Annotated in this window: 53 protein-coding genes and 2 pseudogenes (2 of these 55 running past the window's edge); 16 read left to right on the top strand and 39 right to left on the bottom strand. The window is 70.7% G+C overall.

The genetic code is table 11. The features are described 5' to 3' along the window. From ACQPXB_RS20680 to ACQPXB_RS20665, 4 genes are all read right to left on the bottom strand, one after another. Window positions 1-15 carry the start of a Rieske 2Fe-2S domain-containing protein gene (locus ACQPXB_RS20680; RefSeq protein ID WP_366581854.1) on the bottom strand. Its footprint begins 348 nt before the window's first position, so only the first 15 of its 363 coding nucleotides appear in the window; it begins with the start codon at window positions 13-15; its stop codon lies beyond the left edge, outside the window. Window positions 16-19: 4 nt separating this feature from the next. Further along, window positions 20-274 (bottom strand): toluene-4-monooxygenase system B family protein, encoded by a 255-nt coding sequence (locus tag ACQPXB_RS20675; protein ID WP_366581853.1) that lies wholly within the window; start codon window positions 272-274, stop codon window positions 20-22. Between the two features lie 19 nt (window positions 275-293). Continuing rightward, on the bottom strand, window positions 294-1,760 hold the full coding sequence (locus ACQPXB_RS20670) for a YHS domain-containing protein (RefSeq protein WP_366581852.1): 1,467 nt from the start codon (window positions 1,758-1,760) through the stop codon (window positions 294-296). 136 nt (window positions 1,761-1,896) lie between these two features. Then, on the bottom strand, window positions 1,897-2,829 hold the full coding sequence (locus ACQPXB_RS20665) for a LysR family transcriptional regulator (RefSeq protein ID WP_432854649.1): 933 nt from the start codon (window positions 2,827-2,829) through the stop codon (window positions 1,897-1,899). A gap of 56 nt (window positions 2,830-2,885) precedes the next feature. Between ACQPXB_RS20665 and ACQPXB_RS20660 the strand changes: the two genes are divergently transcribed. Next, complete coding sequence (locus tag ACQPXB_RS20660) at window positions 2,886-3,893, top strand: AraC family transcriptional regulator (RefSeq protein ID WP_432854646.1); 1,008 nt, start codon at window positions 2,886-2,888, stop codon at window positions 3,891-3,893. A 147-nt stretch (window positions 3,894-4,040) separates the two neighbouring features. Here ACQPXB_RS20660 and ACQPXB_RS20655 read toward each other — a convergent pair whose 3' ends face one another. The 16 genes and pseudogenes from ACQPXB_RS20655 to ACQPXB_RS20580 form a co-directional block, all read right to left on the bottom strand. Beyond that, on the bottom strand, window positions 4,041-4,646 hold the full coding sequence (locus tag ACQPXB_RS20655; RefSeq protein WP_432854643.1) for a hypothetical protein: 606 nt from the start codon (window positions 4,644-4,646) through the stop codon (window positions 4,041-4,043). Window positions 4,647-4,841: 195 nt separating this feature from the next. After that, window positions 4,842-6,017 (bottom strand): alpha-hydroxy acid oxidase, encoded by a 1,176-nt coding sequence (locus ACQPXB_RS20650; protein WP_432854640.1) that lies wholly within the window; start codon window positions 6,015-6,017, stop codon window positions 4,842-4,844. Further along, window positions 6,014-6,907, bottom strand: a complete 894-nt coding sequence (locus ACQPXB_RS20645; protein WP_432854637.1) for an NAD(P)-dependent oxidoreductase — start codon at window positions 6,905-6,907, stop codon at window positions 6,014-6,016. The genes ACQPXB_RS20650 and ACQPXB_RS20645 overlap by 4 nt, the downstream gene beginning before the upstream one ends. Next, on the bottom strand, window positions 6,907-8,109 hold the full coding sequence (locus tag ACQPXB_RS20640; RefSeq protein ID WP_432854634.1) for a M24 family metallopeptidase: 1,203 nt from the start codon (window positions 8,107-8,109) through the stop codon (window positions 6,907-6,909). The genes ACQPXB_RS20645 and ACQPXB_RS20640 overlap by 1 nt, the downstream gene beginning before the upstream one ends. After that, complete coding sequence (locus ACQPXB_RS20635; RefSeq protein ID WP_432854631.1) at window positions 8,106-8,888, bottom strand: ABC transporter ATP-binding protein; 783 nt, start codon at window positions 8,886-8,888, stop codon at window positions 8,106-8,108. Before ACQPXB_RS20635 ends, ACQPXB_RS20640 begins: the two co-directional genes overlap by 4 nt. A gap of 1 nt (window position 8,889) precedes the next feature. Beyond that, window positions 8,890-9,681, bottom strand: a complete 792-nt coding sequence (locus ACQPXB_RS20630; protein ID WP_432854628.1) for an ABC transporter permease — start codon at window positions 9,679-9,681, stop codon at window positions 8,890-8,892. Continuing rightward, complete coding sequence (locus ACQPXB_RS20625; protein WP_432854625.1) at window positions 9,678-10,538, bottom strand: ABC transporter permease; 861 nt, start codon at window positions 10,536-10,538, stop codon at window positions 9,678-9,680. The genes ACQPXB_RS20630 and ACQPXB_RS20625 overlap by 4 nt, the downstream gene beginning before the upstream one ends. Next, window positions 10,535-11,518, bottom strand: coding sequence for an ABC transporter substrate-binding protein (locus ACQPXB_RS20620; protein ID WP_386955638.1), 984 nt, complete (start codon window positions 11,516-11,518; stop codon window positions 10,535-10,537). Before ACQPXB_RS20620 ends, ACQPXB_RS20625 begins: the two co-directional genes overlap by 4 nt. A 130-nt stretch (window positions 11,519-11,648) precedes the next feature. After that, entirely contained in the window at window positions 11,649-12,611 is a 963-nt protein-coding gene (locus tag ACQPXB_RS20615; protein ID WP_366581841.1) for an amidohydrolase family protein, read from the bottom strand. Next, window positions 12,608-12,922 carry an oxidoreductase C-terminal domain-containing protein gene (locus tag ACQPXB_RS20610; protein WP_432856716.1) on the bottom strand — a complete coding sequence of 105 codons (315 nt, stop codon included), beginning with the start codon at window positions 12,920-12,922 and terminating at the stop codon, window positions 12,608-12,610. The genes ACQPXB_RS20615 and ACQPXB_RS20610 overlap by 4 nt, the downstream gene beginning before the upstream one ends. A gap of 39 nt (window positions 12,923-12,961) precedes the next feature. After that, window positions 12,962-13,773, bottom strand: a pseudogene (locus tag ACQPXB_RS20605) (NAD(P)/FAD-dependent oxidoreductase); the annotation flags it as partial. Window positions 13,774-13,781: 8 nt separating this feature from the next. Then, window positions 13,782-13,985, bottom strand: coding sequence for a ferredoxin (locus tag ACQPXB_RS20600; RefSeq protein WP_366581839.1), 204 nt, complete (start codon window positions 13,983-13,985; stop codon window positions 13,782-13,784). Between the two features lie 12 nt (window positions 13,986-13,997). Continuing rightward, on the bottom strand, window positions 13,998-15,179 hold the full coding sequence (locus ACQPXB_RS20595) for a cytochrome P450 (protein ID WP_366581838.1): 1,182 nt from the start codon (window positions 15,177-15,179) through the stop codon (window positions 13,998-14,000). Between the two features lie 85 nt (window positions 15,180-15,264). Next, complete coding sequence (locus ACQPXB_RS20590) at window positions 15,265-16,179, bottom strand: fumarylacetoacetate hydrolase family protein (RefSeq protein WP_432854619.1); 915 nt, start codon at window positions 16,177-16,179, stop codon at window positions 15,265-15,267. A 24-nt stretch (window positions 16,180-16,203) separates the two neighbouring features. Then, the gene (locus ACQPXB_RS20585; RefSeq protein ID WP_432854616.1) at window positions 16,204-17,394 is read right to left on the bottom strand and encodes an FAD-dependent monooxygenase; all 1,191 of its coding nucleotides are present in this window, start codon (window positions 17,392-17,394) and stop codon (window positions 16,204-16,206) included. A gap of 4 nt (window positions 17,395-17,398) precedes the next feature. Beyond that, on the bottom strand, window positions 17,399-18,451 hold the full coding sequence (locus ACQPXB_RS20580; RefSeq protein ID WP_432854613.1) for a cupin domain-containing protein: 1,053 nt from the start codon (window positions 18,449-18,451) through the stop codon (window positions 17,399-17,401). Between the two features lie 187 nt (window positions 18,452-18,638). Here ACQPXB_RS20580 and ACQPXB_RS20575 point away from each other — a divergent pair, with 187 nt between their 5' ends. After that, a complete protein-coding gene (locus tag ACQPXB_RS20575; protein WP_432854610.1) occupies window positions 18,639-19,568 on the top strand; it encodes a MarR family winged helix-turn-helix transcriptional regulator in 930 nt (309 codons plus the stop codon). Window positions 19,569-19,668: 100 nt separating this feature from the next. Here ACQPXB_RS20575 and ACQPXB_RS20570 read toward each other — a convergent pair whose 3' ends face one another. From ACQPXB_RS20570 to ACQPXB_RS20540, 7 genes are all read right to left on the bottom strand, one after another. Continuing rightward, a complete protein-coding gene (locus ACQPXB_RS20570) occupies window positions 19,669-20,850 on the bottom strand; it encodes a DUF6616 family protein (protein ID WP_432854607.1) in 1,182 nt (393 codons plus the stop codon). 72 nt (window positions 20,851-20,922) lie between these two features. Beyond that, a complete protein-coding gene (locus tag ACQPXB_RS20565) occupies window positions 20,923-21,912 on the bottom strand; it encodes a GlxA family transcriptional regulator (RefSeq protein ID WP_432854604.1) in 990 nt (329 codons plus the stop codon). Between the two features lie 561 nt (window positions 21,913-22,473). Beyond that, window positions 22,474-22,707 carry a hypothetical protein gene (locus tag ACQPXB_RS20560; protein ID WP_432854601.1) on the bottom strand — a complete coding sequence of 78 codons (234 nt, stop codon included), beginning with the start codon at window positions 22,705-22,707 and terminating at the stop codon, window positions 22,474-22,476. Window positions 22,708-22,719: 12 nt separating this feature from the next. Then, on the bottom strand, window positions 22,720-23,844 hold the full coding sequence (locus ACQPXB_RS20555) for an anion permease (protein WP_432854598.1): 1,125 nt from the start codon (window positions 23,842-23,844) through the stop codon (window positions 22,720-22,722). Window positions 23,845-24,073: 229 nt separating this feature from the next. Then, entirely contained in the window at window positions 24,074-25,198 is a 1,125-nt protein-coding gene (locus ACQPXB_RS20550) for an IS701 family transposase (protein ID WP_432856633.1), read from the bottom strand. 99 nt (window positions 25,199-25,297) lie between these two features. After that, window positions 25,298-26,114 (bottom strand): IS5 family transposase gene (locus ACQPXB_RS20545; RefSeq protein WP_432854596.1). Its coding sequence is split into 2 segments (ribosomal slippage): window positions 25,298-25,772 and window positions 25,771-26,114, totalling 819 coding nucleotides; the frame shifts between segments, so codons are not numbered across the junction. 135 nt (window positions 26,115-26,249) lie between these two features. Next, window positions 26,250-26,834, bottom strand: a complete 585-nt coding sequence (locus tag ACQPXB_RS20540; protein WP_432854593.1) for a polyketide cyclase — start codon at window positions 26,832-26,834, stop codon at window positions 26,250-26,252. Between the two features lie 23 nt (window positions 26,835-26,857). On the opposite strand from ACQPXB_RS20540, the gene ACQPXB_RS20535 reads away from it, so the two are divergent. After that, window positions 26,858-27,799 carry a S1C family serine protease gene (locus ACQPXB_RS20535; protein ID WP_432854590.1) on the top strand — a complete coding sequence of 314 codons (942 nt, stop codon included), beginning with the start codon at window positions 26,858-26,860 and terminating at the stop codon, window positions 27,797-27,799. Between the two features lie 74 nt (window positions 27,800-27,873). Here the strand turns inward: ACQPXB_RS20535 and ACQPXB_RS20530 are convergent, their stop codons facing one another. The 4 genes from ACQPXB_RS20530 to ACQPXB_RS20515 are packed head-to-tail and all read right to left on the bottom strand — an operon-like array spanning window position 27,874 to window position 34,408. Further along, complete coding sequence (locus ACQPXB_RS20530; RefSeq protein ID WP_432854587.1) at window positions 27,874-30,081, bottom strand: xanthine dehydrogenase family protein molybdopterin-binding subunit; 2,208 nt, start codon at window positions 30,079-30,081, stop codon at window positions 27,874-27,876. Continuing rightward, window positions 30,078-31,064 (bottom strand): FAD binding domain-containing protein, encoded by a 987-nt coding sequence (locus ACQPXB_RS20525; RefSeq protein ID WP_432854584.1) that lies wholly within the window; start codon window positions 31,062-31,064, stop codon window positions 30,078-30,080. Before ACQPXB_RS20525 ends, ACQPXB_RS20530 begins: the two co-directional genes overlap by 4 nt. Then, on the bottom strand, window positions 31,051-31,587 hold the full coding sequence (locus tag ACQPXB_RS20520; protein ID WP_386955624.1) for a (2Fe-2S)-binding protein: 537 nt from the start codon (window positions 31,585-31,587) through the stop codon (window positions 31,051-31,053). Before ACQPXB_RS20520 ends, ACQPXB_RS20525 begins: the two co-directional genes overlap by 14 nt. Window positions 31,588-31,591: 4 nt before the next feature. Next, a complete protein-coding gene (locus ACQPXB_RS20515) occupies window positions 31,592-34,408 on the bottom strand; it encodes an ATP-binding protein (protein WP_432854581.1) in 2,817 nt (938 codons plus the stop codon). 271 nt (window positions 34,409-34,679) lie between these two features. On the opposite strand from ACQPXB_RS20515, the gene ACQPXB_RS20510 reads away from it, so the two are divergent. Continuing rightward, window positions 34,680-35,102, top strand: coding sequence for a PPOX class F420-dependent oxidoreductase (locus ACQPXB_RS20510; protein WP_432854578.1), 423 nt, complete (start codon window positions 34,680-34,682; stop codon window positions 35,100-35,102). A 274-nt stretch (window positions 35,103-35,376) separates the two neighbouring features. Here the strand turns inward: ACQPXB_RS20510 and ACQPXB_RS20505 are convergent, their stop codons facing one another. Beyond that, a complete protein-coding gene (locus ACQPXB_RS20505) occupies window positions 35,377-35,886 on the bottom strand; it encodes an OsmC family protein (RefSeq protein ID WP_432854575.1) in 510 nt (169 codons plus the stop codon). A gap of 443 nt (window positions 35,887-36,329) precedes the next feature. Between ACQPXB_RS20505 and ACQPXB_RS20500 the strand changes: the two genes are divergently transcribed. Next, window positions 36,330-36,767 (top strand): SRPBCC family protein, encoded by a 438-nt coding sequence (locus ACQPXB_RS20500; protein WP_432854572.1) that lies wholly within the window; start codon window positions 36,330-36,332, stop codon window positions 36,765-36,767. A gap of 65 nt (window positions 36,768-36,832) precedes the next feature. Here ACQPXB_RS20500 and ACQPXB_RS20495 read toward each other — a convergent pair whose 3' ends face one another. After that, window positions 36,833-38,560 carry a SulP family inorganic anion transporter gene (locus ACQPXB_RS20495; RefSeq protein WP_432854569.1) on the bottom strand — a complete coding sequence of 576 codons (1,728 nt, stop codon included), beginning with the start codon at window positions 38,558-38,560 and terminating at the stop codon, window positions 36,833-36,835. Window positions 38,561-39,051: 491 nt separating this feature from the next. Here ACQPXB_RS20495 and ACQPXB_RS20490 point away from each other — a divergent pair, with 491 nt between their 5' ends. Next, a complete protein-coding gene (locus tag ACQPXB_RS20490) occupies window positions 39,052-39,390 on the top strand; it encodes a DUF190 domain-containing protein (protein WP_432854566.1) in 339 nt (112 codons plus the stop codon). 35 nt (window positions 39,391-39,425) lie between these two features. Then, on the top strand, window positions 39,426-39,800 hold the full coding sequence (locus ACQPXB_RS20485) for a DUF190 domain-containing protein (RefSeq protein WP_432854563.1): 375 nt from the start codon (window positions 39,426-39,428) through the stop codon (window positions 39,798-39,800). Between the two features lie 179 nt (window positions 39,801-39,979). On the opposite strand, the gene ACQPXB_RS20480 is transcribed toward ACQPXB_RS20485, so the two are convergent. Then, window positions 39,980-40,753, bottom strand: a complete 774-nt coding sequence (locus tag ACQPXB_RS20480; RefSeq protein ID WP_432854560.1) for an SDR family NAD(P)-dependent oxidoreductase — start codon at window positions 40,751-40,753, stop codon at window positions 39,980-39,982. 508 nt (window positions 40,754-41,261) lie between these two features. Between ACQPXB_RS20480 and ACQPXB_RS20475 the strand changes: the two genes are divergently transcribed. The 4 genes from ACQPXB_RS20475 (at window position 41,262) to ACQPXB_RS20460 (ending at window position 44,749) form a co-directional block, all read left to right on the top strand. After that, window positions 41,262-42,440, top strand: coding sequence for an MFS transporter (locus ACQPXB_RS20475; protein ID WP_432854557.1), 1,179 nt, complete (start codon window positions 41,262-41,264; stop codon window positions 42,438-42,440). 282 nt (window positions 42,441-42,722) lie between these two features. Next, complete coding sequence (locus ACQPXB_RS20470) at window positions 42,723-43,175, top strand: carboxymuconolactone decarboxylase family protein (RefSeq protein ID WP_366581816.1); 453 nt, start codon at window positions 42,723-42,725, stop codon at window positions 43,173-43,175. A 46-nt stretch (window positions 43,176-43,221) separates the two neighbouring features. Then, window positions 43,222-44,046, top strand: coding sequence for an isocitrate lyase/PEP mutase family protein (locus ACQPXB_RS20465; protein WP_432854553.1), 825 nt, complete (start codon window positions 43,222-43,224; stop codon window positions 44,044-44,046). 55 nt (window positions 44,047-44,101) lie between these two features. After that, window positions 44,102-44,749 carry a nitroreductase family protein gene (locus ACQPXB_RS20460; protein WP_366581814.1) on the top strand — a complete coding sequence of 216 codons (648 nt, stop codon included), beginning with the start codon at window positions 44,102-44,104 and terminating at the stop codon, window positions 44,747-44,749. Between the two features lie 84 nt (window positions 44,750-44,833). Here ACQPXB_RS20460 and ACQPXB_RS20455 read toward each other — a convergent pair whose 3' ends face one another. Continuing rightward, on the bottom strand, window positions 44,834-46,717 hold the full coding sequence (locus tag ACQPXB_RS20455; RefSeq protein WP_432854550.1) for a transketolase: 1,884 nt from the start codon (window positions 46,715-46,717) through the stop codon (window positions 44,834-44,836). A gap of 407 nt (window positions 46,718-47,124) precedes the next feature. On the opposite strand from ACQPXB_RS20455, the gene ACQPXB_RS20450 reads away from it, so the two are divergent. Next, window positions 47,125-47,982 carry an LLM class flavin-dependent oxidoreductase gene (locus tag ACQPXB_RS20450; protein ID WP_432854547.1) on the top strand — a complete coding sequence of 286 codons (858 nt, stop codon included), beginning with the start codon at window positions 47,125-47,127 and terminating at the stop codon, window positions 47,980-47,982. A gap of 107 nt (window positions 47,983-48,089) precedes the next feature. Further along, window positions 48,090-48,716, top strand: a complete 627-nt coding sequence (locus ACQPXB_RS20445; RefSeq protein WP_366581811.1) for a TetR/AcrR family transcriptional regulator — start codon at window positions 48,090-48,092, stop codon at window positions 48,714-48,716. 110 nt (window positions 48,717-48,826) lie between these two features. Here ACQPXB_RS20445 and ACQPXB_RS20440 read toward each other — a convergent pair whose 3' ends face one another. Both ACQPXB_RS20440 and ACQPXB_RS20435 read right to left on the bottom strand, forming a co-directional pair. Then, entirely contained in the window at window positions 48,827-50,356 is a 1,530-nt protein-coding gene (locus ACQPXB_RS20440; RefSeq protein ID WP_432854542.1) for a thiamine pyrophosphate-dependent enzyme, read from the bottom strand. A gap of 91 nt (window positions 50,357-50,447) precedes the next feature. Continuing rightward, a pseudogene (locus tag ACQPXB_RS20435) lies at window positions 50,448-50,564 on the bottom strand (thiamine pyrophosphate-binding protein); the annotation flags it as partial. A 265-nt stretch (window positions 50,565-50,829) separates the two neighbouring features. Here ACQPXB_RS20435 and ACQPXB_RS20430 point away from each other — a divergent pair. Continuing rightward, window positions 50,830-51,969, top strand: a complete 1,140-nt coding sequence (locus tag ACQPXB_RS20430) for a lactonase family protein (protein ID WP_432854539.1) — start codon at window positions 50,830-50,832, stop codon at window positions 51,967-51,969. Between the two features lie 154 nt (window positions 51,970-52,123). On the opposite strand, the gene ACQPXB_RS20425 is transcribed toward ACQPXB_RS20430, so the two are convergent. Next, window positions 52,124-52,642 carry an LmrA/YxaF family transcription factor gene (locus tag ACQPXB_RS20425; RefSeq protein WP_432854536.1) on the bottom strand — a complete coding sequence of 173 codons (519 nt, stop codon included), beginning with the start codon at window positions 52,640-52,642 and terminating at the stop codon, window positions 52,124-52,126. Between the two features lie 382 nt (window positions 52,643-53,024). Between ACQPXB_RS20425 and ACQPXB_RS20420 the strand changes: the two genes are divergently transcribed. After that, window positions 53,025-53,459 (top strand): DUF5709 domain-containing protein, encoded by a 435-nt coding sequence (locus ACQPXB_RS20420; protein ID WP_386955606.1) that lies wholly within the window; start codon window positions 53,025-53,027, stop codon window positions 53,457-53,459. A 196-nt stretch (window positions 53,460-53,655) separates the two neighbouring features. Then, window positions 53,656-54,054, top strand: a complete 399-nt coding sequence (locus tag ACQPXB_RS20415) for a hypothetical protein (RefSeq protein ID WP_432854533.1) — start codon at window positions 53,656-53,658, stop codon at window positions 54,052-54,054. A 54-nt stretch (window positions 54,055-54,108) separates the two neighbouring features. Here ACQPXB_RS20415 and ACQPXB_RS20410 read toward each other — a convergent pair whose 3' ends face one another. Next, window positions 54,109-56,077: the 3' portion of an AAA family ATPase gene (locus ACQPXB_RS20410; protein ID WP_432854530.1), read on the bottom strand. Its footprint extends 818 nt past the window's final position; the window shows 1,969 of its 2,787 coding nt (coding positions 819-2,787); the start codon falls outside the window, past its right edge; the stop codon is at window positions 54,109-54,111.

Below are 56,077 nucleotides of genomic sequence, written 5' to 3'. Positions count from 1 at the left end.
CTCGTGTTCGGTCATCGGATCACGAGTCGGCGTAGGAGACGATGACCTCGTCCATCGGCTGCACGCCCGCTTCGGCCGCCGACCTGGTGGGCTCCAGGAACCGGCCCGCGTGCTCGACGCGCAGGGCGCGGTCGAGCACCGGTACCCGCCGGCCGACCGAATGAGCGGCGCACGCCTGCGCCACCTGCTCGATGGTGTCGGTGTCCTCGATCAGGACCAGGTTGTACAGGAAGTCGCCACGGAAGTGCGCGACCACCGGCATGGGTGAACCCATCGGGTGTTCTCCTCCTCGGTCAGGCCGTGCGGGCCCAGGCGTAGTCCAGTGCGTCCTTGCCAGCCACGCCGGGGGTGATGCCCATGTACGCGAGCGCTCCGTCGAGATCGGGCGGCTGGATGTGCCCGGCGACGAACCGGTCGATCAGCGAGAGGTGACCCCGGTACTTCGCGGGTTCCTTTTCGAAGATCCACTGGCAGGGCTCGGAGCAGAACCGGTACCTGCGCCCGTCCAGCTGCACGGTCCGCAGCGGGGCGGCGTGGGCGTTCCACACGGTCATCGGGAGGTGGCACATGTTGCAGGTGACCGGCAACGTCGACGGCAGGGTCAGGTCCTCGCGCCCGGCCCTCGCGTTCTCGGTGATGACGTCCCACTTGGGGCCCCAGGTCTCCTCCCACTTGGGGTACTTCACCGCGAGCCACTCCCGTTCCTGCGGGGACACCCCGGCTGCCGGGTCCCACCACAGCGTCGGCCGGTAGGTCCACGAGCCCAGGTGCATCGAGTGGTGGAAGTTGTCGACCTCGTCGAGCAGCTGGTCCCAGTACCACGGCAGCTTGAGTCCCGAGTCCAGCATGTACTTGCTGAACTGGTCGAGCACCATCTCCTCCATGAACTCCTTGAAGGAGTGCACGCGGTGTTCCAGCGGCATGTAGTAGTCCATGGGCATGCCGGTCAGCAGCGTGAAGACCTTCCACGTCCGCCACACCGACTTGTCCACGACGTACTGGGCGTGATCGGGATCGTGTTTGCGCAGCACCTCGATCACGGCCGCGCCCTGCTGTGAGTGCCGCGCCTCATCGGTCTGGATGGACTGCAGCAAGGAGGAGAACTCGATGTCGCCCGCTTTGAGCGCGTCCGAGGCCATGCCCAGGAACTGGAGGTTGGTGAACGCGGTCTCGAACACGAACGTCTCCGCGATCGCCGCGTCGACCGCGCTGCCGGCCAGGAACAGGTCGCTGAACATCGACCGCGCGGCGATCGTCCCCCACTCGTTGGTGTGGTACATCTTCTGCGCCCAGTCGAACTGCTCGTCCAGCTTCACATACGAGTGCGGGAAGAACAGCTGGAGCTGGCCGTGGCGGATCTCGTCGAGCATGCCGAGCGTGGCGACGGTGCGCCACGAGGCCGACGGCGCGAAGCGCGCGAGCTTCGCCTCGGACAGCCCGGCGAAGTACTCCGCGACGGAGGCGACGCCGTAGTGCTCCTTGATGATCGCGCGCCAGCGGGGGTCGGCGCCCTCGACGTAACGAGCACGCCCCACCGCGGTCTTGACGCCGTAGAGTCCCTCGTCCTTCTGCCGCTGGATGTCGACGTACTCCCGGTAGGAGACCTTGTACGGCTCGTCCCACTCTTCCCAGGCCTCGCTCGGCAGCGCGGACTCGTCGGTGGCGAACTCCGGGAAGAGCTCGTCGCGGGTCACGTACTCGGGTGTCCAGTCCAGCCGGCGACCGAGATCGAACCAGTCCTCGCGCTTGAGGTGTGGCATGCGTTCTCCTTTGAACTCACTTCGTGCTGCTGTGAACCAGGATGTGCGCGGGCGGCCGCCGGACCAAGGTCGAATCCGGTCACAATGATCCCGACGGCGTCGCTCCGGGATCTGTCCCGAAAGGACGGTTCGGCACCTACCGCGTTCCGCGCACCGGCACGAGTTCGCAGTCCTCGGTCCGGGGGCTCTCCCGGCCGCACCGCAGGATCGCGTCGACCAGACGCACCACGGCCTCGCGCCGCTCGTCGGCGCGCCACACCATGCTGATCTCGATGCCGGCTTCCGGAGTCACCGGACGGTGCACGAGCCCCGGACCGAGCAGGTCGACGGGCACGGGCAGGAGGCTGATCCCCAGACCCGCCGCGACGAGGTTCAGGATCGCCGCCGTCTCGCCCGCTTCGTAGGCGAACCGGGGCCGGAACCCGGCTCGCGCACAGGCTTTCTCGGTGACCTCGCGGACCACCGACCGGGTCGGCACGGGGAAGGAGATGAGGTCGTGGGTCGCGAGCTCGGTCAGGTCGATCACGGCGCGTTCGGCGAGCGGGTGGCCGGCCGGCACGACCGCGCGCAGTGACCCGGCGGCCAGGGAGTGCGACCGGAGTCCCGCCGGGACCGGCTCGCCCGCCCGCACGAGGAACCCGATGTCGACGGCCCCGCTCGTGATCGCGTCCAGCTGGGCCGGGGTGAGGAGGTCCGTGTGCAGGTCCACTTCGAGGTCACCGACGCGCCGGGCGGTCACCATGATGCGCGCGAGCAGGGACTGGGCAGCGCAGCTGGTGAAAGCAACCGTGACGCGGGCCGGAGACGCGGTGGCCAGTTCCGCGACGGTGCGACTCACCACGTCCACCTCCCGCAGGATCGCGCGGCCCCGTTCGAGCAGGACCCGCCCGGCGGCGGTCAGCTCCACGCGGCGGGTCGTGCGGCGGAAGAGCACCGCCTTCAGCTCCCGTTCCAGGCTGCGGATCTGCCGGCTCAACGGCGAAGCCGCCATGTGCAGGCGGTCCGCTGCGCGGCCGAAGTGCAGCTCCTCCGCCACGACGACGAACGCTTTCAGCTGCCGCAGCTCCATACCGGCCGCCTCCCCCGCGCCTTGTCCGGTGCATCCCACCGAGCTACCATCCGACCATGTGTGCCGGTGACCGCACGGCGGCTGTCGGCGCGTCCGGCACGCCGAAGTCCTTCCACACCACCGATCTGGCGTTCGCGCGCGAAGAGCTGAGCCGCGTCTACTACCCGCTTCGCGTCGATCCCACGCACCGCTCGCGTGACTTCGAGTTCACGATGCGCACGCTGACCGTCGGCCCGCTCACGATCGGGCGAATGTCCTACGGCGCCGAGATCGTCAAGGACTGCGGCGACCTGCAGACCGCCTACCACGTGAACGTGCCGCTGACCGGAGCCGTGGCATCGACGTGCGGCGACCAGCGGGTCGTCGCCACGCCGCACACGGCCGCCGTGTTCAATCCCGTCGGCCACACCGTGCTCGACCGGTGGGAGGCCGGAAGCGAGCAGCTGTGCCTCAAGATCGACCGGACGTTCCTCGAGGACGAGGTCGTCCGGCGGGTCGAGCACCCGCTGCATGCTCCGGTCCGCTTCCGCATGGCGATGGACCTGACGCAGCCGGCCATGCGCGCGTGGCTGCACGCGGTCGAAGTCCTGGCCACGGAACTGGACGCGCCCGGCGCCTTCACGAGGGACGGGCTGCTCGCCGCCGAGCTGCGCCGGCTCATCGTGGGCGGGCTGCTGTGGGGACAGCCGCACAGCTACCACGAGGCACTTTCCGAGCTGGGTGCCAGCCCGCAGCCGCGGACCGTCAAGCGCGCGGTCGACCTCATGCACGCCAGCCCCGAAGTGCCGTGGACGGTCGCCCAGCTCGCCGAGCTGGTGGGCATCAGCGTCCGCTCGCTGGAGGAGGGGTTCCGGCGCTACGTCGGCGTCCCGCCGATGACCTACCTGCGCGACTGCCGTCTCGAGCGGGTCCGCGCGGACCTGCGGACCGGGTCGCGGCCTGCCGTCTCCGTGACCGAGGTGGCTTTCCGCTGGGGTTTCAGCCACCTCGGTCGCTTCGCCCAGGCGTACCACGCCAAGTTCGGGGAGAACCCCTCGGACACGCTCCGGTTCGAGGAACTCTAGTTCCGCCGGCATTCCAGACCTCCCGTCAAGCGCCGTTGCTGACGTTCGACGGGAAGTTAGCGATCCGCGGCCGAGGGGGCGATCCGCTTCTCGCGGTGGTCATCCGGATATCGCGGCGGGCGCGGGTGACCGTCCGGCGCAGGAGAGCTAATCGCGCGCCGCGGCCCCGAGCTGGGCGGCGACATCCCAGCCCTGCGGCCGGCGGTCGCGGTCGTGCCACGGGTACCCGCGGGCCGCCCACTCCCGGAACCACGCCTCGAAGCTGACCGGCTCCGAATCCTTGCGCACGGCGTCGTCGAGCCCGAACCCGTAGCCGCAGCACGGGCAGCGGGTCCGGGACGGGTCACCGAAGTGCACGGAATAGGGCGGTGTGAACTCCGGCCGGCCGGCGTCCCGCGACAGGCCTTCGAACGCGAGGTACGGCGGGTCGTCGAGATCGCCGAACGCGCACACCGGACAGGTCCGCGACCGCTGCTCGACGCGGCGCAGTTCCCGCAGCCGGGCCGCGGCCGGGCCCAGCCGCCGGACCGCCGCCGGCGCATCCGGGAGCTGCTTCTCCCATGCATCGGCGAGGAACTCGAGATCGCTCGCCGGCAGTCCGTGGACCGCCGCGAGAGGTGGAACGGACTGCGGGAGTTCGACGATGGCGCGCGGGAGGATGGTGCTTCGAGAGGCAGACATGACCACATCATCGGTCCGGCCGGGCCGCACCGGCAACAGCCGCCGGCTCGCGGCCATGACCAGTTCGGTCATGATCCCGGACCGTACACTGTGGATGATGGCGGAGCGCTCGAATACCGGCGCGGCGGAACGGGTCGACTCGCCGCGCGACGACCCGGTTGCCCGGTGATCACGCCGTGGAGCCGGCCGGCGCGGCCGCGACGCGGATCGGCTCCGCACCGGGCAGCCGGCTGTCCCGCACCGGATCAAGCAGCTCGCCCAGGCTCATCACAGCAACCGCCCGCTCTGGCAGTCGCTCCCGGGCTGGTGGGCTTCGGCGATGTTCGTCGCGAGCACGCGGTGGTCGATGTCCTCGATGCGGGCGCAGGCGGTGAGGGCCATCGCGCGGTCGAGCTCCGAGGTCAGGATCTGCAGCACCCGTTCCACGCCCGCCTGCCCGCCGGCCGCGAGCCCGTACAGGTAGGGCCGGCCGACGAGCACCGCGCGAGCGCCGGTGGCGAGGGCGGCGAGCACGTCGGTGCCCCGTCGCACGCCGCCGTCCAGGAACACCTCGGCGTGGCCCGCGACTTCGGCGACGACGCCGGCGAGGGCTTCGATGGTGGCGGGCGCGCGGTCGAGCTGGCGACCGCCGTGGTTGGACACCACGATGCCGTCGACGCCGTGGTCGAGCAGCACGCGGCAGTCGGCCGGGCGCAGCACGCCCTTGACCACGAGCGGGCCGGACCACCAAGCGCGCAGGTCGGCGAGATCCCGCGCGGTCACCGGGTAGAGGCTGCGCAGCATGTCGCGCTGCATCGCATGCGGCGTGACCCGGCCGTGGCGCGAGCCGCGACGCCGCAGGTGGCCGCGCGCGATGTCCACCGCCCAGCTCGGGCGCGTGGCGCAGTGCAGGGCCATCCGGGGCCCGAACCGCATCGGCACGGTGAACCCGTTGCGGCGATCCCGTTCGCGGTTGCCGAACACCGCACTGTCCACAGTGACCACCAGCGCCCGGTACCCCGCTGCCGCGACACGGTCCAGCAGCGCGCGCACCGCCGCGTGGTCCGGCCAGAGGTAGAGCTGGTACCACCGCGGGCCCGGGGCCGCGGCGGCGACCTGCTCGAGCGTGAAGCTGGACACCATGCCCTGGACGTAGACGGTGCCGCGGGCGGCGGCCGCCCGGGCAACGGCCATCTCGGCTTCGCCGTGCAGCACCCGGGCCGCGCCGGTCGGTGCGAGCAGGATCGGCGACGCCACCGGGTCGCCGAAGATCCGCACCGCGGTATCGCGCTCGCCGGGCACGGCCAGGGCGGAGGGCAGCAGCCGCGTGGCCTGGAACGCTTCGACGTTGCGCCGCGCCGTCACCTCGTCCTCGGCGCCGCCCTCGACCAGGTCGAACACCGGGCGAGGGATCCGGCGGCGGGCGGCCTCGCGAAGTTCGGCGATGTTGCCGGCGCGGTTCACCCCTCGCCTCGCGCATACCGCGCCAGCACGTCGGCCGCCGCCTCGATCGCGCGCGCCTTCCCCTGCCGCGTCGCGCCCGCGATGTGCGGCGAAAGGAAACATCCCGGGGCAGTCCACAGTGGATGATCCGGTGGCAGGGGTTCGGGGTCGGTGACGTCCAGCACCGCGAGCAGCCGCCCGGCGAGGACCTCGGCTGTCAGCGCCGCCGTGTCGACCACCGTGCCGCGCGCGGCGTTCACCAGCACGGCCCCGTCCGGCATCCGGGCCAGCACTCCCGCCCCCGCCAGCCCCGCCGTGCCGGCGGTCGCCGGCACGAGCAGGACCACCGCGTCGGCCTCGGCCACGAGGTCGCCGAGCTCGGTCACCGGGTGCACCCCGGCGCGAGCGGTGCGCGCGACCACGGTGACCGCCGCCCCGAGGCCAGCGAGCTTGTCGCGGGCGCGGCGGCCGATCGCCCCGGCACCGACGAGCACCACCCGGGTCCCCGCCAGCTCCGCACTCTCCACGCGGCGCCATCGCCGCTCGCCCTGCTCGCGCACGGCGAGCAGCAGCCCGCTGGCCAGCCCGAGCAACGCCGCAGCGACCCACTCGGCCACCGCGTTGTCGCGCGCACCGGCGGGCCGGCTCAGCCGCACCCCGTCCGGCAGGTACGGCTCGACCCACTCGGCGCCGGCGATCAGCGTCTGCACCACCCGCAGCGCGGGCAGCTCGCCGAGCACGGGGAGCAGGTCGGTGCGCTGGTGCTCCAGCACGAGGAACTCGACGTCCCGCAACGCGCGCACCGCGGCCGGTCCCCCGCCGGAGGGGAGCGGGACGACGCGGACCCGCCCCGGCGCGGCGGCGCGCAGCGCGGGCAGTGCCTCGTCCGGTCCGGAAGCGACGACCGTCATCAGCCCAGCTCGGCCAGCCGCTTGTCGAACTTGTGCAGCTCCTCGACGCCGTCGTCCCCGATGATCACGTTGTCGCACACCCAGTGACAGAAGCCGTCGAGCACGTAGCGCGGGTGGCAGGCGAGGTTCATGCCCGCCGCCAGCACCATCGGCTCCTCGGCCCGGATCAGCGGGCGCTCGACGAGGTCGGTGCCCTGGCCGTGGCAGTGCAGCCGCAGCTCCTCCGGCCGCCCGTTGTCGCGCAGGAACTCGTTGTACTCCGCCCAGATGTCGGCGGGTGCGGCGCCGGGACGCAACAGGCCGTAGCAGAATCGCTGCGCCCGCAGGCAGAAGTCGTACTCCTCGGCGATCCGATCCGGGACCCGGCCGACGACGCCGGAGCGGCCGATCTCGGTGTACATCCCGCCCGGGCCGTTCACCTCCACCATGAGGTGGAACGCATCGCCCTCGCGGATCACCCGGTGCTGGCTGTGCGGGTGCGCGATCCGGCCGGGCTCGCCGAGCGGCGTCGAGACGCACCAGTAGATGCCCTGCTCACTGCCCAGCGACTGCGCCGTGTGCTGCGCGACGGCCGCCACGTCACTGTCGCGCATCCCGGGCTGCAGCGCCTCGAACGCCGCCGCGATCGCCGCGTCCTGCAGCCTCGCCGTGGCGCGCACCAGCTCCAGCTCCTCTTCGGACTTGAGCGCGCGGACGGTGTCGACGGCGTCGGCGGCCTCGGCGAACGTCGCCGCGTGCAGCTCACGCTGCAGGTACTCGCCGAACGCCAGCGGGATCGTGCCGGTGCCGACCCAGCCGATGCGCCCGGTGGCAAACGGCCGCAGCGCGTCGAGCGCGAGCTCCGCGGCGTCGTGGCGGGTGTAGGACACCGAGCTCATGTACGGGCTCGCCAGCGCCCGGCCGACGCCGCGCAGCACCGGGTCGTGGCCGGGATCGACCACCAGGTCCTCGCCGCGCGCGCCGTGCCGGATGATCGTCATCGGCTCCTCGCGGGGGAACACGACGGTGACCGGGTAGCCGTTGGTCGCCGGGATGTCGGTGAGGTAGCGGATGTAGCCGCCGACGTAGTCGTTGTTCGTCTGCGCCACCAGCACGTCGATCCCGTGATCGGCCATGCCCTCGCGGATCGCGTGCCACCGCCGCTGCAGCTCGGCGGTGCTCACCGGGTGGTTCAGCCGTTCGGACAGCTCGGTTGCGGTCATCGGGCCGCTCCCGTCTTCGCGCCGCTGATCAGGGTGAGTACCTCGGTGCGCAGCTCGGTGAACCGCGGCAGCGCCTTGGTCGTCACCTGGCTGCGCGGCCGGGGCAGGTCGACGTCGAGCGTCCGCAGCACCGTGGTCGGGCGTCCGGACATCACGATCACCCGGTCACCGAGGTACACGGCCTCGTCGATGTCGTGGGTGACCAGCACGATCGTCAGTCCGGCGTCGTGGCGCACCCGCAGCACCAGGTCCTCCAGGTCCGCGCGCGTCTGGGCGTCCACCGACGCGAACGGCTCGTCCATGATGAGGAACTCGGGCCGGTAGGCGATGGCCCGCGCGATCGCGACCCGCTGCTGCATCCCGCCGGAGAGCTGCCACGGGTAGCTTTCGTCGAACCCGTCGAGGCCCACCTCCTCCAGCGCCTTGCGCACCGCGGCCCGGCGCGCCGCGCGGTCGCGGATCTTGTTCTTCAACGGGATCGCGACGTTGCGGCCGACCTTCGACCACGGCATCAGCGAACGGCTGTAGTCCTGGAAGACACACGCGACCTCGGGCGGCGGGCTCTCGATCACCTTGCCCGTCTCGGTGAGCACGACCTTTCCCCCGGACGAGGGCAGCAGCCCGGACAGGCAGCGCAGCAGGGTGGTCTTGCCGGCGCCGGACGGGCCGACGATCGTGACGAACTCGCCGGCGTTCACGGTGAACGAGATGTCGCGCAGCACCTCCAGCTCGCTGCCGGCGGTGCGGTAGGACTTCCTCAGGTGGTCCACGGTCAGCATGTCAGCTCTCCCGATCCTTGGTGTACCAGCGCAGCAGCCGGCGTTCGACCAGCACGAAGGCGCCGTTGAAGAGCACGCCGAGGATCCCGAGCAGGAGCATGCCCGCCCACATCTGGGACACCTCGAAGCTCTGCTGCGCCTGCAACGTGACGAACCCGATCCCGTTGGTCGCCGCCACGAGCTCGGTCACCACCATCATCACGAACGCCACGGTCAGGGCGATGCGCATCCCGGCGAGGATGTTCGGCGCGGCGGCGGGCAGCTGCACGTGCAGCACCCGCTGCGCCCGGGTCAGCCGGTAGGACCGCGCGGCGTCCTCGAGCTCCCGATCGACGGCCCGCACCCCGTCGATGGTGTTGAGCAGCACGGGAAAGACCGTGACGAACGCGGTGAGCACGATCTTCGGCAGGTCACCGATCCCGAGCAGCACGATGCTCACCGGTACCAGCGCCGTGGCGGGCAGGGCCCGGCAGAACTGCAGCGCCGGGTCGAACGCCCGGTGCAGCAGCGGCAACCGTCCGAAGAGGACACCCAGCGCGACGCCAAGCACCACGGCCACGCAGTAGCCCAGCAGCATCCGGCCGACGCTCGGCAGCACGTCGGAAGCGAACCGGCTGAACAGCCACAACTGCTGGAACGACACCAGGATCGAGCGCAGCGACGGCCAGAACGGCGAGGTGCTGCCCAGCGAAGCGAACCACCAGGTCAGCAGGGCCGCGACCGGGACGACGAGCGAGACGAGCCACGCCGTGAACCGACGCCGGGCCCGGCGCGGGCGCACCATCGAAGTCATCGGGCCTCCTCACGGTAGGAGATGTGCCAGCGCAGCACCCGGCGCTCGATCGCGAGCAGTCCGATGTTGGCCAGGACACCGAGCACACCGACGACGAACACCAGCGCGTACATGCTCGGGTAGACCGCGTTGGAGGCGTAGACGGCGACGTCGGCCCCGATCCCCCGCACCGACGCGATGATCTCGACCGCCACCACCACGACCAGCACGTGCGACGCCGCGAGCCGCACCCCTGTGGCCACGAAGGGCGCCACGGCGGGCAGCACCACGTGCCCGAGGCGCTGGTGGGCCCGCAGCCCGAACACGCGAGCGCTGTCGCGCAGCACATCGTTGATGCCGCTGACGCCGTAGAAGGTCTGGAAGAGCATCGGCCACAGCGCGCCGAGCATGCCGAGCAAAGTGGACACCCGGGGGGTGGCGCCGAGCAGCAGCAGCATCAGCGGGAGGAACACCACGGCCGGCACGAAACGCAGGAAGTCGAGCGGGTAGTGCACGAGCCGGTACAACAGCGGCACAGCGCCGAGCGCGACGCCCAGGACCAGGCCGGCGACCACACCGCCGGCCAGACCGACCGCGACCTGCTCCAGCGTCGCCATCAGGGCGTGGACGAACCCCGCGGTGGGTGCCAACTCGACGAGCGCCGCCCCGATCGCGCTGATCGAGGGCACCTCCGGCGGCAGCCAGCCGGCGCGGGCGATCAGTTCCCACAGCACGAGGATGCCGAGGGTGGTCAGCCACGGGAGGCCGCGCAGCAGCCACGGCCGGGAAGCCCGCCGGGCGGGGGCGGCCGCCGGCGTCGGTGCGTCGAATCCGGCGGGCGCGGGGGCCAGGCCGGTGGGGGTCTGCTGGGTGCTCATGGAACCACGTACGTTCCGTATGCGGGCGCGGCCGAGACCACCCCGTACTTGACCGTGAACGCGGCTTCCTTCTCGATCACGCGGCGGCTGACGTCCGCGGTGTAGAGCGGCAGCGGGGCCTGGGCCACGAGGGCGGGATCGGCCTTCGTCTGCTTCACGATGGCCTTGCGGGTCTCGTCGGGATGTGCGTTGGCGTACTCACTGGACTCTCGCACCGCCTTGCGCCACCTTTCCACGATGCCGGGATGCTGGTCGATGAACGACTTGGCCATGAAGAACACCGTGTTGTCGGCGTCCGGATCGGCGAACGCGACGGCCGGCGAGTCACCGATGTCCCGATAGCCCTTCTTCCGCAGAGCGGTCGCGTACGGCTGGGCGGTGCTGATCGCGTCGACCCGCCCCTGTTCGAGGGCGGTGATCTGGTCGGGGAACGTGAGCTGTACCAAGTGGACGGACGACGCGTCGCCGCCGTCCTTCTCGATCGCCTCGCGGATCCAGAACTCCCAGCAGCACTTGAGGGAGTTCACGGCGACCGTCTTGCCCGCGAGGTCCTTGAAGGACCGGATCGGGCTGCCGTTCGCCACCATGGTCTGGTACTGCGCGCCGGCCGCGGCGGGACGGTCGGCGACCGCGCCCGACACGATCTGCACCGGGATGTGCGAGGCCGCCGCGATCACGACCGGCGAGATGCCGCCGAGCGCCACCTGCTGCTGGCCGTTGATGACCTGGGTGATCGCTCCGGCACCGGTGGCCGCGCGGCCGATGGTGAGGTCGATCCCGTTCTGCGCGAAGAACCCGTGCTGCTGCCCCACCAGGATCGCGGTGGACGACTGCGACGCCGCGACCCCCGCCGTGATCGGGATCAGGCCGCCGGTCGACCCGCCACCCAGCGTGTTGGTCGCGCTCAGCGCCCCGCACGCCGACAACAGGAACATCGCCCCGGTGAGCACCAGGCACGCGAGTTTGCGTCGATACTTCACGGTTGGCTCCGTTTCGCCGGTGAAACGAATCAAAGTCCTTGCGGGGCCGCGGAAATCGCCCGTCCGGGAGAAGAAGTGTGCCCGTATCGTACGCCGCGCTCGCGCGCACGGACACAGTTTTCTGTTGTTATTACTGGGAAATACGCGCCGTGTCCGCTTCGGACACCCGCGGTAGCAGTGCGAGTGCGTTGTCCCGGTTGACGGCGGCGCGCTGCGTTTCGGACAGCGGATACGCGTCCAGCTGCGCGGTGAAGTACTGGGAGTTGTCGCCGCGGGCGTAGGGCCAGTCGCTGCCGTAGAGCACGCGGTCCGGACCGGCGAACGCGAGCAGGCTCGGCAGGGTGTCCGCGTTGGCCGACAAAGCCGTGTCGAAGTAGAACGTGCGCAGGTCGCGCAGGAAGTTCTCGCGCGTGACGACGTGCCCCGCCGCGCCTTCGGTGAGACTGGCCATGCGGTGTGCCGCGTACGGCACGAACCCGCCGGCGTGCGAGAGGATCATCCGCATCCGGGTCGATCGGGCCACCACACCGTGGCGCACCAGGTTGAGCGCCGCGCGGGTGGTGTCGAGCAAGAAGTCGGCGGCGAAGGGCGGCACGCCCGGCACCGCGGGGCCGGGCGGCGCGGTCGGATGGACGAACACCACCGCCGCCCGCCGGTCCAGTTCGGCCATCAACGGGTCGAACACCGGGTCGCCGAGGTACACACCGTCCACATTGGCCAGCAGGATCACGCCGTCGGCGTGCAGCTCGTCGAAGGCGTAGGCCACCTCGTCGAGCGAACCGTCCACATCGGGCAGTGGAACCGAGGCGAAGAACCCGAAGCGACCCGGGTGGTCGCGGACCAGCCCGGCGGAGAACTCGTTGACCTGCCGTGCCAGTTTCCGCGTGTCGGCGGCGCTGCCGCCCAGGTGCACGCCGGGCCGCCCGACGGAGACGACGGCCGTCGCGATGCCGAGCTCGTCGAGCAGCTCGAGCGCGGCGGCCGGGCTCCACGCCGGCGTGGCCTGCCCGCCGAAGTAGCCGCTCGTGCGCAGCGCGTCCGCCCACACCGGGGGGACGATGTGGTGGTGGGTGTCGATCCGGCCGGTGGTCATGTCAGCACTTTCCCTTCCGTGCTTTTCCCGTCCCCTGACGGCGCGCCGAGCCTGCCCCGGGCCCGGGTGAACCCGCGGGGGTTGTTCCAGCCGAGGACGCCGGTCACCCGGCCGCCTGCCGCGTGGGCGGCCACGAACTTGCCGTCGGCCACCGAGCCGTCGACGACCGTCAGCTCACCGTCGGCGAAGGTGCCGGCGGCCTGGATCCGGAGGTCGCCGGCGTCGGTCCAGAAGAAGTGCGACGGCGCGAACGGTTCGTCGTGCCCGAGCAGGTTCAGCGCGGCACGCCGGCCTTGCTCGGTGGCGTTCATCCGGTGTTCGAACCGGCGGTGGGTGCCGGTCGCCGGATCGGGGTTGGCCGCGACGTCGCCGGCCACGTAGACTCCGTCGGCGGCTCGGCAGAACGCGTCGCAGCGCACGCCACCGCGCAGGTCGAGCCCGGAGCGGGCAAGCCACTCCGTGGCCGGTTCGGCGCCGACGGCCGCGACGACGACGTCGCCGCGAGCGTCGTGCCGTCGTCCAGCCGCACCAGTCCGGCGTCTGCGGTCGTGACCCCGACGCCCATCCGGAACTCCACGCCGCGTTCTTCACCCGCCGCCCGCACGAGCTCGCCCAGTGCCGGCCCGAACTGCCGGATCATGGGGCTGGGCAACGGATCGACGACGGTGGCGGTCGAGCCGAGCGACCGCGCGGCCGCCGCGATCTCGACGCCGAGGAACCCCGCGCCGACCACGACGGTGCGCCGAGCCGAGCGCAGCCGTTCCCTCAGCAGCACCGCGTCCTCGACCGTGCGCAGGTAACACACATCCTCGGCGCCGGGCAGCCGCCGCGGCCGCACGCCGGTGGCGATCACCAGCGCGTCGAACGCCACCGCCGTGCCGTCGTCGAGCCGGACGCGACGGCCGGGCAGGTCCAGCCCGGTTGCCCGCCGGCCGAACCGGGTGTCCAGCCCGAGCTCGGCGTAGCTGCCGGGCGGGCGCAGTGCGAGCCGGTCCGGCTCCCAGGAACCGAGCAGCACCTGCTTCGACAGCGGCGGCCGGTCGTACGGAGCGTGGGGCTCCGCGCCGATCAGGGTCAGCCGGCCGTCGAAACCGTGCTCCCGCAGCGTCTCCACCGCGGTGAGCCCCGCCGCGCCCGCACCCACGACCACCACCGCTCCCATGTCCGCGCTCACCCGCCCGACGCGGCCAGGCGGATCGCCCGCGCGGGACAGATCCGCTCGGCGCTGCGGACGGCGTCCTCTTCGGACGAAGGCACGTCGGTCACGCGCAGCACGACGATCCCGTCGTCCTCCCGCTGGTCGAACACCGCATCGGACAACAGCACGCACTGCCCCGACGCGATGCACTTGTCGGCTTCCACTTCGACCTTCATGTCCTGGCTCCGTTACCACTCGACGGGCATCGCGAAGAGCCCGTAGAACACGTTCTTCGTCTTGAACGGCAGCTCGCTCACCGGAGCCGCGAGCCGCAGATCCGGCAGGCGCCGCAGCAGCGTCGGGTACACCACTTGCAGCTCGACGCGCGCCAGCGGCTGCCCGAGGCACTGGTGGACGCCGTAGCCGAACGTCAGGTGGTGCCGCGCGGACCGGGACAGGTCCAGCTCGTCGGCGTTGCCGCCGAACGCCTCCGGGTCGCGGTTGGCCGAGTCGTTGGCCGCCACCACACCCTCGCCCTTGCGGACCAGCGTGCCCGCGACCTCCACGTCCTCGAGCGCGACGCGCCGCCGGCCGTAGTGCGTGATCGTCAGGTAGCGCAGCAGTTCCTCGACCGCGTTCGCCACCGCCTCCGGCGAACCATCGGCCTTCAGCGCGGCGAGCTGGGCGGGGTTCTGCAGCAGCGCCAACGTCCCGAGCGCGATCATGTTGGCGGTCGTCTCGTGCCCGGCGCGCAGCAGCAGGTTGAGCATGTTGATCAGCTCGTCGCGGCTCAGGCCGCCCGCCCGCTCGATTTCGAGCAGGTGGCTGATCACGTCCGGCGCGGGCTCGGCGGCCTTGCGCTCGACCAGGCCACCGAGGTACTCGCGGATCGTGGCGAACGCCTCCAGCGCCTCGTCCGCGCCGGTCTCACCGGAGATGAGCAATCCGCTCTGCCGCTGGAAGAACTCGTGGTCCTCGTACGGAACCCCGAGCAGCTCGGAGATCACCGACGAGGTGACCGGCAGCGCGAATCCGGTGACCAGGTCGGCGGGCTGCGGGCCGGCGGTGAACTCGTCGAGCAGCTCGTCGACGTGCCGCTGGATGCGCGGCCGCAGTCCCTCGACCCGCTTGATCATGAAGTCGCGGGTGAGCATCCGGCGGTGCCGGGCGTGCTCGGGGTCGTCCATGTTCAAGAACGTGGGATGCTTCTGGCGGGTCACCGAAACGCCCGCGCTGTGGCTGGGGAAGCCCGGGTTGGTCATGTCCGCGCTGAACCGCGGGTCGCCCAGCACCTCGCGGACGTCGTCGAAACGGGTGACCAGCCAGGCGATCTTGCCGTCCCACAGCCGCACGCGGGAGATCGGCTCGTCCGCGCGCAGCCCGCGGAACTCGGCGGGCGGGTCGAACGGGCAGCCCGGCGGCCGGGACATCGGGTACTCGGGAATCGGCTGCCCGGAAATCTCTGTGGCAGTGATGGTGCACCTCCGACTTGGCTTGAGCGGCCGGGAAAGCGGATCAGTTCTCCGTGCGAGCGCGGACGGGGGTCAGCTCGGCCGGCGGCACCGGGCCCGCCCCCGCGCCCAGGGTCGGGCAGGTGACGGCACCGGCCGCGCTGACGCCGACGGTCAGCTCGCCGACCCGCGTCACGGCCGCGGTCACCGAATCGCCGTCGTGGATGGCGCCGACACCGGCCGGCGTGCCGGTGCTGATGACGTCACCGGGGTGGAGCGTCATCACCGAGGAGACGTACTCGATGAGCGCGGGCACGTCCCAGATGAGGTCGCGGACGTCGGCGTCCTGGCGCAGAGTGCCGTTCACCGAGCAGGTCAGCCGGAGTGTCTCGAGCGGACCGACCTCGTCGGGCGTCACGAGCCAGGGCCCCATCGGCGTGAAGGTGTCGAACGACTTGCGGGTGGAGCGATCCTCCCCGCCGCGCATGGTGATGTCGAGCAGGCACGTGTAGCCGAACACGTGCGACAGCGCGTCGGCCGCGGACACCCCGCGGGCCGTGCGGCCGATCACCACGGCCAGCTCGCCCTCCTGGTCGAACCGGCGGTCGGTGTAGGGCAGGCGGACCACGTCTCCGGCACCGATCAGCGACGAGGGCGCCTTGAGGAACACACCGAGCGAGCCGACGTGCACGCTCTGGCTCATCTCGGCCTGGTGGTCCACGTAGTTCACTGGCGCGGCCACGATCTTGGTCGGATCCGGCACCGGCGGCAGCACGCGGACCTCGTCGAGCGGGACGCCGGGACCGTCGGCGAGCGGGACGTCGCCCGCGAGAGCCCCGGACGCCGCGATGAGGCGCCGCATCGGGCTGAGCCCGGCCGGCCCGGCGGCGCGGTCCGGCGAGACCTCGCGCACCATGCCGTCGGCGAAGACGCCGACCCGGTCGAGGCCGTCGCGGCCGCGGTAACTGAGCAACTTCATTGCCGCTCCTCGGTGTCGTGCCGATCAGGACGAAAGGACGGCGGATTCCGCCGCGTACAACCAGTCCAGCTCGCTGTAGTCGTCCGGCCGCCGGGAGCGCATGTACCGGTCGCGCAGCCCCAGCGTGACGGGGTCGCCGGTGTGCCAGACCTGGCCCCACAGCCGCGCCCGCGTCTGGCACAGCCCCGCGCGGGGGACGCGGACGGCGTCGTAGGACTTCACGGCTTTCCCGATGTCGGTGCCGCTCCCGCGGACCGCTTCGCCCAGCGCCAGCGCGTCCTCGAGCGCCTGGCACGCGCCCTGGCCGAGGTACTGCAGCATCGGATGCGCCGCGTCGCCGAGGAGCACCGCCCGCCCGTGCACCCAAGTGGGCAGCGGGTCCCGGTCGTAGATCGGCCAGCAGCGGCCGGTCTCGATGCGCGAGACGTGCCGCTGTACCTCCTCGCACGCCTCACCGAACCGGCCGAACAGCTCCTCGACCGGCCCCACCGGCTCGGCGCCGCGGCCGAAGCTGTCACTGCGGAACACCGCGACCTGGTTGTACAGCTCGCCGCGGCGCACCGGGTACTGGATGAGGTGCAGCCCGGGTCCCACCCACAGCACCACGTCGTCGTTGCTGACCTCGGTCCGCACTTCGCTCATGGGCAGCGCGCCGCGGTAGGCGACGAATCCGCTCGGCACCGGCTGGTCGACCGAGACGAGCTTGCGCACCACGGAGTGCAGCCCGTCGGCGCCGACGAGCAGCTCGGCGCGGTACGTGACACCGTCCTCGCAGCGCACGCCGGCACTGTCCTCGTCGGCCCACGCCTCGGCGACGACCCGGTTGTTCTCCAGTCGCACCAACGGTTCCGCCCGGCAGGCTTCGACCAGAATGGACAGCAGATCGCTGCGGTGCACCACCACGTAGGGGTAGCCGTAGCGCTCCCGGAAGGCACTGCCGAGATCCAGGGTGGTCAGCGGGTCGGCGGTGATGGCGTGCCGCATCACGCCGTGGCGCGGCAGCACCGCGACGTCGAGCAGCTCGGCGAGCAGGCCGAGCCGGTCGAGCATCCGGATCGCGTTCGGGCCGAACTGCAGGCCGGCGCCGATCTCGGTGAACTCGGCCGCGCGTTCGAGCAGGTGGACCTCGCGCCCGGCGCGGGCCACGGACAGCGCCGCGGCCAGCCCGCCGATACCGCCACCGACGATCAACGTGGGCAGTGGTGCCGTCCCCATGCGCTCAGCACTCCCGTTCGCGGTAGAGGCCCAGTGCTTCCAGCACGGGTGCGTCACTGACGCTGAACACGTCCAGGTTCTCCTCGGCGGCAAGGCCGTAGGGAGCCCACGACGGCACCGCGAAGACGTCACCCGGGGCGAGCTCGAAGCGCTGGTCACCGATCAGCACCTCGCCGGTGCCGGCCAGCACCGCTCCCACCCGCGACCCGGCCTGCCGGGTCGTGCGGCTGCGGCTGCCGCCGCGCACGCGCCGCATCTCGCAACGCATGGTGGGCATGACGTCGGCGCCGGTCTGCGGATTGGTGTAGCGGATCTGCGCCTCGCTCGCGCCGGTGGCGGCCAGCTGCGCCGCGAGCGCCCGGTCGGTGTCGGCGCGCCGGTACACCAGCAGCGGCGAGTGCGCCGCCTCGTGCCGGGCCTTGCCGAGCCCGCCGGGCACGAGGCCGGGACCGGCGCCCCAGAGCCGTTCGGCGGCCGACGCCGGATCGCTGCTCAGACCATCCCGGGCGTCGGCGCCCTCCTCGAAGAACACCGCGTCGAGCGCGGCGACGACCGGCAAGTCGAGCACGTCCAGCCACATCATCGGCTCGGCGCCGGGGTTGTGGTGCTCGTGGAAGGTCATGCTCGGGGTGAGCACGAGGTCGCCGGTCGCCATGCGCAACGGGTCGCCGTCGACAAGGGTCCAGGCACCCTCGCCGGCGAGGACGAACCGCAGCGCCGCCGGGGTGTGCCGGTGCGCGGGCGCCCGCTCCCCCGCGCCCAGGTACTGCATCCCGGCCCACATGGTCGAGGTCGCGTACGGCGCGCCGCCGAGACCGGGATTCGCGCAGGCCAGCACGCGGCGGTCGCCGCCCCGGTCGATGCCGACCAGCTCACCGCTGCGAGCCGCGAGCCCGCGCAGCGCTTCGGCCCGCCACCGGTACGGCACGGTCCGGGGCACCGGCTCCGGCGTCAGCAGGCCGGAGAGCTTCCACAACGGCTGGAGATCGGCTGCCGCCACGTCGCCGTACAGCTCGTCCAGCCGGCTGTCCTGATCCGTGAAGCGAGATGTCGCCATGGGGGTTTCCCTCCGCATGCCACTCAAGCTGAATTAGTACGTGTACGTACTATGAAACGGCACGCTAGACGCTGATTTGTTGACAGTCAAGGGCTTCTCGGCGCAACGACGACGTCGATCAGCCGAGATAGTACGGACACGGCCGACCTCGGTCGGCTACAGTGAACCGGTCAAGAAGGGGACTTCCGTGCGAGACACCACCATCGGCAGCAGCCCACCTCCCCGGGCACCGGGGCCGGTCACCCTCGTGCTGCCACCCGACACGACGGCGGGGCACCTCATCCGCCGCGCCCAGCAGGCGCACACGGCGCTGTGGTCGGCCGAGGTCGGCACCGAAGTCACCGGCCCGCAGTACGCGATCCTGAGTGCGCTGAGCCGCCGGTCGGGGGTCGACCAGGTCACCGCGGGGCGCGCGGCGTCACTGGACAAGTCGACGACGGCCGACATCGTCGACCGGCTGGGGCGCAAGGACTGGATCCGGCGCGACCGCGACACCGGCGACGGCCGCCGGTACCTGCTGTCGCTGACACCCTCGGCCAAGGCGATGCTGCCCGACCTCACCGCCCGGGTGGAGACCGTGCAGGACCGGCTGCTGCACCCGCTGGGCCCGAATCTGCGGCGCAGCTTCGGCAGGCTGCTGGGCCGAGTGGCCTACCAGGGGCCGGTGCCGGCCACCGGCAAGGACGAGGACAAGGAGGTCGAGGTGCTGCGGCTCAGTTCGACACCCGGCCACCTCATCCGGCGCGCCGAGCAGGTGCACGGCGCGCTGTGGAGCCGGCACGTCGGCACCCGGCTCACCCCGTCGCAGTACGCGCTGCTGTGCAGCCTCGTCTGGCGCCCGGCCATCGACCAGACGGCCGCCGGCGAAATGGCCTCACTCGACAAGTCCAGCGCGGCCGACATCGTGGCCCGCCTGCGCCGTCGCGGCTGGCTGCTCGACACCCGCGACGAGACCGACCGGCGGCGCAAGCTCCTGGCGCTCACCGACCTCGCGCGCACCACGCTCGCCGAGGTGACACCCGCGGTGCAGACCGTCCAGCGCGACCTGGTGGCCCCGCTGTCCCCCGCCGAACAGGACAAGCTCATCAGCCTGCTGCGGCGTGTCGCCTACCAGTGACCGTCCGGTGAGGCCAGGAGGGCTCGTGCCCGACACTCCAGTGTGGACACCGCACCCGCGGGCGGCCGAGCGAAGTCGGCGAACCCACGGATCGGGCGCGCTAGCTCGTGGAGCTCCCCGCCGCTGGTGCGTCGGCATCCTTTGCGGAGGCGCGGGTCCGCCGATCCTCGAGCTCGTGCAACCAGGCCGCGAGATGTTCACCGAAGGCGTGCGGGTTGTCCTCGGGCGTCCAGTGGAAGCCGGGAAACTCCGAGCGCGAGAGGTTGCGGTACTGGGCGATCGCGTCACGGCGGCGGCCGCCCACCCAGTCGATGGTCGGCCGCCGGGACTCGCCTGGTGAGCGGTACGGCCGGACGATGGTGTCGAGCTCGGCCGGTGCGAGCATCCGAACCATGCTGTGCTGGGCGGCGTTGACGAAGAAGTTGTCCTCCAGCACGGCCTGCTCGCCGGCCGGCGAACGCAGAAACTCGAACTGCCCACGCATCCGCTCCGGCCAATCGGACCATTCGAACGGCGGGAGCAGGGCCTCGGCGAAAGCGATCCCGGCGACCCGGTCTTCGTGCTGCATCGCCCAGTCGAAGGCGACGTTGGAGCCCCAGTCGTGGCCGACGAGGACGACGTCGTCCCCGACGGCCAGCTGATCCATGAGCGCGCTGAAATGCTTCGCGTGCGTGGCGAAGCCGTAGCTTCCCGCGGTGGCATCCGGCAGCTTCTCCGAGTCGCCGGCGCCGATCAGGTCCACCGCGATCACGCGGCCGAACCCCTCTACGTACGGCATGACGTTGCGCCACAAGAAGGACGACATGACGTCGCCGTGGACGAACACGATCGTCCGGTCGCCCGCGCCTTCGTCGACGTAGCTCATCCGGCTGCCCAGCACCGTGACCGACTTCTTCTGGTACGGCGATGTGGGCGAGACCGCCGGCCCCGCTCCGGACGCCGGGGCGAGCATGACGTTCTGAAGAAGCGCCGCGGCCGGAGTCAGCGCGGGTCCGCCGGCGTTGACCTGTTCGAAGTAGTCGTACCAGCCGGATTCCGCGATGCCGGCCTGCAGTTCGCGCAGGAGTTCGGCGTCGGGGAGCCGGTACACCGAGAAGAAGTCGAAGTCGGCGCGGTGATCAGTGGCGGGATCGTTGGGACCGTACCCGAGAATCTCCAGGCCGCGCTCCTGCAGGCTCCCCAGCGCGGTGGGCAGGGCCATGGCGAAGCGCCGGCGTTCGGCCGCGCTCAGCTCCAGCCAGGCCGGCTTGTACTTGTACAGCTCGATGAACAGCTGTTGCACGGTGATCTCCTTTTTGTGCAAGGTCGAGCCGCCGGCGACCGGACGCGGTCGTCGGCGAGGGACTTCGGGCACTCAGGCCAGGGTGAAGCGCTGCCGGTACTCCCCGGGCGTGGTTCCGAGCCGTTCCCGGAACACCCGGTGCAGGGTTTCGATCGAGCCGAACCCGCTCGCGCTCGCGACCGCGGCCGGAGGCAAACTGGTTCGCTCGAGCAGCCGCCGGGCCTGTTCGACGCGGAGGGCCTCGACGTACTCGGCCGGTGTCGTGCCCAGATCCGCGCGGAAGATCCGGGAGAGGTGGCGGGGGCTGACCGACATCCGCTCGGCGAGCACCCCGACCGACAGCTCGTCCTCGAGATGATCGGCGATCCACCGGCGCAGGTCGCCCAGGCTCCGGCGCACCGTGGTGGGGTAGGCCAGAGGCACGCTGAACTGGCTCTGCCCGCCAGGTCGCTGCACGTACATCACCATGTGCTGGGCGACCTTGAGCGTCAGCTCGTCACCGTGGTCCTCCGCGACCAGTGCGAGCGCGAGGTCCATCGACGAGGTGATTCCCGCCCCGGTCCAGATCTTGCCGGAACGGACGAAGATCGGATCGGCCTCCACCTCGACCGACGGGTTCTCGGCGGCGAGCAAGCCCGCCGTGGCCCAGTGCGTGGTCGCCTTGCGCCCGTCCAGCAACCCGGCCGCGGCGGCGACGTGCGCACCCGCGCACGGGGTGGCGATCCGCCTCGCGTCTTTCCCCTTGCGCCGCAGCCAATCCACGAGGTCCGGGTCTACATAGGGCTGCGGCCCGCGTTCGGTGATGTCCATCCGGCCGGTGATCAGCAGGGTGTCGGGGCATTCCTTGATGTCGGCCAGTGCGGTGTCCGCGTGCAGCGCCACGCCGGAGAACGTGGGGATGCGTCCGGTACGGGTGCCGCCAAACCGGACGTCGTACCGCGCGCGGTCGTCCGGCAGCAGAACGTTGGCCATCGCGAACACCTCCGCGGGCCCCGTCGCCTCGAGCGCGTCGACGCCCGGGAACAGGGTGACCAGCACCACGTGCGGCGGAACGTTCTGCACGACTCCACCATGCGCCGCGGCCCTGCGGTCCGCAATGACACGTCATTGCAAGAAAGGGACACGCGACGCCGCGACGGTCGGCATGCCGACTGCGGCCCCAGCCGGCGCACGGTGCGTCTGTGACCGTGCGCCGGCCGGGTCCACCACCGCGAGCCCGGGCCCCTCGACATCCCGGCCTCGCTCCCAGTAGCCGGAGCCATCGGCGCCGGCTGCGGCTCGTGTTGTGCGCGACGACCGCCGGTTTCACACCGGCCGGTCGGTTGGTCTGCGCGGAGCGGGTTCTGCGGCGGGGCCGGCGTCGTGGGCCGGCCGACGTTCCTTCCGGGCGGTCGCGGGGTCGGTGGACTCTCGGGAGCGCTCAGGTACGCAGAATCCCATCAGACGCCTCCAAAGTGAACGCGGGATGAACGAAGGGCCGTCGCCTTTTTCGGCCGGACAACGGGTCCGCGGCACGGAGATGCGGCAGGAATCCGTGCTGTCGCGAGGGCGCGACGCCGGATCGCCACGGTCACCGAAACCGGTATTTTCGCCTTGAGGTGACCGCGCGAGGCCGTTCGGTGGTTATTCGGCGACGATCACATAGATGCCATAGCCGATGATCAGTGCGCTCGCGGAAAAGCACAGCGCCGCTGCGGTGTAGCGGAGGCCGCGTGACGCGTCGGCGCCGCGCCCGGGACCGGTTCGAGCGACGGGCGCGAGCGCCGCGATACCGAGGGTCACCAGGACGATGACGGCGACCGCGGCGCCGAAGGAGACCAGGAACACCAGTCGCAGCAGGTTCCATTGGATGTGCACCGGTGCCTCCTGTCAGGGGTTGCTCGGGGCCGGCCGGGGTTCGGCGACGGGGTTGTTGACGTTGTCGGCACTGATCGGCCGGCGACGGGACAGCGCATAGATACCCGCGGCGATGGCCACGCCGCCCACCGCCACGAGGACCGTGCCGAGCGTCCCCGTGGAGGCGACCCAGCCCGCGACCGCGCCCAGGACGGCCGCGGCGGGCATGGTGAACAGCCAGGCGAGAGCCATCTGGCCGGCCAGGCTCCAGCGCACCGTGGCCAGCTTCTTGCCGACCCCAGCACCGAATATCGCGCCCGAGCACACTTGCGTCGTCGACAACGGAATGCCCAGTTTGGAGGACACCAGAATCACCGCGGCGCTGGTCGTCTCGGCGGCAAAGCCTTGTGGCGTCTCGATATCGGTGATCCGTTTGCCGAGGGTCCGGATGATCCGCCAGCCGCCGAGGTACGTGCCGACCGCGATCGCCAGCCCGGCCGAGACGATGACCCACGCCGGTGGGCCCGAGCCGGCCGGCAGCGTGCCGGCGGTGATCAGGGTCAGGGTGATGATGCCCATGGTCTTCTGCGCGTCGTTGGTGCCGTGCGCCAGGGAAACCAGGGACGCCGAGACGATCTGGCCGGCCTTGAACCCGCGGCCGACCGCTCGGTCGTCACGGCGCTTGCTGAGCAGGTAGGCGAAGTAGGTGCCGGTCATCGCGACCACACCGGCGATGAGCGGCGCCAGGAACGCGGGAATCAGCACCTTGCCGAGCACGGTGGAGAAGTTCACCGCGCTCGTGCCGGCGGCCACCCAGGTCGCGCCGATCAGCCCACCGAACAGGGCGTGCGAGGAACTGGAGGGCAGCGCCAGCAGCCAGGTGAACAGGTTCCACAAGATCGCCCCGACGAGCCCGGCGAAGATCACCGTCGGACTGATGGCCGTTTCGTCGACCAGCCCGCCGGAGATCGTCTTGGCGACTTCGACCGACAGAAACGCCCCCACCAGATTGAGGGCCGCCGACACCGCTACCGCGACCCGCGGGCCCAGCGCCCCGGTTGCGATCGACGTCGCCATGGCATTGGCCGTGTCGTGAAAACCGTTCGTGAAATCGAACAGCAATGCGGTCAAAATGACGATCAAGACGATCGTGGTCATCACAAAACTTTGCGACCGGTACACCAACATGAGTTGAACAGCGTATTTCTTCGGCCTTAGTACTGCAACGACACTTCGTGATGGCCGCGTCGTCGGTAGTGGCTAGTACGTGCTCGGGCTTGGCTGGAGCGTCGCCATCGTGACCAGTGCATCGCATGCTGGATTGTGTGGCGGATCGGTGCGGTGACGCGGTTGAGCAGTTTGCGGATTTCGTTGGACGTGAGCGGTATCAGACCGGGTGCGGATCCCCTTTTTTCGCGGCGTCTCGGGTGATGACGAGGAATGCCGCCGCCGCCATGGAGAGGGTGATGTGCCGATACCATGCTTGGTATCGGCGGACCTGGTAGTGGTCGAGCCCTGTTTCGTTCTTCGCGGTTTGAAAACTTTCTTCGATTGCCCAGCGGGTTCCGGCGACGCGCACCAGTTCTTGGAGGTCGGTTGCGGCGGGGCCGAAGCAAATGTAGTAGGCGATCTCGGTGGGGTCGCTGACTGAGCGGCGGGCCAGCAGCCAGTGGCCGACTTCTGGTCGGCGCAGGGGGCGGATGTCGACGGCGGCCCAATCGTAGATCCGTTGCCCGTGGGCGCCATCGCCGCAGGACAGACGTTGCCAGGTGGCCGGGTCGACGTCCGCGATGACGGCGTGGACACGCCGCTGCCGCAGATCCATGGAAATCACCATCTGGGACTTGGGCACTGCGAGCACATGCGCGATGTCGTGTTCTTCCAGCCAGAGCCGTAGCCGCCCGACCTGCCCATAGGCTTCATCGGCGGTGAACCATGCAAACGGGATTCTCGCGGCGAGCGCGCGTTCCACCATCAGTTGTGCCAGTTCGGGCTTGGTCGCGAATCCGACGTCGTCGGGAATACCGGCTGCAGCGCACCTTCCCCGATCCGCGATCCACTCTTTCGGCAGGTACAACTCGCGATCGATCAAAGCCCGCCCCCGATCCGAGGCGTACGCCAAGAACACGCCGATCTGCGAATTCTCGATCCGCCCAGCCGTGCCCGAATACTGGCGCGCCACGCCGGCGGATTTCGTGCCCTTCTTCACGAATCCGGTCTCGTCGGCGATCAACACGCCACGTTCGGCGTCCCCGAGCACGTCGACCACCGCAGTGCGCACATCATCACGCATGCCCTCGGCGTCCCAGGCGTAGAAGTTCAGCAGCCGCTGCATGCCCTGCGGACCCGTCTCACCGGCCATCTCTGCCAGGGTCCAGCCGTTCTTGCGCTCGGCTTCCGCCAGCAGCCCCCGCAGGTAGGAAACCATTTGCCGCCGCGGCTCCACCCGCGAAAACCGCTCCGCGAACCGCCCCGCGAACGCAGCGAAACGCGCCGACCAGTCCGTCACCATCTCCAGCACACAAGATCAACTACACGACCGTCGAACCCGAGCCTAACCGACACGCCGGTCGATTCATAACGAAGTGTCGTTGCAGTATTAGAGCTTGTCTCATGTGGTTAGTTTTCGGAGTTTCTTCCAGCAGGTCACGGCGGCTGCGAGTTGAAGGAAGGCGAGGAAGTGTGCGGCTTTGCGTTCGTAGCGCAGGGTGAGACGTCGGTAGCCGGTCAGCCAGGCGATCGTCCGTTCGATCACCCACCGGTGTTTGCCGAGTTTCTCGGCGGATTCGATGCCCTTGCGGGCGATCCGCACGCCGATGCCTTGGGTTCTGACCCAGTGGCGCAGCGCGCGCTGGTCGTAGGCCTTGTCTGCATGCAGCTTCGCCGGCCGGCCCCGCCGGGGGCCGCGACGGGACTTCACCGCCGGGATGGCCATCACCAGGGGTTTGAGTGCGTGTGAGTCGTGAGTGTTCGCGGCGGAAATCGCGACCGTGAGCGGCAGCCCGCCGCGATCGGACAAGACGTGGATCTTCGAGCCCGGCTTGCCCCGGTCGACAGGGCTGGGACCGGTCAGAGATCCCCCTTTTCGCGCGAACACAGGCACCGTCCACGATCGCGCGACTCCAGTCCAGCAAGCCCCTGCTCCCGAGTTCGTCGAGGAGGACATGGTGCAGCTCGCGCCAGAGCCCAGCCTCGGTCCACTGGGCGAAGCGGCGGTGCGCGGTCTGGAACGGCACCCCGAACGACGGCGGCAGGTCCCGCCACGCGCACCCACTGGTCAGCACGTACACGATCGCCGTGAACACCTGCCGCGGTTCCAACGGCGATGTTCCTCCGCCCTGGGGACGCGCCACGAACACCGGGATCAACGGCTCCACCAGGTCCCACAGCTCGTCCGGCACCAGCCGCAACGACAAACGATCAACCACAACCAAGATCATGACGCATCAGTCGTTGATCACCACGTAAGACACGCTCTTAACAGGAACGGCGCTTTCTTGATCTTTTTGATCGCACTTCGGGCGCGGCAACGTCCGGCGACGAAACCGCCCCCTCGGCGTGGCTCACGCTTCGGCGCGGTGCCGCTCGGCGAGCTGCTTCAGGTTGAGCAACTGCCGTCGAGCCATGATCAGGTCGCCGACGCACACGCCGCGCGCCGCCCAGCGGTTGGTCTGCATGACCAGTTTGAACAGCAGGCGCGTCGTGTCGTGATCCCGGGGGATGAGGACGTAGGACATGAAGGCGCCCATGATGGTCCCGGTCAGCTGGTTGCCCCGGTCGACCGAGACGATCCGGCCCAGCCTGCGCCCGCCGGCGGTCGTGAACATTTCACCGACGTGCGGCTCGGGAAGGTCCAGCAGCTCGCGAGGTGAGCGGCGGCCCAGGTTGTCGATCCAGTCGTAGGAGTAGGGCGCGAGCCGCACCTGCCCGACCCAGGGCCACACCGCTTCGGACGGCGCCTGCACACCCACGCCCCGCCACGCTTCGAGCGCGGGTGAGGCGACGAAGTCGTCGCACGGGTAGGAGCGCGTGATTTCGCTGTCGCTGACACCCCAGCGGTCACCGATCATGCATCGATCGTCACCCACTCCGGCCCGGTCTTCAAGACGCGGGTCCGTTCGCCGACGGTGAACCACGGAATCGCGCACCTGCCACCACGCGTTTGCACGATATGAACAACGACAAGGCGGAGCCGGACGCACTCGACGCCTACTCGGCCATCGTCACCTCCGTCGCCGCGCAGCTCACGCCCCGCGTCGCGGCGTTGACCGTCCGCTCCCGCAACGGGGAGTCCGCCGGGTCGGCCGTCGTCCTGACCGCCGAATCCCACCTGATCACCAACTCGCACGTCATTTCCGGCGGCGACCACGGCACCGCGGAGTTCGCCGACGGCACCGTCGCGCGCTTCGACGTCGTCGGCAGCGATCCCCTTTCCGACATCGCCGTGATCCGCGCCGACCGGGAATTGCCCGCCCCGCCCGAATTCGGCGACGCCGACACCCTTCTCGTCGGCTCCCTCGTCGTCGCCGTCGGCAACCCGCTCGGCCTGGCCGGCACCGTCACCGCCGGCGTGGTCAGCGCGCTCGGCCGCAGCATCCCGGCCCGCACCCGCACCGCCGCACGGCTGATCGAGAATGTCATCCAGACCGACGCCGCGCTCAACCCCGGCAACTCCGGCGGCGCGTTGGCCGACAGCCACGCCCGGATCGTCGGCATCAGCACCGCCGTCGCCGGCTTCGGCCTCGGGCTGGCCGTCCCCATCAACGCCACCACCCACCGCATCGTCCACGCACTGATGCACGACGGCCGAGTCCGCCGTGCCTACCTCGGCCTGGTCACCACACCGGCACCCCTGACGCCAGTCCAAGCCGAACGATTCGGGCAACGCACCGCGCTGCGCATCGTCGAGGTGGTGGGCGACAGCCCCGCCGCCCGCAGCGGACTGAAGCCGGCCGACCTGGTCCTCGCCGTCGACGGCACCCAGCTCCCCGACGCCCAGTCGCTCCAGAAACGCCTGTTCTCCGAAGCCATCGGCCGCCAGATGGAAGTCACCGTCCTGCGCAACAGCGCCCTCGTCGACGTGATCGCCGTCCCCGCCGAACTCACCGACTGAGCCCGACGCTCACCCGAGCCGAATCGGCCCCGAGAGCGCGTCGGACCCCTGCTTCGCACAGTGCCGCCGGCGGGTCACAACAATGCGTCCACAGTGATCGGCAGTGACCGCACGCGCACTCCGGTCGCGTGGTACACCGCGTTGGCGACCGCCGCGGCCACGCCCACCAGGCCCACCTCGCCGACCCCCTTGATCCCGATCGGGTTCATGCGGTCGGGCTCGCCGACGAAGGTGACGTCGATGTCGGGGATGTCCGCGTGCACGGGGACCAGGTAGTCGCCGAAGGTCGCGTTCGTGATGCGGCCGGTGGCCGGGTCGGTGACCGTGTCCTCGAACAGGGCCATGCCGATCCCGCCGATGACGCCGCCGATGATCTGGCTGGTGGACGTCTTCTCGTTGAGGATGCGGCCACCGTCGATCACGGACACCACGCGCGTCACCCGGACCAGGCCGAGGTCCTCGTCGACCCGGACCTCGACGAAGTGCGCGCCGAACGCCCCCGCGGGCGCCATCCCCAGGCGGTGGGGATCCGCAGGGGTGCTGCTCCCTTCGGCGGACAGGTCCGGCAGTCCGTGGCGGGCCAGGATGGCGGTGTAGGTCTCGCTGCGCTCCGGGTCATCGCGCCGTCGGATCCGTCCACCGATGGCGATCACGTCGGCGGGATCGCTGCCGCGCAGCGGTGATCCGGGGTCGTCCAGCACGAGGTCGAGCACGGCGCCGATCAGCCGCGCACACGCGTCGTGGACGGCCGAGCCGAGCGCGCCGGTGAGCCCGGACCCGCCCGCCTGCGGGGCCTTCGGCAGGTCCGAGTCGCCGAGGTCGAAGTGCACCTGCTCCGGTGGCAAGCCGAGCAGCTCCGCCGACAGCTGGGTCATCACCGTGTAGGTCCCGGTGCCGATGTCGATCGCCGCGCTGCTGACGGTGGCCCGCCCGTCGGCCGCGACCGTCGCCCGAGCCGAGCACGGTGCCTGGTACCACGGGTAGCTGACGCCCGCCATGCCCTGGCCGACGAGCCAGTGCCCGTCGCGCAGACTACGCGGCTCGGCCGGGCGCCGGGACCACCCGAACCGCTCGGCACCCACGGTGTAGCACTCCCGCAGCGCCTTGCCCGACCACGGCAGGCCCAGCCCGGGATGGGTGTCGGCGTAGTTGCGCAGCCGCAGGTCCAGTGGATCCATCCGCAGTGCCAGCGCCAGTTCGTCCATCGCCGATTCGAGCGCGAAGCTTCCCTGTGCCTCGGCCGGTGCCCGCATCGAGACCGGGGCCGGGATGTTCACCCGCACCTGCTGGTCCCACGTGCGGATGTTCGGGCAGCTGTAGGCCACGGCGGAGCCCGCCGCGAAGGGCTCGTAGTCGTCGTCCTCGACGGCCAGCAGCGAACGGCTCCGGTGTTCCAGCGCCAGCAGCCGGCCGTCGGCGCTCGCAGCGAGCCGCACCCGCTGCACACCCTTGGGCCGGTGGCCGACCGACGTGAACATCTGCGGCCGCGTCAGCACGAGCTTCACCGGCCGGCCCAGTTCCCGCGCTGCCATCGCCGCGAGGATCACGTGCGGCCACGCCCGCAGACCGGCACCGAATCCTCCGCCGACGAACGGGCTGAGCACCCGCACCGACTCCTCGGGCAGGCCGAACACCACCGCGAGCGTCTCCTGCACCATCGACGGCCATTGCGTCGAGTCGTGCACCGTGAGCCGATCGCCCTCCCACTCGGCGAGGGTCGCGAACAGGCCCAGTGGGTTGTTGGTGTTGTCCGACGTGGAGTACTCGGCCTCGACTGTCACGTGCGCCGCGGCCAGACCCGCCGCGAGGTCCCCGCGCTCCTGGTCCAGGCCCCACGGGTTGTCGACGGTGGCCGCACGAGGATCGTCGGCGTCGAGGACCGGTTCGGCAGCCGCGTACTCGACGCGCACCAGCGCCGCGGCCGCGTCGGCCTGTTCGCGGGTCTGCGCGACGACGAGCGCGACGTGCTGCCCGTGGTGCAGCACGCGGTCGTCCTGCATCGGAGCGGGCGGCGACGAGCCCAGCGCGGTCATCGGTCCTCGCACCAGCGGGGGCACGTTCAGGTGGCTGAACACCCGGACCACCCCGGGCGCCGATTCGGCGACGGTCGAGTCGATCGCGGTGATCCGCCCGGCCGCGACGGTGCTCCGCACGAGCGCGGCGTGCGCCTGGCCGGGAGCGCTGAAGTCCGACGAGTAGCGCGCCTGGCCGCTGACCTTCCGGGGCCCGTCGACCCGGTTCAGCCCGGCGCCGATCAACGGCAGTGCCTGGAAGGTGGTCATCGGGAGATCTCCGATACGGTCTGGAGCTGCCGGACCAGTGCCCGTTGGGCCAGCTCGACCTTGAACTCGGTGCCCGGCACGGTCCACGCTCCCGTGAGCGCGGCCGCCGCGGCCGCGCGGTAGCTCGTCACGGTCGCCGGTGCCCCCCTGAGCACCTCCTCGGCCGCCGGGGCCCGCCAGGCTTTCGACCCGACCCCGCCGAGACCGATCCGCGCCGTGCGGACCACCCCGTCGTCGATCTCGAGTGCCGCGGCCACCGAGACCAGAGCGAACTCGTACGACACCCGGTCTCGGACCTTGAGATAGCCCGAGCGCGTGGTCTCCGGCAGCAGCGGGATCTCGACCTCCGTGATCAGCTCACCGTGTGCCAGCACGGTTTCGACGTCCGGCGTCGTGCCCGGCTCGAGGTAGAACTCCGTGAGCGGCACGGTCCGCTTCCCCCCGGCGCCCTCGATGTGCACCAGCGCGTCCAGCGCCACGAGGGCCACGGCGAGGTCGGACGCGTGCAGCGCGATGCACCGCTCGCCGACGCCGAGGATGGCGTGCATCCGGGCCGGTCCGGTCACGGCGGCGCAGCCGGACCCCGGGGCACGCTTGTTGCAGGTCGCGACGGCCGGGTCGCGGAAGTACCGGCAACGCGTGCGCTGCAGGAGGTTGCCGCCGATCGTGGCCATGTTCCGCAACTGCACGGACGCCCCCAGCAGGAGCGCCTCGCGCACCACGGGCAGCCGGTGCGTGACGAGCGGATCCGCGGCCAGCTCCTCCATCGTGGTCAGCGCGCCGACGTGCAGCGAGCTCCCGGCGCCGAGGACGCCGCGCAGTGGCAACCGGGTGATGTCGACCAGCCGCTCGGGTGCGAGGACACCGTCCTTCATCAGGTCGACCTGGGTGGTGCCGCCGGCGAGGTAAGCGGCGCCGATGTCCTCCGACGCCGCCAGCGCGTCGGCCACCTCGGACGTCCGGACGTACTCAAACGAGCGCATCGGTACCTCCCGCGTCCGCCACTTCGCGAATCGCGGCCACGATGTTCGGGTACGCGGCGCAGCGGCAGAGGTTCCCGCTCATGAACTCGCGGATGTCCTCGTCGGTTCTCGCGCGGCCCTCGGCCAGCAGCGCCACGGCCGACATGATCTGGCCGGGCGTGCAGTACCCGCACTGAAATGCGTCGTGCCGGACGAACGCCTCCTGCATCGGGTGCGGGCGTCCGTCGCGGGTGAGCCCCTCGATGGTGGTCACCTCACGGCCTTCGCACGACGCGAGCAGCGTCAAGCACGAAAGGAACCGGTGCTTGTCGACGAGAACTGTGCACGCGCCGCACGCGCCCTGGTCGCAGCCCTTCTTGGTGCCGGTGAGGTCCAGCCGGTCGCGCAGGGCGTCGAGCAACGTGACGCGCGAGTCCGCGACCACCACCCGCGGTTCTCCGTTCACGACGAATGCCGTGGTGATCTCGGTGGCGTCCGGGGCGAGGGTCCGCGACGCCGTGCGTAGCCTGGGCGTGGAGGTCATCCCCTCAGCGTGGTCCCCCGCCGCCGTCTCCGGACCCGGGAGTCACCCCGGTCGGCCCGCGGACGGGCCCGGGGTGAGCCGGCCTCGGCAGGCTGCGCAGCTGCTTGCGCGACGTGACGCCGAGCTTGCCGAACACCTTGCCCAGGTGCCATTCCACCGTGCGCGGGCTGAGGAACAGCCGCGTTCCGATCTCGGCGTTGGACAGGCCTTCCCGGACCAGCCACGCAATCTGGACCTCCTGCGCGGTGAGCTCCGAATTTCCTTCGGCGGCGCGCCGGCGCGGCACTTCCCCGCCCGGACGCAGCTCCCGCTCCGCCCGGCGCGCGAACGCGGCCATCCCCATCGCCGTGAACAAGTCGTGCGCGGTCCGAAGCTGCTCGCGCGCCGCCCGCCGTCGCCGGTTGCGGCGCAGCCACTCGCCGTACAGCAGGTGGGCTCTCGCCAGTTCGCCGCGCACGCGTGTCCGGCCGAGCCGTTCGACGGACTCCACGTAGTTGTCCTCGGCGACCGAGCCCTCGGTGACCAGCGCCCGGCAGCGGGCCTCGATGCCGAGTGCCCATTCCGTGCCGCTGACCCTCGTGTGCGCGGAAAGCCGCCGCAACGCCTGCGCGGCCTCGTCAGGTTGCCCGTTCCGGGCCGTCGCTTCGACGCGTTCGGCCATCATCCAGAGCCCCGCACCGACCAGCAGCTGTTCCTGCTCCACGAGGTCGGTCGCGGCCACCGCGTCGGCGTAGCGGCCCAGGCTGTTGCCCAGCAGCGCCTCCGCCCACGCGTAGATCTGCGCCCCGGAGCCCTCACCGCGAGCCAGCACCTCGCCGCGGGTGGCGGCGACCATCGCCGAAGTCTCTTCCTCGCGGCCCTGCCAGGCGGCGAGCATGACCGCTCCGTAGGGCGCGAGGCCGACGCCGATCGTTTCGGCCAGGACATCGATTTCGCCGACCAGCGCGGCCGCCTCGGCCAGCTCGCCCAGGACCACGTGCACTGCCACCCGCGAGGTCACGGCGAGTGGCAGTGTGGTGAGCGCCCCGGCCGCGCGCGCCTGCTCGACGTGGCGGGTCGCGAGCCGTTCCCAGCTCCGGTAGTCCCACAGGTCGGGTGCGGTGGTGCCGGCGAGCCAGAGCCAGCGCAGCTCGTCCACGCCGCCGCCGGTCTCGTCGCAGAACGCACACAAGGCCCGTTTCAGCAGGTGGCTGCCGGCGGCGAGCTGACCGGTGTCGCGCGCGGCCAGGCCGTCGAGGAGCAGGTCCGCGGGGGTGGGCGGGCCCGGCGGGACGGGGGCGCGCCGGGCCGCTTCCGCCACCTCCACCACGTCGCCGCCGACCGCGAGGTGGAGCGCGAACCGCGCCGCCGACAGGGCCTGCAAATAGGTGTCCCTGGCCAGGCGCGTGTCGAACGGCTCCAGCTGCTGAGCGGTTTTGAGCAGCAGCATGGGCGCCTCCGCACCCCGGCTGACCGCGAACGCCACCTCGGCCCGGAGCAAGTTGGCCTTTGCGTGGCGCAGGTCGTCGAAGCGGCCCGCCTGAGCCACCGACAACAGACCGAGCGCCATTTCGGGCGCGCCCGCGTCGAACGCCGCCCGCGCGGCGGCGAGCGCTCGCTCCGCCCGGCTCACCGGATCGCGGGTCAGCTCGACCGCACGAGCCAGGAACGCCGCCGCGGCGGGAAGACCGCCTCGGGCCTGCGCGCGGGTCGCCGACCGGGCCAGCTCGGCTGCGACCTCCTCGTCCGGCCCGGCGACGGCGCGGGCCCGGTGCCACGCCCTGCGATCCGGATCGGACTCGGGGTTCGTGCACTCCGCCAGCGCCCGGTGCGCACGCTGCCGTTGCTGCTCCGTGGCGCCGTCGTACACCGCCGAGCGCACGAGCGGGTGCCGGAATCCCACCCGTGCGCCGAATTCGACGAGGCCCGCCGACACGGCGGGGGCCGCCGCGTCGACCCCCACGCCCAGCAGCTCGGCGGCACTCCACACGAGCACCGCGTCGCCGAGCGGGTCGGCCGCCGCGACCAGCAGCAGCCGGCGGGACGCTTCCGGTAGCCGGGTGACTCGTTCCTGGAAACTCGCCTCGATCCGGCCGGGTGAATCCCGGGCAGCCGGCAGGCCGAAGCCACCGGCGAGTTCCGAGGGCGGCATGCTCCGCGGCAACTCCAGCAGCGCCAGCGGATTTCCCCCGGCGTCCGCGACGATCTGCTCCGCCACGCGCTCGTCCACCGGGCCCGGCAGCGCCGTCCGCAACAGGGCCCGGGCGTCCCCGGCGGGCAGTCCCCGGACCGGTAGCTCGCTGACGCCGATCAACACGGCCGCGGGCACCTGCTCTCGCGTGGCGAAGACCAAGCCCACGGATTCGGCGAACAGCCTGCGCGCCGCGATCGCCAACGCCTGAGTCGAAGCGTGATCGAGCCACTGCAGGTCGTCGACCAGGCACACCAGCGGACGCTCGGCCCCGGCGTCGGCCAGCAGGCCCAGCACGGCCAGCCCGACGAGCAGCCGGTCCGGCGCCGGACCCGCGGTCAGGCCGAAGGCGGTGCTCAGCGCCTGGCGCTGCGGGGCCGGCAGCCGGCCCAGCCGGTCAAGCAGGGGTACACACAGCTGGTGCAGGCCGGCGAAGGGCAGCTCCCGCTCGGCCTCGACGCCGGCCGTGCGCACCACCCGGCACCCCGCGGCGTGCGCGGCGACATAACGCAGCAGCGAGGTCTTTCCGGCACCGGGTTCGCCGACCAGCAGCAGCGCGCGACCCTGCCCCGCCCGCACGGCTCCGACGAGCGTGTCGAGCGTTGCGCACTCTCGGTGCCGGCCCAGCAGCACCTGATCGCCTCCGTCCACCAGCTCCAGGCCACGGCTGCCCGACGTCGCCGGGGCGCTGCCGCGGACGACCAGTTTATGGCGCTTCGGGCGTCGTGGGACGTTCCGCGACCCATTCCCGTACCGCGTGGTGATCGTCCGTTGTGGACGCAGAAGTTCCGCCTGATCCCGGCTGTCCTCGTGAACGGCGCGCTCGCCCCGGCGCTCCACATCACACGTTTTCGCAGGTCAAGGCCACTGGAACCAGCCGGCAGCGTTGCGCCTGTCCCAGCGCGGGCGGATGCTGGCCGGCATGACCGAAATGGACGAGAACGAGTGGAAAGCCTTCATCGGAAAGGGAACCCGCACGGGCAAGGTGGCCACCGTCCGGGCGGACGGTGCCCCGCACATCGCACCCGTGTGGTTCCTCCTCGACGGCGATGACCTCGTGTTCACCACGGAGAACGTGACCGTGAAAGCCCACGACCTGATCCGCGACGGCCGGGCCGCGGTCTGCATCGACGATCAGGTGGCTCCCTACTCCCACGCTGTCCTCTGGGGACACGCGGACATCTCCGAAGACCCCCGACAGTTGCGCACCTGGGCAACGAGCATCGCGGCCCGCTACATGGGCGAGGACCGCGCCCGCGAATTCGGCGAACGCAACAGCGTGCCCGGCATGCTGCTCGTGCGGATGCGCATCGAGCACGTCAGCGCCTACGCGGCCATCGCCTGACTCGAGCGTCTGTCGAGCGAGACCGCCGCCGGACTACCGGCCGACCCGCCGAAACATGGATCCATGCGCGCAATCGCTTGAGACACTCCCGCCCCGTCGGCCGAGAAGCCGTTGCAGTGGAAGGAAGTCGCCGCTCCCTAGCCAGCTGCGCACACGGGTCGGAGCCAGCGTCGGCCGCGCGAACCGGCACATGGTCGACGACGACTGGCGAGCGGCCGAGGGACACGGACCGATCCTCGTCGACTGACCTCGGCCGCCGTCGGTCCGCGACGGTTCAGTTCGCCGCGAGCGTCACGGCGAATTCCGGCGGTGTGCGCAGCGACTGGAACACGACGCAGTAGCGCTCGGTGAGCTTCTTCAGCGTCGCGAGCTGGTCGGGGTCGGCGTCGGTGTCGAGGTCGAACGACAGGCGGATCGCGCGGAAGCCGACGGGGGCGTCCTTGGCGACGGCGAGGGTGCCGCGGAAGTCGAGGTCGCCTTCGGCGCGGACGCGGCCGCCGCGGACGTCGAGGCCCAGGGACGTCGCCACCGCGCGCAGCGTGACCCCGGCGCAGGCGACGAGCGCTTCGAGCAGCATGTCGCCGGAGCAGGCGAGGGTGCCGTCGCCGCCGGTCGCGGGGTGCAGTCCGGCCTCGACGATCGCGCGGCCGGTCTCGACCTTGCAGGAGATGCCGAGGCCGTCGAGCTGGGCGTCGGCGTGCAGCGTGATGAGCGCGCTCTCCGGTTCGTCGCGGTACTTGTCCTTCAACGGGGCCTGGGTCGCGCGCAGCTCTTCGGTGTCCATGCGCTCGATTGTGCCCATCTTTCCCGGAAATCAAAAAGGTGAGGACCCGCGAGGGAGGTGGTTGCGCCCGCAGCCACGGAGGACTGGACCAGACGACGACCAGCGAAAGCACGGCCCGGGGGCGGCCTCGTCGTACGGAGGCGGCCGCCGGCCGGCGCGGAGATCGGTGGTCATGAATGTTCGTTATGGGGTGCTGTGGCGGCAGGCGCCGCCGCCTGCGGAGCGCGCGGCCGAGTGGGTGACCCGATGCACCCACCGCGCCGGGAAAAACGCAGGTCAGCTCCTTCTCGATGAGCGAAGGCGGCTCGTGGCGGTCGCCCACGCCGGCCGGGCCGACGGGCACCGCGGCCAGGTCGGGCGGGTTCCGAGCGTTCGATCATCCGCCGCATTTTCGCTACGATTCGCCGGCACCGAGAATGTTCGATCGACAGCTTGGAGTGACCATGCCGCGCCCGTACGCCAGTGGAGTCGTCGCCGCGCCCGTCGAGAAGGTCTGGGCCCAGGTCCGTGCCTTCGGAGACTTGTCCGCCTTCCTGCCCGCGATCGGGCACAGCGAGATCGTCGAGGGCGTCGACGCGCAGGCCGGGGCCGTCCGGCGGCTCACCCTCGCCACGGGCGGCGACCCCTTCGACGAACGGCTGGTCTCCCTGGACGACCCCGGTCGCACCCTCACCTACGCGTTCGTCGGCGCGAACCCGTTCGGCGTGCGCCGCTACGTCTCGACGGTCCGCGTCTGCCCGGTCACCGACACCGGCGAGTCCTTCGTCGAGTGGTGGGCCGAGTACGACGCCGACGCGGGCCAGGAGGAAGAGCTCAACCGCACCTTCGCCGAGGACGTGTACGGCAGCGGCATCGCCGGGCTGCGGAAGGTGCTCGGATAGGGACCGGCTCGGGTAGGGACAACGCCGTGGTCGAGGTGATCACGGCGTGCGGGTCGGCGGCGCGGTCACCGTTTTCCTGAAGGACGTTCGTCCGTGCGGAAGGGAACCCACTCGGCGCTCGTCTCCCTCCTGAACGCGGCCACGGCCGCGCCGACGGTGGGATAGAAGTGAGCCGGGTCGAGGCTGCGGGTGAGCTCGTAGCGGTCGATCTTGCGCCGCACCGGGTCCTTCAGCTCGGCCAGCACCAGGTGCGTGTCGCGCGCGTTGAGCTCGTCGTCGAGTTCCCGCAGCATGTCGGCGGCGGTGGTGTCCACATCGGTCACCGGCTCGGCGGCCACGACGATCCAGCGCGGAGCCGGCGTGGCCGCCGCCAGCCTGCGGACCTCGTCGCGGAAAGTTCTGGCGTTGGCGAACATCAGTGGCGCGTCGAAGCGGAAGAGCACCAGTCCCGGCAGGCGCAGCGCCCGCGGGTAGGACCGGACGTCGTGGAAGCCGGGCAGGTCGGGGACTTTCCCGAGGATCGTGTGGTAGGGCAGCCACGACCGCCGGAACACGTTCAGGATCGACAGGACCACCGCGATGGCGATCCCAGGCAGCACTCCGAGCAGCGCGACTCCGGCCAGGGCGGCGATCGACAGCAGGAACTCGGTCTTGCGCTGTTTCCACAGCCGCACCGTGCCGCGCACGTCGGCCAGTGACACTGCGGCGGTGATCACGATCGCCGCCAGCACGGGCTGGGGCAGGTTCCGGAACAAGCCGGGCACCAGCACGATCATCACCGTGATCAGCACGGCGCCGACGACCCCGGTCAGCTGGGTCCGGGCCCCCGCCTGCTGCGCCACCGCGGTCCGCGAACCACTGGTGCTGACCGGAAAACCCTGGAACAGCCCGGCCGCCAGGTTCGCCACGCCGATTCCGGCCATCTCCCGGTTGCCCTGGACCTCTTGCCCGGTGCGGGCGGCGAAGGCCGAGGCCGTGGAGATCGTGTCCGCCAGCGACACCACCGCGATGCCCGCCGCTCCAGCGAACAACGGTGCGAGATCGGCCAAGCCCACATGCGGCAGCGTCAGCGGAGGGAAGCCGGCCGGCAGGACACCGACCAGCTGCACCCCGCGGGCGCCCAGATCGAACAGCGGAACCGCGGCGATCGCGAGCACCACGACGACCAGAACCGCGGGCACCTTGCGCACCCAGCGTTGCAGCACCAGGATCGCCGCGACACCGCAGAGCCCGACCGCGGCGGCCGCGCCGACCACCTCGCCGCCGGCGATTCCCCGCGCCACGGCGCCGATCTCGGCGAGGAGCCCTTCCGCGTCGACGCTGAACCCGCACAGTTTGGGCAGCTGACCCACCACGATGGTCAAGGCCAGCCCGTTGAGGTACCCGATCATCGTGGGCTTCGAGATCAGGTCGGCGATGAACCCGAGCTTCGCGACTGCGGCGACGAGCATGATCACCGCGACCATGATCGCCAGCATCGACGCGAGCGCGACGGCGCGGGCCGGGTCCCCGTTCGCCGCGACGAGGGGCAGAACGGTCGCGGCGATCATCGGTCCCAGCGAGGAATCCGGCCCCAGCACGAGAATCCGCGAGGGTCCGAAGACCGCGTAGGCCAGCAGGCACAGGATCGACGTGTACAGCCCGGTGATCGCCGGCAGCCCCGCGAGTTCGGCGTAGGCCATGCCCTGTGGAACCAGCAGGGTCGTGAGGACGACGCCCGCCACGAGGTCCTTCGCCAGCCAGCGCCGCTGGTAGGTACGTACTTGCTGCAGGCCGGGGATCCACTGGGCCATGGCGCCGATCCCTTCTGCCGGCGGGTGGTTCGACGCGATGCTAACCAGGCCGCGGCCGCCGGTCCTCGCCTCCGAAGGACGAACCAATCCACAGCACCGCTCTATGACGCTCGACCCGGCGCGGTAGAACTCGGTCTGGCGGGCGAGGGCGCGCGGGTGACGGGGCGTGCGCGAAGAGGTGCATCGCGAGCGCCTTGCGTGCCCGGAACCGGTCCCGCGGGCGGTGGGTGAGCGCAGCTCGGGTCCGGCCGAGGTGCTGACCTGCCGGCGGCATCCGGCGGGCACACGCGCCGGCCGGGCGAACCCGTGCTCACGGGCGTGCGCGCGGACTTGACCCATCGCCGCGGCGGGGATGTACTGGTAGTGGCGATGGATCCCGCCTGGGCCCCACGGCCCGAACCGCCGGACGCAACGGCTGATGGCTTCCTGGACGATGCAGTGCTGCAGCGGACCGGGAGGACGTCGTGACGACAACCAGCCACTCTCTGCGATTGTCCATCTTCCTCGGCGAAGGCGACATCTGGCGGCACCGGCCGCTGGATGCCGAGATCGTGGCCCGCGCGCGCCGGGCGGGCCTGGCCGGGGCGAGCGTGTTCCGCGGGATCGCCGGCTACGGCGCGACCTTGCGCATCCACACGCCACACCGGGTGCCGCTCGGCGCGGACCTGCCGTTGCTGATCGTCATCGTCGACTCCCCCGCGAAGATCCGGGAGTTCCTCACGCAGCTGGACGACCTCGAGCTCACCGCGCCCGTGGTGATCGACGAGCTCGAGTCCCTTCACTTCACCGAATCGGCTCCGGCCCGGTCACGCTGGTCGTGGGCGACCTAGGAGCCGGTGGCGGCCATCCCACTCGAGAGGAGTGCATGACGATGCAGCTCACGGGAACCGCGCTACGCATGACGATCCTCATCGGCGAAGACGACGTCTGGCAGCACACACCGCTGCACCGCGAGATCCTCACCCGCGCACGCAAGGCCGGCCTCGCCGGCGCGACGGTCGTGCGCGGCTGCGAGGGATACGGCCTGCACCGCATGATCCACACGACGCGGATGCTGAGCATGGCCGACCACATGCCCATCCTCGTCCTGATCATCGACCGGCCGGACAAGATCCGGGCATTCCTGCCCCAACTGCAGGAGGTGATCAGAAACGGCACGGTCATCCTCGACAACGTCGACGTGATGACCATGGGGTGGTCCACGCTCGGCCCGGCGGCCGGATCGCGCACGGAAAACTGACGCGCTCCACCGGCGAGTTCACGACCGCAGCGCACCGCGAGCCCCCACGGCCGTGCGCTGCCCCGCGGGGGTGGCCTGCCCCAGTCCTCCCACACGGGCCGGCCACCCCCGCCCCCGTCGTCGCGAGGTGACTCAGAACCGGTGCTCGGCCGCCGTGCCGAGGCCGGCCGGTCCGGTGGTCAGTTGCGGCCGGCCATGACGCCACCGTCGACGTCGACGATCGCGCCGGTCATCCAGCTCGCCTTGTCCGAGAGCAGAAACGACACCATGTTCGCGACGTCTTCCGGCGTGCCGACGCGTCCCAGCGGATGCATCGTGGAGAAGTTCGTCTCCGGGTCGTCGCGCTGGTCTTCGGGAACCAGAAGGAAATACGGCGGCGTCTTCACCGACGCCGGCGCGACCGCGTTGACCCGGATGGCGTGCGGCGCCAACTCGATCGCCAGGGCCTTCGTCAGCGAGTGCAAGCCGCCCTTCTGCAACGAGTGGCCGGTGTGCGGCTTCGCCGCCACGCCCTGATGCGCCCACATCGAGCCGATGTTCACGATCGCGCCACCCTCGCCCCTGGCGATCATCCCCGCGACGACCGTCTGAGTGATGAAGAACATCGCCCGGTTCAGCTCGGCGAACGAGTCGTAGAACGCCTCGTCGTACTCCGTGAACGCCTTCGGCACGAAAATACCCGCCGCGTTCACCAGCAGGCTCGCATCGGCGTGCTCGGCCGCGAGCTGCTCCCGGACCGCCGGAACCTGGCTGCGATCAGTCAGCTCGGCCACGATGCCCCACGCCTTGCCCTGCTGCGACAGCGTTTCCACCGCCGTCCCGAGCTTCTCGGCGTTTCGGCCCGTGATCACCGCACTGCCACCACCGGCGAGCACCTGTTGCGCCGTCGCCAGCCCCATACCACTGCTGCCGCCGACGATGACGACCTTGCGTCCCTCGAAAATCCCACCCATGGACCGTTCCTTCCCGAATCGGCAACAATCACGCATCCGCAACAAATGGGAAGAGAACCAGCACACCGCCCGATGAGCCCCCTACACCCATCGGACACCTCCCACCGCAGCAAGATCAAGTCAACTCCCCCGCGCGACGCGAGCGCACCCGTGGCGATCCCGGGCCGACCACACCCGTAGGTCCCGGCCCGCCGGTACCGGTCGCCCCAGCCCTAGGGACGCGAGGCACACCCGCACCGCCGGATCACGGTCCGATCTGCGCAGCGAGTGGCCCACCCACCACCCACCGAGTGGACCAGATGGTCCGCTCTGGTGCATGATGGTCGCGCCGGTGAACGAAGTCGACTCAGTCGATCCCCGCGTCTTGCTTCCGCGGATGGGCAGCATCCCGGCACCTCCGCACCGCCGTCCGGCAGGTGCGCCGCCGTCCGGAACAAGCGAAAGGCACGCCCCGATGCGAAACGCGGCACCAGCGCTCGACGAGGGTCGCCCGACGAGGACGCCGCAGGTGGCGTTCGTCTCCGCGGTGATCTCCCTCGTGGCCGTGTTCGCCGCGGTGGGCTCGACGATCCCCCTGTTCAACATCTACCGGGCCGAAGACGGGTTCACCAACGCCGGCATCTCGGTAACCGTCGTCGCCTACTCCGTCGCCACCCTGACCGCACTCCTGGTACTGGGGAGGCTGTCCAACCACCTCGGCCGGCGGCCCATCTCGATCGCCAGCCTCGCGCTGCTCATCCTGGGCTGCGTGGTGCTGTTGAACGTCCACGACATCGTCGTCCTGGTCGCCGGCCGGCTCCTGATGGGTCTCGGGGCCGGCCTGGCCAGCAGCAGTCTCACCTCCTACATCGTCGACGCCGCCCCGAAGAGGCCGGCCTGGCTGGCTTCGGTGGCCTCCAGCCAGACAGTCATGCTCGGGCTCGCCCTCGGCGCCATCGCCTCGGGTGCCCTCGTCCAGTTCGGACCTTGGCCGCGCGACCTCGGCTACCTGATCGTCATCGGCCTGCTTCTCTTGTCGGTCGCACTCATCGCCGTCAGCCCGGAGACCGCCACCCCGACGCCGGGAGCCTGGCGATCGCTGCGCCCGAGGGTCCTCGTGCCGGCACAGGTCCGTGGGCTGCTCCCCGTCGCGGCAGCGGTGCTTCTGGCCACGTGGGCGGCCGGCGCCTTCTACCAAGCCTTCGTGCCCGCACTGGTGGAAGATCAGCTCCACACCCGCAGCCCCCTCGTCCTCGGGCTGGTGTTCGCCGCCTACATGGGTCCGAGCGTCCTCGGCGCTCCCCTCGGCGGCAGGTTCACCCCGGCCGGCGCCCAACGTGTTGGCATGATCGGCTTTCTGGCGGGAATGGCCGGCGTCATCACGGCGATCGTCACCGGCACCCTCGTGCTGTTCATCGCCGCGACGATCGTCGCGGGAGCGAGCCAAGGCATCGCGATCAGCGCCGCGACCCGCGGCCTGCTGTCCGGCAGCACCCTCGCCGACCGCGCACCGACGTTCAGCGTGATCTACCTGCTCTCCTACAGCGGTTCGACGATCCCCGCCCTCATCGCCGGCCAGCTCTCCGGCACCTTTTCCCTGCAGCAGATCGCCTTCGGCTACGGCGGGCTCGCTCTGGTCGCGACCGTGTTCACCGTTCTCGCCGCACGCAACCCGCGCACCGGCCCGAAAGGCCCGTCCGGGCAGTGATCGACAGCGATCGATCACCCGCTGCCGAGCTGGCTCCACCACGACCCCAGGAGAAGTTGAGTCGCATACTTTGGCCTGTATAGTCCATAACCGGTGCGTCCGCGACGACGAGGTTCGGGACTCTGCAGCACCAGGAGCCCGGACTCGGGCTCGACGACGGCTACTCACACCGGAGGTCGATTCACTGTGTCACGACTGAACACTCCCACCCCCGACGAGGTCCCTGAAGGTGCTCAGCGGATCCTGGACAACGTCGGCACGCAGCTCGGTTTCGTTCCGAACATGTTCAGGACCATCGCGTCCAACCCGACCGTTCTCGAGGTCGTCACGACGCTGCAAGGAACCTTGAGCCGGGTCCTGGACGCGCGGACCCGGCACAGCATCGCGCTGGCCGTTTCGCACGCCAACGAATGCAGTTACTGCCTGGCCATGCACACGTACGTGTCGTCCGAGTTCGGCGGTATGTCCCATGAGGACATCGAGCTGAGCCGCGGCGGGAGTTCGGTCGACCCGAAGCGCGCCGCGGCCGCCCGCTTCGCGAAACGGGTCGTCGACAGCCGGGGGCAGGTCAGCGACGCCGACCTCGCGGCCGTGCGAGACGCCGGATACACCGACTCCCAGGTCTTGGCGATCGTCACGGTGGCGGTGCAGGCCCTTCTCACCAACTTCATCAACAACGTCAACCAGACCGACATCGACATCCCCGCCGTGGACTCGGCCACCGCGCCTCGCTGACCGCGGTACCTCCACTCGCCGCACGTTGATTCAGGAAAGATGCGATATGCAGGGCTCCGAGCTCTATGAGAACTTCATGGCGCTGCACACCCGAGACGGTGGCCTCGTCATGCCGAACGCCTGGGACGGCCTCTCGGCGCTGATGCTGGCCGACGCCGGCTTCCAGGCGATCGCGACGTCGTCGGCGGCGCTCGCCGGCACGCTCGGCCGTTCCGACGGGCGGCACGAAGTCACGCGCGACGAGCATCTCGGCCATGCCCGGCTCCTCGGCCGGCTCACCGGGCTCCCCGTCAACGGAGACTTCGAGGACGGTTACGGCGACACGCCCGAAGACGTGGCAGCGACCGTCGAAGCCGCCGTCGGCCACGGCCTGGCCGGCATCGGAGTCGAGGACACCTCGGGCAACCCCGAGTGCCCGATCCGCGACTTCGACGAGGCGGTCGCCCGCGTGCGCAGCGCCGTGGACGCGGCCAAGCGACGCATCGTCGTCACCGGCCGCACGGACAACTTCATCCAGGGACGGCCCGATCTCGACGACACCATCCGGCGGCTGACGGCCTTCGCCGAGGTCGGTGCGGACGTGGTCTACGCCCCGTACCCGCCCGACCTCGCCGCGCTCGAGGCGATCGTCGCCGCGGTCGCGCCGACGCCGGTCAACGTGCTGGTGTCACCCGCGGACAAGGTGCTGACCGTCGCCGAGCTGCAGAAGGCCGGCGTCAAACGCATCAGCCTCGGCCCGTGGCTCTACACCCACGCGATGGCGGCACTCGATCAGGCCACCAAAGCGCTCGTCGCGGGTGACCTCGCGGCGGCGGCCACCGGTCTCGGCTTCGACCGCATCGGTGAACTCCTCGCGCGCGGCAAGAACTAGCCCGGACCCGGGCACTGCCCTCACCTGATTGATCACCCGAAGAAAGCAGAGGACCATGGATCTCGACAAGCTCATGAGCAAGCACCTCACCAGGGCTTTCGATCCCGGCAAGACCATTCCGGAAGAGACCCTCGAGCAACTGCTCAAGTTTCTGCGATCCGCGCCGACGTCGACGAACATCCAGCCCAATCACTTCTACGTGCTCGCCACCGCCGAAAGCAAAGAGCACCTCGTCGCCAATCTGGGCGAACGGTTTCAGGACAACGGCGAAAAGATCCTGAAAGCGTCGCACACGATCATCCTCACCACCCGGGCGGACGTACCGGACAGCCACCTCGACGAGGTGTTCGCCAAGGAGACCGCCGACGGCCGGTTCCCCGACCCGGCGAAGAACGCGATGTGGCAGTTCATGACCCGCGATTTCCTCAATCTGCGCAACTACCAGTACAAGGACCTCAACCACTGGATGGAAAAGCAGACCTACATGGTGCTGGGCATGACCATGATGGCGGCCGCCGAGCTCGGCGTGGACGCGACGCCGCTCGAAGGCTTCGATCCGACCAGCGTCGACAAGGCGTTCAAGATCCGCGAAACCGGGCACACCACCACGGTGCTGCTGGCCCTCGGTTATCCCAACCCCGAGAAGGCCTACACCGGCCCGATTTCGCGCTTCGAACCCGACCGGCTGTTCAGTTTCCTCTGAGCCGTCCTCGGTAGCGGGAACCACTGCGCCGACGCCCCCGCGGCTCGTCCGTTCGACGGAGCCGCGGGGGCGTCGAGCTCTTGGTCAGTCGGCTGCGACGAGCTCGCGCGCGGCGGCGGCGATGTGTGCCGCGTCGATGCCCGCCGCGGCGAGAAGTTCCGCGGCGGTGCCGGAGCCCGGCAGGTGGCGTACGCACAGGTGGGTCATGCGCAGGCCGGGGATCAGCGCCTCGAGGATGGCGGAGCCGATCCCGCCCTCGCGGTGGTGGTCCTCCGCGACGACGAAGCGGCCCTCGGTGGCCGAGGCGGCGGCCGCGAGCGTGGCGGTGTCGACGGGTTTCACCGAGTACAGGTCGACGACCCTCGCGGTGATCCCCTCGCCGGCGAGCACGTCCGCCGCGGCCAGGCACTGGTGCGCGGTCACGCCGGCACCGACAAGGGTCACCGAGTCCTGGCGGCTGGAGCGCAGGAGTTTCGACCCGCCGACGGGGAACGTCTCGCCGGGGCCGTAGAGCACGGGGTAGGCGCCGCGCGTCGTGCGCAGGTAGCTGATGCCGGGTGTCTCGGCCATCACCTTGGTGAGGGCGACGGTGCTGGTCGCGTCGCTGGGGTAGAGAACCGTCGAGCCGTGGATCGCCCGCATCATCGCCAGGTCCTCCAGCGCCATCTGCGACGGGCCGTCGGCGCCGATCTCGACTCCCGAGTGGGAGCCGACCAGCCGGAGGTTCGCCTGGGAGATCGCGGCCATCCGGATGAAGTCGTGCGCACGGGTGAGGAACGCGGCGAAGGTCGAGGCGAACGGGATCCGGTGGCGCACGCTGAACCCGACGGCCGACGCGAGCATCTGCTGCTCGGCGATGAACATCTCGAAGTAGCGGTCGGGGTAGGCCTTGGCGAACTCGTCGGCGTGGGTGGAATTGGACACCTCGCCGTCGAGCCCGACGACCGTGGGGTGCGTCGCACCGAGCCACACCAGGGCGTCGCCGTACGCCTTGCGGGTGGCGACCTTCTCCCCCAGCTCGTAGGCCGGCTGCGGCGCCTGCTCGTTCTCCGCCGTGGGCACGGCCGCGTGGTCGCCGGTGGGCAGCGGACCGCGGACCAGGAGGTCGCTGGTTCCCCCGAGTTCTTCAACGGCGCGGGCGGCCATGTCCTCGGGCAGCGCCTTGCCGTGCCAGCCTTCGTGGTCCTCGATCTCGGAGAATCCGCTGCCCTTGACGGTCTTGGCGAGGATCACGGTCGGCGCGCCGGCGCCGGCTTCGCTCGCGGTCCGCAGGGCGGCATCGATTTCGGCCAGGTCGTGGCCGTCGATCGTGAGCACCCGGGCCCCGAATGCCTCGGCGCGCCGCGCGTAGGTCTCGGTGTTCCAGCCCCATTCCGTGGGTCCGCGCTGTCCCAGCCGGTTCACGTCGGCCAGGACGATCAGGTTCTCGAGCCGGTAGTACGAGGCCTTGTCGAGGGCTTCCCAGATCGAGCCCTCGGCCAGCTCGCTGTCCCCGCACAGGACCCACGTGCGGTAGGAGAGCCGGTCGAGGTAGGCACCGGCGAGGGCGACGCCGACCCCGATCGGCAGCCCCTGTCCGAGCGAGCCGGTGGCCACGTCGACCCACGGCAGGACCGGCGTCGGGTGTCCCTGCAACCGGTGCCCGAACCGCCGGTACTCCGTCATCAGCTCAGTGTCCGAGACGACCCCGACCGCCTTGTAGATCGAGTACAGCAACGGAGAGGCGTGGCCCTTGGAGAAGATCAGGTGATCGTTGCGGTCGTCCTCGGGCCGGTCCCAGTCGTAGCGCAGGTGACGCGCGACCAGCACGGCGAGCAGGTCCGCCGCGGACATGCTCGACGTCGGGTGCCCCGACCCGGCGCTCGTACTGGACCGGATCGAGTCGACCCGCAGCTGGCGGGCGAGCTCGGCCGCCCCGGCGAGATCGAGGTCCGTGCGGGCCTGGTGCGTGGTGCCGGAGGTGCTCATCGGTGCTTCTCCTCATCGCGTGAATGCGGCCGTACGGCTTCCGCGGCCTCCCGGAACGCGAGCAGGCCGCGGGTCACGGTTGCCGGTCGTGGCGGATCATTCGCTCGTCGTGCGGGCAAAGCTGCTTGATGGGGCGCGAGCGGCCGTCCGGTTTCGGGCAACGCGCGGGTTCGTGGTTGTCGGCCGATGCCCGTCGGCGGGCCACGACCGTGATGCGTCCTCAGTGGAGGATACCCGCCTGGCGACCCCGTTCCACGACCATCCGGATGATCTTGACCGACGGCCGCAGACCACCGGGTTCCCGGCCGGCGAATATTGTGTTACGTCGTCGGGAAATGGGTAAGACGCCGCTCCGGGACGGCACACACCTACGGGCCGGTGAACCGGTACGGCGGCGGGAGATGCTCGTGGATCTGGGGCGTTGTGGGGTGTGGGGCGTCGGCCTCGGCGCGGCTGAGCGGCGTCTCGCCGCGGAAGTGGCGGCCGAGCTCGAAGACGCCGGGTGGGGCGCGGTCTGGGTACCGGAGTCGCGCGAAGCCGATGTGTTCGACCAGTGTGAACTTCTTCTCGGCGTCACCCGTCGGATCAAGGTCGCGCCGGCTCTGCGGGACATCGGAACCCGCGACGCGTCCGTCGTGGCCGCTCGGCACGGCCGGCTTCGGGACGCAACGGGCCACAGGACGTTACTGGGGCTGGCCGCGACCGGCACCGGCACGCGAACGGACCCGGTGGCGCGGATGGAGGCCTACCTCGACTGCCTCGATCGGCTCCCGGGTCCGGTCACCTGGGAAGAGCGGGTGCTGATCTGCGATCGGACGGAGATGGCCGAGCTCGCGAAACCGCGGGCGCTCGGGGTCCTCCGCCGGGTTGCGACACCGGACTGCACGGACCGGACGAGAGCGTTCCTCGGTGACGGGTCTTTCCTGGCGGTGCGGCAGGCAGTCGTCGTCATGCGGGACGCCGAAGCCGCCGAAGAGCTCGGCCGCGCCGAGCTGTCGAGAATGCTCTCGTGCCGGACCTGCGTGCTGGAGCTGCGCGGACAGGGCTTCGGCGAGGACGACCTGCGCGCAGGAGGGAGCAAACGACTCTTCGACAGCGTCATCGTCCGCGGGGATGCCGAGCAGGTGGAGGCGAGGATCCGGGACCACGTCGCAGCGGGCGCCGACCACGTCAGCTTGCACGTGCTGACCACCGGACTGGACCGGGCTCGAATCGAGTGGCGCGAGCTGTCGCCGCTCGCGGTGCACCGCGCAACCGGGTCCTGAGGCAGCAGCGGCGACGCCGTTTAAGGACGCCTTCGTCCCTTTCGGCACCAGGGTGGCCGGGAGGTCGCCAACGGTCATCGCTCGTGGTAGTGCGGTAACCTGGCGCCGTGGTGGAACCTCAGGATGACGTGCGGCCGACTCGGGTCACGGCGCGCGGAGAGGCGACCAAGGCGCGAATCGTGCAGGCCGCGGTCGACTTGATGACGGTGAAGGGCGTGGCCGCGACGACGCTGGACGACGTGCGCGCGGCCAGCGGCACGAGCAAGTCGCAGCTGTACCACCACTTCGCGGACAAGAACGAACTGGTCCAAGCGGTCATCGAGTTCCAAGCTCACGAAGTGCTGAACTTCCAAGGCGAACAGCTCCGCCGGCTGAACTCGATCCGCGGCCTGGAACGCTGGCGGGACGCGATCGTCCAGCGCAACGCCCTGCGCGACGGTGCGTACGGCTGCGCACTCGGGTCACTGGCGAGCGAGCTGTCCGATTCGAACGAACGGGCCCGCTCGGCGCTGGCCCAGCACTTCGAAACCTGGCTCGGCCTGCTGGCCGACGCGTTCACGAGGATGCGCAAGGACGGCAAGCTCCGCCCGGACGCCGACCCCGAGCGGCTGGCCACGGGGTTGATGAGCGCGCTCCAGGGCGGGTACCTCCTGGCCCAGACCGAGCGGGACGTCAGGCTGATGAAAGTCGGGCTCGACATGGCGATCGACTACATCCGCACCTTCCGGGCCTGACGCCCAGCCCGCAGCCCGCACCCGCTGTCCGCCATGCCACGGCGGCTCGTCCGTCACGCCGTCGATCGCCGAGCACGGCACCTCCCGGTTCGACTGCCGCCCGCGAGCGCTCATCGCGCCGCGTCGCCGTCGTGCGCGGAGGCGATCCGCTCCTTGGCCTTGGCTCTGGCGAACCCCCACACCTGCGCTGCGGTGGGTGCCGAGGGCAGTGCGATCTCATCGGCGTTGGTGACGACGTCGAGCAGGACCGGACCGTGGTGCCCGAGCGCGTCGCGCACGGCGGAGTCGACGTCCGCGGCCCGCTCGACGCGTACCGCGTGGAGTCCGCAGGCTCGGGCGATGGCAGCCAGGTCCCGGTTTTTCAGCCTGGTGCCGAACTCCGGGAGTCCGCTCTGCTCCTGCTCCTGCTTGACCATGCCCAGCCGGGAGTTGTTGAACACGACGATCTTGACCGGCAGGTCGTGGTCGACCACCGTCAGCAGCTCCCCCATCACCGTGGTCACGCCGCCGTCGCCGCAGAGCCCGATGGTCTGGCGGGTCCGATCGAGCTGTGCCGCGCCGAGCGCTTGAGGAAGGGCGTTGGCCGTCGAGCCCAGGTTGTACGAGCCGAGCAGGCGGCGGTTGCCGCCGAGCGTGACGAACCGAGCGAACCAGACCGTCGACATGCCGGTGTCGGAAGTGAACACCGCATCGGCCTTGGCGTGCCGATCGATCGCCGCGGCGAGCACCGCCGGACGGATGGCACGCGCCCGGTTGTCGAACTGCCGGCGGACCCGCCCTGCCACGCCGGCCTCGTAATCGGGGTCCGCGAGGTGTTGCTGACGCTCGCGCCAAGTCTCGTAGCGACGGCGGGACCGGGCCAGGTGGTCGCGATCCGGCTTGGTGGTCAGCTTGGGCAGCAGCGCCTCGAGGGTGGCCGCCGAGTCGCCGACGAGGCCGAGGTCGACGGGCACCCGTCGGCCGATGTGGGCACCTTCCACGTCGATCTGGACCACCGTCTTGCCCCGGGGGTACCAGTCGCGGTACGGGAAGTCCGTACCGACCATGAGCAGGACGTCGCAGTCGTCGAGTGCGTGCTGAGCCGCGGGGTTGCCGAGCGGGCCCGGCTGGCCGACCTGGAACGGGTTGTCCTGCTCGATCTCTTCCTTGCCCTGCAACGTGAGGACCATCGGTGCGGAGAGCGCGTCGGCCACCGCGAGGACCTCTTCCCGAGCTTCCCTCGCTCCGGCGCCGACGAGCATGGTCACCTTGGCCGCGCCGTCGAGCAGGTGGGCGGCCTGGTCGAGCAGGGGCCACGTGGGAACGGTCTCCGGGCGCTGCGCGATGAACCGCGGGCCGGCCGCGGACAAGGGGCGGGCGCCGATGTCACCGGGCACGGTCAGCACCGCCACGCCGCTGCGCGCGTACGCGGTGTTCACCGCCAGTTCCAGCAGGTACGGCAGCTGCGCCGGGTCGGTCACGGTACGGCAGAACTCGGCGACGTCGCGGAATACGGCGTCGTTGTCGACCTCCTGGAAGTGGTCGCTGCCGAGTTCGGCGCTGGGGACCTGGCCGCAGACCGCCAGCACCGGTGCGTGGGACTTCTTCGCGTCGTAGAGGCCGTTGAGCAAGTGGACGGCACCCGGGCCGACGGTGCCCATGCAGACGCCGATCGTTCCGGTCAACTGCGCCCTGCGCGCCGGCGGCGAACGCGCCGGCCTCCTCGTGCCGGACGTCGATCCAGCGGAGCCGCTTTTCGAGGCGCACAGCGTCGGTGATCGGGTTCAGCGCGTCGCCCACCACACCCCAGACGGTCCTGACTCCGTGGTCGGCCAAGCTCGTCACGAGCAGGGACGCGACAGTCGTCATGGCTGTGGCCTCTCCGCGGATTTCGGGGTCGAGGAAGTCGAATCGCTCGTCCTCGTCGGGACAACGAACATTATAAGTGGACTATAACGTCCATTGCCTGGCCGACGTGCTCCGCGGTGAGTGGCGTACACCTCGATCATCGAAGAGGTAAGAACCTCTCCGTCGTGATCACTAAATCAGCGAACGGCCTTCTGCCGCTTCGATCCACCTTCCGTCGGTCCGGATTCCGGGCCGGAGTTCTCACGAGTGAGGATCACACACGATCATGGCCAAACACACGAGGGCGCGCGTCACGACGGTGGCGGCGGCTGTCGCCCTCGCAGCCGTCACGTTCACCGCGTCACCTGCGTCCGCGACGTCGGCTCGTGCCGCCGGCGGCACGGTGTTCGTTCAGACGGATTCACCCGACGGCAACGCGGTCGTCGCGTTCGACCGCATGACGGACGGCTCCCTGCGGCAGAAGGCCGTGTACCGGACCGGAGGGCGCGGTGGCGTGCTCGACGGCTCGGTGGCCGACCACACCGCTTCGCAGGGTGCCCTGACCTACGACAGCCGCCACCACCTGTTGTTCGCCGTGAACCCCGGCAGCGACTCGGTCACCGTCTTCGCCGTGACCGGCGACCGGCTCACCAAGCTGCAGACGATCGGGTCCGGTGGCACCTTCCCGGTCAGCATCGCGGTGCACGACAACCGGGTGTTCGTGCTCAACGCCCGCGCCGGCGGCTCGGTGCAGGGATTCGTACTGCTGGCCGGGCACCTCGCGCCCGTCCCGCTCTGGCACCGCGCGCTGGGCTTCGACGCCGACGCCGCGCCCGAGTTCACCCACACCGCGGCGCAGGTCGCGTTCACCCCGGACGGCGGCTCTCTGGTCGTGAGCACGAAGGCCGCCGGCGACAGCGTGATCACCTTCCCCCTGAACCCGGTGTTCGGTCCGTCGGCCAAGCCGGTCGTCAACTCGACCGGCGCGGGATCGGTCCCGTTCGGGTTCGTCTTCGACGGCTCCGGCCGGATCCTGCTCACCGAGGCCGGCCCGAACGCGATCGTGACCGGCCGGGTCGACGGCCGGGGCAAGCTCTCGACCGGTACGCCCGTGGCGACCGGCGAGCAGGCGACCTGCTGGATCGCGGCCGCCGGTGACTTCGCCTACGTGGCCAACGCCGGCAGCGGCACGGTCAGCGGCTACCGCATCGGCGCCGACGGCACTCCCGTGAGCCTGGGCACCACGCCCGCGGGCGCCGGTACGGTCGACCTGGCCACCACGCCGGACGGCCGGTACCTCTACGCGCAGACCGGAGCGGACGGTGGCGTGTCAGCCTTCCGGATCAACCACGACGGCAGCCTGACCTCCGCCGGGCACGTCGTCCTCGACGGTGCTGCCGGCGGCGAAGGAATCGTCGCTCTGTGATCAGTCGGCTCAGGAGCCTGCCGTACGGCGGCTCCTGAGCCTTCCCGGCGCCCAACGCCGGCCATCCGTCCAAAATTCGCGACTTCACGGTGCGACAACAGGGTGTGGGCCCGTTGAAAAATCCGTCGTCGCCGGGGGTTGCGCTGCGGTGCCGCTACGAGCCCGACCGGCGGTGGGCGAAGCTGCCCACCGTTTCTATCGCCAGGTCGAGCCCGCTGTGAAAGTACTTCGCGTTCCGCATCGTGTGCGACAGCAGGAATCCCCCTTGGACGGCGGCCATGATCGCCGTGGACAGCGCGGCCGGATCAGCGGCCGGCGTGAGCTCACCCGCCCCCTTGATGCGCTCCAGTGCCTCCGTGACCAGTTGCTGCCACTGCCCGAACGCGGCCACCAGCGCAAGATTGCCCCGCAGGTGGTGACCGGCGAGGTGCTGGATGAGCATGCCGAGGGGGCAGCCTTCGATCGCGTTCACCGAGCCGACCAGTTCCGATCGCCACTCACACAGGCCGTCGAGAGTTCTGACGGCGGCGAGGCTGGGCCGCTGGCCGCGCAGCACGGTTTCGAGCTGGGTTTCGACAATTGCTTCGACGATGGCAGCGACGGTGTCGGATTCCCCGAAGACCATCCGGACCCGACGTGGCTCGATCGCCGCCGCCCCGCTGATCCTGGACATCGTGAGCGCACCGAGTCCGTGCCGGAACAGGAGGTCTGTCGAGGCGGCCACAATCCGGGCTCGTGGCTCCGATTCGGAGGCGTCGAGAGGGGAACAGGAGTCCCTGGTCGGATCAGACGGCATGCAGTGAAGCGTAGCCGCGCCGACGCCTGAGCAGACGTAGACCCCCTCTGAATAGTGGACTAACACGTCCAATTGAAAGGCCGGAGACGCGGCTTGGCCGGCGTGGTTTCGGATTCATATCCGGAAGGCGACTCCGAATGTGACCTGCGATGGTCACCGTTGTGGACCGAACAAAGGACGATATAGTCCACTAAGCCCCTCTTGTGGCTCCGCTGCCCGTTGCCGGCCGGAGCCTCTTCCCCTGCATCCGGAGACCGACATGAGTGACGACACGGACGAATACGACGGCGGATTCGACCTCGATTCAGGCCTCCTCGAACCCGAGGACACCCTGGACGACCTCGGCGTCGCCGACGTTCTGGACGAAGGTTACAGCCCTCCCGACCGCCCGCAGGCCGTGTTCGACTGGGGCCTCACCGCGCGCGAAGAAGCGGGCCACGAAAGTCTCGGCAGGCGCCTGGCGCGGGAGATTCCCGACGTGAGCGTGGATCCGGCCGAAGGCGACGGACTGGGCGACTCATCCGACACCGATGGCGAGCTGTACGACGACGAGGTCGGCGTCTCGCGGGCGGGGCGGCTGGTCGAAGATCCCGACGCCGACGAGCAGCGCCCGTACCTCTTCGCCGTGGACGTCGGAGTCGACGGATCCGCTGCCGCCGCGGAGGAAGCCGCGATCCACGTCGTCCCCGAATGACGGGCGGACGTCGATGCCTCGGCGACCCGCGAATCGCCGCCCCGAACGGTCTTCGTGACGGCACGGTCTCGTTTTCACCCCACAGATTGAGAGAATGACCTTGGCGCACCCCAGGAACGGGAAGGCCGTCGTCCGCCTTCCGCCGCTGGTTTCGAGTGTCGATCGCTTCACCGGCGCGGCAGTGGGCACGCAATCGGTGCTGGTGCTGGCCGACTTCGCGGTGCTCGGCGCCGCCCGGGTCCCCATCGGACTCGCGGAAAGCGTGCTGATGGTCGCCGCGGGTTTCGTCGTCCCGGTGGTCGGGGTTGCCGGCCACCTGCGGCACGCCAGCAGGCTGGGTGTGTGGTTCGTGACCGCGTCGCTGGCCTGTTCGTTCGTGCTGGGGGTGCTGTTCCACTTCGTGCTCGACACCGGTACCACCCTGCGCCGGATCCGGGTGGACGGGTTCGGAAGCCTGGCCCGAGTGTATGAAACAACGGCGACCCTTCAGGTCTTGACCGCCCTCGTCGGCGTGATCATCGCGGCGGTCGCGTGGCGCAGGCGAGCCAAGCTGCTGACCCTGTTTCCGAGGCGCACCCGCACCGCGGTCCTGTGAGTCCCGTGGCCCTTCGCGCGCCCCGGCACTGTCATCAGGAGGAAGCGGCCTCGCTCAGTGCGGGACGTGGTGCCTGTCGTGGTCCGCGAGCGTGACCTTCAGCTCCCGTCGCGAAGAGATGCCGAGCTTTCCGAAGATCTTGCCCAGGTGCCACTCGACCGTGCGCGGGCTGAGGAACAGCTGCGAGGCGATCTGCGAGTTGGTGTGGCCCTCGGCGGCCAGCCGCGCGATGTAGGTCTCCTGCCCCGTCAGCTGCGCCCTCAGCGGCACTGTGGGTGCTTCGACGGCTTCCCCGGCGGCCAGGAGCTCACGGCGGGCGCGTTCGGCGAACCCGCCGGCGCCCACGCGCCGGAAGGTGTCGCACGCGAGCCTGAGCTGGTCGACCGCTTCTTCGCGGCGGCGCTCGCGACGCAGCCATTCGCCGTGGAGCAGCTGAGCCCTGGCTCGGAGGACGTCGACCTTGCTGCGGCCGAGGTGCTCGATGGCCAGGCGGTACAGCTCGTCGGCCTCCTCGCCCCGGGCCACCAGGGCGCGTGAGCGGGCGGCGACGCCGAGCGCCATCTCCGTGCCCGTCGCGGCGGCGCGATCGGACAGCTCCCGTGCCGCGTCGATCGCGATCGCGGCCTCACCGCAGCGGGCGGCGGCCTCGACCCGTTCGGCGAGGCCGTATCCGTGCATACCGATGTCGTCGTGCTCCACGGCCCAGTCGGTCGCGGCGAGCGCTTCGCGATACCTGCCGAGGCTGTTGTGCAGAACGGCCGCGGCGTACTGGACGATCGGGATCACCCGGCCTTCACCGCGTTCCGTCGCGCTGTCCAGGCTGGTACGGACGAGCTCCAGGGTCCGGGCATCCTGGCCGCGGTAGGCCGTGAGGACCGGCTCGATGCACAACGGCGGCAGAGCGCCGGTGGCCTGGCTGATGGCAGCGGATTCCTCGAGCAGGGTGGCGGCCTCGTCGAATCGCCCCGCGTGCACGCAAACCCCGGCCCGGTTGGCCAGCGCGACCGGCAGCAGCGTCAGCACACCCCGTTCGCGAAGGGTCTGTACTTGCCGGGCCGCGAGGTCGTCCTCCGACTGCCGGTCCCCCAGGTCGAGGGCGATCCGGCTGGCGAGGCCGTACCAGCGCAGGCCGGCGCAATCGGCATCGGAGTCTCGCCGGAACTGCCGGACGGCGCGCATGAGAGTCGGGGCCGCGTCCGTGTACCCCTTGGTGAACCGCAGGACGAGGCCGTCGAGGAGCACGTCGACGGCGCGGGGCGGAGTCGGCGCGGGCGGGGCCGACCGCGCGGCGCGCGCCATGCCGTCCGGCGCGTTGTCCGGCGCCCACACGAGCCGGCCGGCGAACACCGAAGCCATCAGCGCCTCGAGGTAGGTCTCGCGCGACAGCAGCGGGTCCAGGTCCCGGAGGCGCTCCGCGGCCGACAGCAGCAGGCCGGGCGCGTCGCGGCCGCGGTTGAGGGCGAACGCGATCTGCGAGCGCACCAGCTCGATCCGGGCCTGCCGCAGGGGTTCCCGTGGTGCCGCCTCCGCCTGCGCGACCAGCTCCAGCGCCGCCTCCGGGGCCCCCGCGTCGAGTTTGGCTCGCGCCGCTCCCAGCGCACGGCGGGCGCGATCGACGGGGTCCGGAGTCAGCTCGGCCGCGTCGGCGAGAAACGCCGAGGCCGCGGCCGCTCCGCCCCGCGCCCGGGCGAGCTCGGCCGTCCGTTCCAGCTCGGCCGCGGTCGCCTCGTCCGGCCCCGTCGCCGCCTGACTGCGCTGCCACGCGCGTTGCTCGGCATCACTGCGGGGATCGATCGCCTCGGCGAGCGCCTCGTGCACGCGTCGGCGGTCGGCGCCGCCCGCCGATCCGTAGACGGCGGACCGGATCAACGGGTGACGGAACCGCACCCGGCGGCCGATGCTGATCAGCTCCGCCGACTCCGCCGGTTCCGCCGCCGATTCGGGCAGCCCGAGGAGGCCGGCGGCCCGCCAGAGCACCGCGGCCTCCCCCACCGGGTCGGCCGCGGCGATGAGGAGCAGGAGC

The organism is Amycolatopsis sp. CA-161197 (genome assembly GCF_050942255.1).
Classification (GTDB): domain Bacteria; phylum Actinomycetota; class Actinomycetes; order Mycobacteriales; family Pseudonocardiaceae; genus Amycolatopsis.
This window is presented reverse-complemented; position numbering and strand designations above follow the sequence as displayed.

Coding starts and splice junctions, on each gene's coding strand:
- ACQPXB_RS20470 (WP_366581816.1), top strand. CDS start 42,723: ATGTTCAGGACCATCGCGTCCAACCCGACCGTTCTCGAGGTCGTCACG.
- ACQPXB_RS20495 (WP_432854569.1), bottom strand. CDS start 38,560: ATGGCCCAGTGGATCCCCGGCCTGCAGCAAGTACGTACCTACCAGCGG.
- ACQPXB_RS20610 (WP_432856716.1), bottom strand. CDS start 12,922: ATGAACGCCACCGAGCAAGGCCGGCGTGCCGCGCTGAACCTGCTCGGG.
- ACQPXB_RS20520 (WP_386955624.1), bottom strand. CDS start 31,587: ATGACCTCCACGCCCAGGCTACGCACGGCGTCGCGGACCCTCGCCCCG.
- ACQPXB_RS20660 (WP_432854646.1), top strand. CDS start 2,886: ATGTGTGCCGGTGACCGCACGGCGGCTGTCGGCGCGTCCGGCACGCCG.
- ACQPXB_RS20655 (WP_432854643.1), bottom strand. CDS start 4,646: ATGACCGAACTGGTCATGGCCGCGAGCCGGCGGCTGTTGCCGGTGCGG.
- ACQPXB_RS20645 (WP_432854637.1), bottom strand. CDS start 6,907: ATGACGGTCGTCGCTTCCGGACCGGACGAGGCACTGCCCGCGCTGCGC.
- ACQPXB_RS20675 (WP_366581853.1), bottom strand. CDS start 274: ATGGGTTCACCCATGCCGGTGGTCGCGCACTTCCGTGGCGACTTCCTG.
- ACQPXB_RS20625 (WP_432854625.1), bottom strand. CDS start 10,538: ATGAGCACCCAGCAGACCCCCACCGGCCTGGCCCCCGCGCCCGCCGGA.
- ACQPXB_RS20670 (WP_366581852.1), bottom strand. CDS start 1,760: ATGCCACACCTCAAGCGCGAGGACTGGTTCGATCTCGGTCGCCGGCTG.
- ACQPXB_RS20425 (WP_432854536.1), bottom strand. CDS start 52,642: ATGTCCAGGATCAGCGGGGCGGCGGCGATCGAGCCACGTCGGGTCCGG.
- ACQPXB_RS20640 (WP_432854634.1), bottom strand. CDS start 8,109: ATGACCGCAACCGAGCTGTCCGAACGGCTGAACCACCCGGTGAGCACC.
- ACQPXB_RS20465 (WP_432854553.1), top strand. CDS start 43,222: ATGCAGGGCTCCGAGCTCTATGAGAACTTCATGGCGCTGCACACCCGA.
- ACQPXB_RS20630 (WP_432854628.1), bottom strand. CDS start 9,681: ATGACTTCGATGGTGCGCCCGCGCCGGGCCCGGCGTCGGTTCACGGCG.
- ACQPXB_RS20585 (WP_432854616.1), bottom strand. CDS start 17,394: ATGGGGACGGCACCACTGCCCACGTTGATCGTCGGTGGCGGTATCGGC.
- ACQPXB_RS20555 (WP_432854598.1), bottom strand. CDS start 23,844: ATGACCACGATCGTCTTGATCGTCATTTTGACCGCATTGCTGTTCGAT.
- ACQPXB_RS20420 (WP_386955606.1), top strand. CDS start 53,025: ATGAGTGACGACACGGACGAATACGACGGCGGATTCGACCTCGATTCA.
- ACQPXB_RS20430 (WP_432854539.1), top strand. CDS start 50,830: ATGGCCAAACACACGAGGGCGCGCGTCACGACGGTGGCGGCGGCTGTC.
- ACQPXB_RS20510 (WP_432854578.1), top strand. CDS start 34,680: ATGACCGAAATGGACGAGAACGAGTGGAAAGCCTTCATCGGAAAGGGA.
- ACQPXB_RS20455 (WP_432854550.1), bottom strand. CDS start 46,717: ATGAGCACCTCCGGCACCACGCACCAGGCCCGCACGGACCTCGATCTC.
- ACQPXB_RS20530 (WP_432854587.1), bottom strand. CDS start 30,081: ATGACCACCTTCCAGGCACTGCCGTTGATCGGCGCCGGGCTGAACCGG.
- ACQPXB_RS20615 (WP_366581841.1), bottom strand. CDS start 12,611: ATGACCACCGGCCGGATCGACACCCACCACCACATCGTCCCCCCGGTG.
- ACQPXB_RS20460 (WP_366581814.1), top strand. CDS start 44,102: ATGGATCTCGACAAGCTCATGAGCAAGCACCTCACCAGGGCTTTCGAT.
- ACQPXB_RS20485 (WP_432854563.1), top strand. CDS start 39,426: ATGACGATGCAGCTCACGGGAACCGCGCTACGCATGACGATCCTCATC.
- ACQPXB_RS20550 (WP_432856633.1), bottom strand. CDS start 25,198: ATGGTGACGGACTGGTCGGCGCGTTTCGCTGCGTTCGCGGGGCGGTTC.
- ACQPXB_RS20500 (WP_432854572.1), top strand. CDS start 36,330: ATGCCGCGCCCGTACGCCAGTGGAGTCGTCGCCGCGCCCGTCGAGAAG.
- ACQPXB_RS20590 (WP_432854619.1), bottom strand. CDS start 16,179: ATGAAGTTGCTCAGTTACCGCGGCCGCGACGGCCTCGACCGGGTCGGC.
- ACQPXB_RS20665 (WP_432854649.1), bottom strand. CDS start 2,829: ATGGAGCTGCGGCAGCTGAAAGCGTTCGTCGTCGTGGCGGAGGAGCTG.
- ACQPXB_RS20440 (WP_432854542.1), bottom strand. CDS start 50,356: ATGGGCACCGTCGGCCCGGGTGCCGTCCACTTGCTCAACGGCCTCTAC.
- ACQPXB_RS20635 (WP_432854631.1), bottom strand. CDS start 8,888: ATGCTGACCGTGGACCACCTGAGGAAGTCCTACCGCACCGCCGGCAGC.
- ACQPXB_RS20600 (WP_366581839.1), bottom strand. CDS start 13,985: ATGAAGGTCGAAGTGGAAGCCGACAAGTGCATCGCGTCGGGGCAGTGC.
- ACQPXB_RS20580 (WP_432854613.1), bottom strand. CDS start 18,451: ATGGCGACATCTCGCTTCACGGATCAGGACAGCCGGCTGGACGAGCTG.
- ACQPXB_RS20535 (WP_432854590.1), top strand. CDS start 26,858: ATGAACAACGACAAGGCGGAGCCGGACGCACTCGACGCCTACTCGGCC.
- ACQPXB_RS20595 (WP_366581838.1), bottom strand. CDS start 15,179: ATGTCCCGGCCGCCGGGCTGCCCGTTCGACCCGCCCGCCGAGTTCCGC.
- ACQPXB_RS20505 (WP_432854575.1), bottom strand. CDS start 35,886: ATGGACACCGAAGAGCTGCGCGCGACCCAGGCCCCGTTGAAGGACAAG.
- ACQPXB_RS20525 (WP_432854584.1), bottom strand. CDS start 31,064: ATGCGCTCGTTTGAGTACGTCCGGACGTCCGAGGTGGCCGACGCGCTG.
- ACQPXB_RS20480 (WP_432854560.1), bottom strand. CDS start 40,753: ATGGGTGGGATTTTCGAGGGACGCAAGGTCGTCATCGTCGGCGGCAGC.